Here is a 57,671-nt window from a genome sequence, read left to right as displayed (position 1 = left end):
GTCGCGCAGGTCGGGGCACGTGGGGGCCACCTCGGCCAGCATCGCCGAATAATCCGCATCCCGGAAACCCGAGGCCGCTATCACGATCGCCACCCCGGATTGCGTTAACGCATAGGCCAATTCGCGTGCCCGGTAGGCGGGATTGATGGTCACCAGGATGGCGCCGATCTCTGCCGTCGCATATTGAACGAGCACCCATTCCCACCGGTTCGGCGCCCAGATGCCGACCCGGTCACCCTCCCCGATGCCGGCGCGCGCCAACCCCGTCGCGAGCCGGCGCACGTCGGTTAGGAATTCCGCATAGGTCCACCGGCGCCCCGCACGGACGTCGACGAGCGCGTCATGCTGCGGCCACTTGTCAACTGTCGCTGCGAGATTGACGCCAATGGTCGTCTCGAGCAACGGGGGCGTGCCGTCGCCGCGGTCATAGGACAGCGGATCGCGACCTGCGGCCTCGGTGGCTGCCACGGCTCCTCCGCCAGACGACAAATTCGAGTTAATACCGAATAACTCATGATACGTTAGTGACGATTAACCGAAGTGTCCAGAACTAGTTGCGTACGGAGGCCGGCATGGCAGCGTCCTCCTTACCGGACGAACCGGCAGGGCAGCCCGAGGCCCCAAATCGTCGCAGCCAGTTGAAGTCCGACCGGCGCCTGCAACTGCTGTCGGCCGCGGAGCGGTTGTTCGCCGAGCGGGGTTTCTTGGCGGTGCGCCTAGAGGACATCGGCGCGGCCGCCGGAGTCAGCGGCCCGGCCATCTACCGGCACTTCCCCAACAAGGAGTCACTGCTGGTCGAATTGCTGGTCGGGATCAGCGCCCGACTGCTCGCCGGCGCCCGCAACGTCAAGACTCACAGCTCCGACGCCGCCGCTGCGCTGGATGGCCTCATTGAATTCCATCTCGACTTTGCGTTGGGCGAACCGGACCTCATCCGGATCCAGGATCGAGATCTTGCTCACTTGCCCGCGACCGCAGAGCGCCAGGTGCGTAAGGCGCAGCGGCAGTACGTGGAAGTCTGGGTCGGCGTGCTGCGCGACGCGCATCCTGACCTGGCCGAGGCCGATGCCCGGCTGATGGCCCACGCCGTGTTTGGGCTGCTGAACTCCACACCGCACAGCATGAAATCGGCGGAGGCCAAGCCGTCCCGCGCGGTGCGTTCCCGCGCCGTCATGAAGGCAATGACGGTCGCCGCACTTGCGGTCAGCCCCCCGTAGGTTCGCTGCTCACGACCCGTGGGACGCACGCGTTCGACCGGTTGAGCGGCCACGGCAGGTAACCTGCAACCCATGAGGTGGACATGAACGATCCACGTCGGCCCCCCCGGTATGTTCCTCCTCCATCGGGGTCCGGGCCGACCGGTTCGCAGGCTCCGCGTTATTCGCCGCCCATCGATCCCGCATACGCCGATCAAGCCGCGGCGTACGGACCCACCTATGGAAGTTACGTTCCGACCTGGACGTACTCGGGCAGCGAATCGAATCAGACCAGGCAATTGCCGCCGTACTGGCAGCAGGATCACGCCGCGCACGACGAATTCGCTGCCGGCGGATCGAACACGCCGCCGGAACCGCCGACCACGCCGCGCTGGTTGTGGGTCGTGGCCGGCGCAGCCGTACTGCTCGTTGTCGCGCTGGTCATCGCGCTGATCGTGGCCAACGACTCCGCCAAGGAACAGACAGCGGTTGAGCCCCTGCCCCCGGTGACCGCCCCGAGTTCGACGTATGCGCCGCCGCCGACGATTACGCGGACACCGACCAGGACACCGCGGACCACGACGCCCCGCAGCCCGGACACGACCACCGCGGTGCCGGTCCCGGGCGCCATGCAGACCGTTGTCTACAGCGTGACGGGCGAGGGCCGCGCCATCAGTGTTTCGTACCTCGACACCGGCGAACTCATCCAGACCGAATTCAATGTGGCGTTGCCGTGGCGCAAAGAGGTCAGCCTGCCGCAGTCGTCGGAACGTATTCCGAGCGTCACCATCATCAACATCGGCCACAACGTCACCTGCTCGGTCACCGTCGCCGGCGTTCAGGTGCGCCAGCGCACCGGCGTGGGCCTGACCATCTGCGACGCCCCGACTTAACCGAAGCCCGGGTTCAGGGAACGTTCACGCGGTGCGCGGGTGGCACCCGCACGGTCAGCATTATCAGCAGTCCCGCAAGCAGTACCAGGATGATGCCGCCCAGGCCGGCCCGATCGGCTTTGAACAGGTCGACGAACACCGAAAACAGCCACGGCGCCAGGAACGACACCGCCTTGCCCGTCATCGTGTACAGGCCGAACGCCACCCCCTCCTTGCCGTGCTGGGCCATGCGCAGCAACAGGGCACGCGACGCGGACTGTGACGGGCCGATGAACAGGCAAAGTGACAATCCGCACACCCAGAAGGTCAGCGGGCCCGATAGGACCAACATGGCCAGTCCGGCAGCGAGGATGGCGGTCAAGGAGAAGACGATCACCGGTTTGGATCCGACGCGGTGATCGACAAGGCCACCGGCCACCGCGCCCAGTGCGGCCACCACCAGCGCGGCCACACCGAAGATCAGCACGTCGGCTTCGGCGACGCCGTACACCTTTACACCCAGCACCATCCCGAGACCGAAGATCGCGGCCAGCCCGTCCCGGAACAGCGCGCTCGCCACCAGGAAAAACACCAGGTTGCGGTCGCGGTGCCACTCGGCAGTGATGTCGGCCCACAGCTTGCGGTACGCGCTGAACACGTTGGCCGGTGGCGGAACCCGCACCTCGGCGCCGGGCAGTCGGTGCGCAACCAACAGCAGCGGCAGCGCCATCACCGCCAGCCAGCAGGCCGCCATCAGCACCGCCCCGCGTACGTTCCATCCGTCGTTGGTGGGCAGATGCAACAGCCCGCGGGTGTCACCGGATCCCTTCATGAACCCGAGGTAGACCCAAATGAGCATCAGGGCGCTGCCCGAATAGCCCGCGGCCCAGCCCAAGCCAGATACTCGGCCGGTGGTTTCCGGCGTCGACAACTGACGCAGCATCGCGTTGTACGGGACGCTGGCCAGGTCGCCGCTGGCCGAAGTCGCAGCCAGCAGCACCAGCCCGGCGAAAAAGTAACCGGGTTCGTCACGGATCAGCGCCATCGAGCAGGTCAGCACCGCCGACGTGGTGGTCAGCAGGGCCAAAGCCACCCGGCGCCGGTGCGGTGACTCGACCCACACGCCGAGCAGCGGTGCCAGTAGCGCGATCGTGATACCCGCCGCCGCTGCGCTGCGTGCCAGCCAGCTGACCGGTGTCGCGCCAAGAGGGGTGCCCTCTCCGACGCTGGTGGTCAGGTAGACGGAGAAGACGAAGGTTGCCGTGATCGCGCTCAGACCGGTTTGACCGGCGTCCCAAATGGCCCACGCCGCTACCCGGGAGCGCGGCGGTTTGGCTGGTTGGCTCTGCCGCGGATTTTCCGGCTCGGTGGATTGCAGGCTCCCGCTATCCGTATTCACGCCATCGTGGTGGTCTTCTTCCGACCCCGACCCCCGATGACTCATGCCCAGAGCCTATTGGCTCTGACGGCGACCCGCTGCGCCCTGGTTACGATCGTCGTCATGCCGATACCCGCGCCCAGCCCCGACGCACGTGCCGTTGTCACCGGCGCCTCGCAGAATATCGGCGAAGCGCTGGCGACCGAACTCGCCGCGCGGGGGCACAGCCTGATCATCACCGCACGACGCGAAGACCTGCTCACGAAGCTCGCGGCCCGGCTGGTCGACAAGTATCGGGTCGCCGTCGAAGTGCGTCCGGCCGACCTGGCCAACCCCACCGAACGCGGCCAGCTCGCCGACGAACTCGCCAGCCGGCCGATCTCGATTTTGTGCGCCAACGCGGGTACGGCGACGTTCGGCGCGGTCGCCGACCTCGACCCGGCCGGCGAGAAGGCCCAGGTACAACTGAACGTCCTTGGCGTGCATGATCTTACGTTGGCGGTGCTACCGGGCATGGTGGAACGCAAAGCCGGCGGCATCCTGATTTCCGGTTCGGCAGCGGGCAATTCGCCAATCCCCTACAACGCCACCTACGCCGCCAGCAAGGCATTTGCCAACACCTTCAGCGAATCGCTGCGCGGCGAGCTGCGCAAGCACGGAGTGCACGTCACACTGCTTGCGCCGGGGCCGGTGCGCACCGATCTACCCGAAGGCGACGAACGGTCGCTGGTCGAGAAACTGGTGCCGGATTTCCTGTGGATTTCGACCGAGCACACCGCCCAGGTGTCGCTGGATGCCTTGGAGCGCAACAAGATGCGTGTGGTTCCGGGACTGACATCGAAGGCGATGTCGGTGGCGAGCGGGTACGCCCCCCGTGCCATCGTGTCACCGATCGTGGGAGCGTTCTACAAGAAGCTCGGCGGCGGCTGAGCCCGCATCACTTCCGACGACGGCGGGAGCGTGAGCCCCCGCGGCCCATCAAGTTGCGGACGACCTCGCGTAGCACCGTGTTGATGCCGCCCTTCACCGCTGGGTGATCCAGGACTTCCTCCCACACGGCGGGCTCCTTGCGCCGCGACGACGACGGCTCGAAAGGCGGAGGCATGGGCGGTATCTCGGAATTCGCCGGCACCGGCGGATAACCGGGGGTAGGCGCCTGCGCGGGAGCCTGTTCGTCGACTTCGGTCGGCTCAGGCTCCTGTTCGACCGTCCGTCCGTACTTGGCCTGCAACGAACTTTGCGTCGCCGCCTCAGCAACAGCATCGGTACCGATCGCTGCCATCAGCGACCGGGGCACCCGCATGCGGGTCCAGGCGACCGGCGTGGGCGCACCCCTTTCGGAGAGCACGGTGACGACAGCCTCGCCGATACCCAGCGACGTCAACGCCGATTCCAGGTCGTAGACATCGGTTTTCGGGTAGGTGCGAACGGTCTTACTCAGCGCCGCCTGGTCGTCGGGGGTGAACGCCCGCAGCGCGTGCTGGATGCGTGCGCCCAGCTGGGACAGCACGTCGTTCGGCAGGTCCGTCGGCAACTGCGTGCAGAAGAACACGCCGACGCCCTTGGAGCGGATCAGCTTGACGGTCTGCTCAACCTGTTCCAGGAAAGCCTTCGACGCGTCGGCGAACAACAGGTGCGCTTCGTCGAAGAAGAACACCAGCTTGGGCTTGTCCACGTCGCCGACCTCGGGCAACTCATTGAAAAGGTCTGCGAGCAACCACATCAGGAAGGTCGAGAAGATGACCGGGCGCAGCGACTGACCGCTGAACTCGAGCAGCGAAATGATGCCGCGCCCCTGACCGTCTTGGCGCAGCAGGTCGTTCGAGTCCAGCTTCGGCTCACCGAAGAACGTGTCGCCGCCCTCACCCTCAAGGTTCACCAGCGCCCGCAGGATGACACCCGCCGTCGTGGACGACACTCCGCCAAGGGATTTCAGGTCAGCCTTGCCCTCGTCACTGGTCAGGTGGCCGATGACGGTCCGCAAGTCGTTCAGGGTCACCAGCCGGCGATTCCTGCCCTCCGCCCAATGGAAGATCAGGCCTAATGTCGATTCTTGAGTGGCATTGAGCCCCAACACTTTCGACAACAACACCGGGCCAAAGCCGGCGACCGTCGCACGCACCGGCACGCCGATCCCCTTGGTGCCCAGCGACAGGAACTCGACCGGGAATCCGGTCGGCTCCCAGTTGTCCCCGGTGTCCTTGACGCGCGCGGCCGTCTTGTCGTTGCCCTCCCCGGGACGGGACAGGCCGGACAGGTCACCCTTCACGTCGGCCATGAAAACCGGAACCCCCGCCGCGCTGAGCTGCTCGGCGATCAGCTGCAGCGTCTTCGTCTTACCGGTCCCGGTGGCTCCGGCCACCAGCCCGTGCCGGTTGACGGTCGCCAGCGGAATGCGGATCTGGGCGGTCGGGTCGACCTGGCCGTCGACCACGACGGTTCCCAGTTCGAGGGCTTGACCCTCGACGGCGTAGCCGGCCGAAATCCGCTTTGCGGGGGTCAGCTCAGATTCATCGCTCATCGTCCCGCATTCCTTTTCCAGTGGCCACCCGTGCGGTACGGCAAGGCTCACACTACTTGCCGAATGCGGAGGCGGTGGTGGTCACCATCAGCCGTGTCGTTCGCCACGCCTTACTGTGGGGTCTGTGCGTGACGAACTGGTGTGGATCGACTGCGAGATGACAGGGCTCGATCTGGGGTCGGACAAACTGATCGAGATCGCCGCCCTGGTCACCGACGCCGACCTGAACATTCTTGGCGACGGGGTCGACGTGGTGATTCACGCCGAGGACGCCGCCTTGGATTCGATGATCGACGTCGTCGCCGAGATGCACACCCGGTCCGGGTTGATCGACGAGGTGAAGGCGTCGACCGTCGACATGGCCACCGCCGAGGCGATGGTGCTCGATTACATCAACGAGCACGTCAAACAGCCAAAGACGGCCCCGCTGGCGGGGAACTCGATCGCCACCGACCGGTCTTTCATCGCCCGCGACATGCCCAAGTTGGATGCGTTTCTGCACTACCGAATGATCGACGTCAGCTCGATCAAGGAGCTTTGTCGCCGCTGGTACCCGCGGATCTACTTCGGGCAGCCGGCCAAGGGGCTGGCCCACCGGGCGCTGGCCGACATCCACGAATCCATCCGCGAGTTGAAGTACTACCGGCGCACCGTGTTCGTGCCGCCCCCCGGGCCGTCTACCAGCGAGATTGCGGCGGTTGCCGAGGAACTTCAGGGCGGCACGGATGGCTCGGACGGTATTGATTCGGCCGCCGAGCATCCGAACGGCTAGTATCGACGTCGCCGCGCATGCGGCAATGGTGGCTGTAGTTCAGCTGGTAGAGCACCAGGTTGTGATCCTGGGTGTCGCGGGTTCGAGTCCCGTCAGCCACCCCGACTGGTCAGAGGGCCTTTTCAGCCCTCTGACCTCTGCTTGTCAGCCTTCGCCTGCGCCTCTAGGGCCAGTTTGCGCCGGCCTTCCCAGGTGTACTGCGGGTATTCGTGCTGCACGTGGGTGTCGCGGTGATTCCCCGGGCACAGCCATTGACGGTCCATCCGTTCGCCGTCGCCGGTCACGTCGATGACTTGATAGCGGGCGTCGGCGCGACAGTTGATGCAATAGCTCGCGCCTTCTTCAAGGACGTCTCCGACCGGCATGTCGCCAACGGTACTGCCCCCACGCCACGAGAGCAGGTCGACGAGGAATCCGCGCCTGTGTCCAGTTCGCCCGGACGGGGCTAGCGTGGAATCCAGGGTCGGTACTGTCAATCGAAGGGGCTGGCGATGGCTGCCAAGTTTGAGATCTTCAACGACGCACGCGGCGAATTCCGGTTTCGACTGAAGGCAGCCAACGGAGAAGTCATTGCCAGCAGCGAGGGGTACAAGTCGAAGGCCGCTGCTCAGAACGGCATCGAGTCAGTGCGGACCAACGCGCCGGCCGCGACGCTGGTTGACCAGACAACAGGCTGACGCCAGAGGCGATCGCTGCGGGTGACTGTCAGCCGAATCCGGCCAAGGTAATCCGTAGCGCCTTTTCCAGCTGGACGTCCATCGGCTCGTCCTGCATGGCCTCGTCGGTCAACCAGCGGCCGACGACGAACTTGACCGTGGCCAAGCTGATGTAAACCAGCAGCGACGGTCGTATGTCGACGGCCGCGTCGACGCCCATCCGCTCGGCGACGAGTTCGACGAACCTGCGCTGATCTTCATCGCGGACCAATGACGAATTGCTCAACAGGTGTGGCGCCGTCACGATGGCCCGCTGCCAGTCGCCGAGGCGGTAGAGGACACCGGCATTCTTGGCGTGGTTGACGAAGATCCGCATCAACACCTCGACCGCTGATTCGTCCGCCGGCGCGGCGCTGAAGGTGTCGAGCATGTTGCTGAAAGCCTGCCGGACGGGATCGACCAGCAGACCTTCCTTCGTCGGCGCGTGCCGGAAATAGGTGCTAATCGAGATACCCGCGGCCGTAGCGATGTCTTCGGTGGTCACGGCGTCGAATCCGCGCTCGGCGAATAACTTGTACGCGGTGTGCTGAATCTGCGAAAGCAACTCCGCACGCCGCCGGTCGCGTAGCGATTCGATGTTTGCTGGGGACATGCCAATCACTTTCGCGAGTCCGGCATCCCAATACCATAGCGTGGCCGTTGACGGCCGTAAAGTGAGGGGGACTCCACTATTGAAAGTGGCTATCAAGTAGGCTACCGTGATACGGCGAACCAGATTGAGCTGCAGAATTACGGGACAGCGGGCGCCTCTACAGGCGAAAACCCCTCGACCGCGCCCCGATTTCCTCTGCTCGTCACACATAAGTCACTTGGTGGGAGAGCGCGCGATGAAGTCGGCTGCGGCAACGCGATGACGTCAATCAAAGTTTGCTCGCTCGTCCTCCGGTGACGCTGAAATGACCGCTCAGCAGGAAGCCAACCCGCCCACCCCAAGCCGAGATGACGGCGCGGGTGACGGTCTCACGGCTATTCAGGATTGGTCAGCCGGATACGTCCGACGGCACCCACTGGCCTCACTCACTACGGTGGGCGAGCAGTTCGTCCTCGGCGTGCGCACCATCCAATACTTCTTTTTCGATCTCTTCACCGGCCGATTCCAGTGGTACGAGTTCATTCGCCAGGGCGCCTTCATGGCCGGGACGGCGGTGTTGCCGACGATCCTGGTCTCGTTACCTATCGGTGTCACCCTGTCGATCCAGTTCGCGTTGCTCGCCGGTCAGGTCGGCGCCACCTCACTGGCCGGCGCGGCCAGTGGCCTCGCGGTCATTCGCCAGGGCGCTTCGCTGGTGGCAGCCATCCTGATGGCGTCGGCCGTCGGTTCGGCCATCACCGCCGACCTGGGTTCGCGAACCATGCGCGAGGAAACCGACGCGATGGAAGTGATGGGCGTATCGGTGATCCGCCGCCTGGTGGTACCGCGTTTCGCCGCGGCGATCATGATCGGCGTCGCGCTCACCGGAGTGGTGTGCTTCGTCGGGTTTTTCGCCAGCTACATGTTCAACGTGTACTTCCAAGACGGCGCGCCCGGCAGCTTCGTGTCGACGTTCGCCTCGTTCGCCACAACCGGCGACATGATTCTGGCGCTGTTGAAGGCGGTCATTTTCGGCGCGATCGTGGCCGTGGTGTCGGCCCAGAAGGGCCTGTCCACCAAGGGCGGGCCCACGGGTGTCGCGAATTCGGTGAACGCTGCCGTCGTTGAATCGATCTTGGTGCTGATGATCGTCAACGTGGCCATCAGCCAGCTCTACGTCATGCTCTCGCCCAGGACGGGGCTCTAGCGTGGCGGTATCTGCTTACCGACCGCTGGCGCAGGTCACCGACCCGCTGGTCCAGCTCGCGCACCGAAGCGCGGTACCACTGCGACGGCTCGGGCACATGCTCGTCTTCTTCCTTCGCGCGCTGGCCGGCGTGCCGCTGGCACTGCGCCAGTACCGAGGGGAATTCCTGCGACTCCTGTCGAACATCACCTGGGGCAACGGTTCGATCGTGGTGGGCGGCGGCACGGCCGGCGTGGCCGTCGTGCTCGGGATGACGGTCGGCGCGCTCGTCGGCATCGAAGGCTACAACTTCCTTGATCTGCTCGGTCTTGGACCGGCCACCGGGTTCGTCTCCTCGCTCGTCAACACCCGCGAGTTGGCGCCGCTGATGGCCTCGTTGGCGTTTTCCATGCAGGCCGGCTGCCGGTTCACCGCGCAGCTTGGGTCGATGCGGATCGCCGAAGAGATCGACGCCATGGAATCAATTGCCATTCGGCCCATTCCGTACCTCGTGACGACTCGGCTCATCGCCTCGGTGGCGGCGATCGTCCCGCTGTACACCGCATGCCTGGCAATTGGTTATCTGACGACCCAACTGGTGGTGCAATTCAGCAGCGGCGGGTCCACCGGCTCCTACCTGCACTACTTCTCGCTGATGCTGGCCGGCAAGGACATCGTCTATTCGATGATCAAAGCCGTTGTGTTCGTGTGGATCGCCTCGACGATCCAGTGCTACTACGGCTACTACGCAAGCGGCGGACCGGAGGGCGTGGGTGTCGCCGCGGGACATGGCATGAGGGCCAGCATCACGGTGGTGATCATGGTCAATATGCTGCTCACCATGGCGCTGTGGGGAGTCGACGCCGGCGCAAGGTTCGGTGGTTAGGTTGGGCCGCAACGCGAATTCCTTTGACACCGACGGGCGTGGACCGTCGGACCGGCAACTGCTCGCCTGCGGGGCGGCGGTCGTGGTCGTGGCAATGGTGCTGACCGTGGGATTGTTGCTCAAATCGACCGGGCGGCTGGACAACTACATCCGCGTGGTCGCCGACCTGGTCAACGTGGGCGACGGCCTGCCGCAGAAGTCCGACGTCAAGTACCACGGCGTGCTGGTCGGAATGGTCGAAGACGTCATCCCCGCGACCAATGGAAAGCCCAACTACGTCCAGATCAATCTCAAACCGGAGTATGTGAAGTCGATTCCGGCCGCGGTGACCGCACGCGTGGTGCCCAGTAACGTCTTCGCGGTGTCGTCGGTTCAGTTGGTGGGTAACGGTGCCGGTTCGCCCATCCGTGCGGGAGCTCACATCCCCGAAGACACCCAGTTGCCGACGGTGCTGTTCCAAACCACCGTCAGTAAACTGCGCGACCTGCTCGCTGCGGCCGGGCGTGGGCGCGAGGACCGATCGGTCGGGGTTCTGGCCGCGCTGGGTGCCGCGACCGACCACCGGCGCAACGAACTGCTTCGCAGCGGCGCACAGCTGAATCGTCTTCTGGACCAACTCAATTCAATTGTCAGCACCGATGCCGGCCCCTCCACCGTGTCGGCCCTCATCGATGCCGCACGCGGCCTGGAAGAAACCGCGCCGGACCTGTTCGACGCACTTCATCAGGCCGTCGAGCCGATGCGGACCTTCGCAGAGACGCGCGGACAGTTGACTTCGCTGTTGTCAGCGGCCGCGAATACGACTGGCACCGCGTACGACTCACTGAACAACCACATCGACCAGCTGATCAGGATCTCCACCGAACTCACCCCGGTCGTCGGCGTGCTGGCCCTCAAGTCGCACCACCTCCTCCCCGCGGTCACCAAACTCGACAACCTGGCAAACAAGTTCCTGGAAGAGGTCTGGATTCCCGAGCTGGCCGTCGGCAACATGCGTGCCAGAGTCTCGTTCACTCAGACGTTCGCCTACACCCGAGCCGACTGCCCGCGTTACGGCGAGGTGAAGGGGCCGAGCTGCTACACGGCGCCGCTTGTTCCGAACAAGCCGGATCTGCCGGACGTGCTGCTGCCACAGAATTATCAACCGCCCAAGGATCTGGCACCGCCACCGGGAACGGTGATCGGCCCCGACGGCAACCTGGTGGCCGTCGGCCCCCCGCTGATCAATCCCAACCCCAGCCTGGTCGATCCCAATCCCCCTCTGCCGCCGTTCATTTCGCCGTCGCCGCCGATTCGGACCGGCGCCAACCCCGACGACCCGGACCCGTCCCCACCAGCACACGGTCCAACCCCACCCGCGCCCCTGCTGGGACCGCCCGCGGCAGGCTCGGTGCCGTCGTCATATTGGGGGCCGTCGTCCTTCGGCGGCAATGTCGGACCGGTAGGCAGCGACTACGAGCGCAACATGTTGGGCGTGATCACCGGTCGGCCCGCCACTGCCGCCACCGAGATTCTGCTGGGCCCGGTCGCCCGCGGCACCACGGTTTCGCTGATTCCCGCATCGTCAACCGAGGAGCACGGGTGACATGCAACTAAGGTTTCGGGCACCGCTGATCGGGCTGACGCTGTTCATGGTCGTCGCGATGACGCTGACGTGGCTGGTCTATGTGAGCCTGCGGCGTGACGTTGCCGGTACGACGGCGTCGTACTCCGCGATGTTCACCGACGTCTACGGTCTGCGTGACGGCGATGACGTCCGAATGGCCGGGGTCCGGGTGGGCCGGGTCGAAAAGGTCGCGCTGGAAGGCAAACTCGCGAAAGTTTCGTTCGTCGTGCAGACCGACCAGCACCTTTACGGCAACACGGTCGCTTCAGTGACGTACCAGAACATCGTCGGGCAGCGTTATCTCGGACTGTCTTTGGGCAAGGAAGGTGACCGCAAGCAGTTGGCGCCGGGCAGCGTCATCCCACTGGAACGCACCGAACCGTCGTTCGACGTCACCGCGTTGCTCAACGGCTACGAGCCGCTGTTCAGCCTGTTGAATCCGCGTGACGCCGACAACCTGACCAAGGGTGTGCTCGCCTCGCTGCAGGGCGACACCTCGTCACTTGCCACCCTGATCAGTCAAACCTCGACGCTAACCGAGACTTTCGCCGGCAGGGATCAAGCGCTCGGCGATGTGATCACCAACCTCAACAAGGTGGTCGTCAACCTCGCGGCGCAGAACGCCAACCTGGACGGCGTCCTCACCCAGACCCGAGACGTGGTCGCCGCCCTGGACCAGCGGCGTCCCGAACTGGTGTCCTCGATGGGTGCCATGTCGCGGCTGCTGACCCACCTATCGAAGGCCGCGCGGGATGACTACCCGGCGCTGCGCGCGTTCATCGATCGCCGTCCGGGGGCCACCCGGCACTTGCTCGACATCGAACCGCAGGTGGCCTTCCTCGGCGACAACCTGCCGCTGCTGCTGAAAGGTTTGGTCCGCATCGCCAACCAGGGTGCCTACGGCAACGCCTACGCATGCGACGTCAACATCTTTGGGTTCTTCCCCGGCCTCAACGACGTAACCCCGATCATCATCAACGCCGCCACACCCGGAAACAAGGCGAAGCACACCCCGAAATGCCGACCCATGGGCGGTGGCTGATGGCGAGTGGAATGCTTGCACGGCTGAAGAAGCGGCCGCTGGAGAGCTACAACAAGACGTGGCTCGGGTTTATCGCGTGCGCGGTAGTGGCAGTGCTCATCGGATCCATGCTCGTCGTGCACATGATCGGCGCCGGCTACCGGCACTACACCGCGGAGTTCGTGCAGGCCGCTGCGCTGCAGCCGGGAAACCCAATCACGGTGGCCGGCATCCCCGTTGGCGAGGTCACCAGCATGAAGCTGGACGGCGACCACGTCGAAGCCGGTTTGAAAATTCGCGATGACGTCAAGTTGGGCAAGGATTCCACGGCGTCGATCAAGGTCACGACAATTCTGGGCGCACGCTATCTGGCCTTGGAGCCCAACGGCCCAGGATCGCTGGCCAACAACACATTCGACTTGGCGCACACCCAGGTCCCCTACGACCTGCAGGCCGCGCTGAAGGACGCCACCACCACTTTCGAACAGGTGGACTCGGACAGGTTCGCCCAGTCGCTGTCCATACTCGGCAAGCAACTCGAAAAGCTGCCGGAGGTCGTGCCACAGGCCATGGCGAACATCGACTCGTTGTCATCGATCATCGCGCAACGCCGTGATCAACTCGGTGAGCTGCTGCGCAGCACCGAGCAGGTCACCAACACGTTGCGTCGTCAGCAGGCCAATCTCGGCAACCTGGTCAATCAGTCGCAAGACCTGCTCGGCCAGTTCGTCGCGCGGCGCGCTGTCTTCCACGCGATGATGCAATCCCTCACCAGCTTCGTGGACACGATGAACCAGCTCGTCGTCAACGACCGCTCCGGCATCGAGACGCTGCTCAAAGATCTGCGCGAATTCACCGACATGATTGCTCAGCACGACGATCTGCTACGCAACACGCTGCAAATCGCCCCGGTCTTTGCACGCGAGGCTGCCAACCTGACCGGTGACGCCAACGCCGTCAGTTTCAATCTTCCTAGTGGGCTGCTCATCGACTCGTGGATGTGCGCAATCAGCTTGCGCGCCCAGCAATTCGGAATGATCCCGTACTTCAAGGACTGCGCATGAGGGGGCGGCTCATCGCGGTCGTGGCGATCGTCGCGTCGGTCGTCACCGCGGTCGGCATCGGTTGGTGGTACCTGGCCGGCAAGCAGGAACCGATCACGGTGACGGCTCAATTCGACAGCGCCTCCGGGCTTTACGAGGGCAATGTGGTCGCGGTGCTAGGCATGAAGGTGGGTACGGTCACCAAGGTCGTCGCCAAAGGTAGTTACGTCGAAGTGCAGTTCACCGTCGACCGGCACGTCGACGTCCCGGCGGATGTGCAAGCCGTCACCGTGTCCACGTCGATCCTCACCGCCCGGCAGATCGAGCTCACGCCGCCGTACCGCGGGGGCCCGAAGTTGGCGAACCACGACACCATCGGATTGACGCGCACCAAGACACCGGTCGAATTCAGCCGTGTGCTGGCCGTTCTCGACCGGGTGACCAGATCCTTGGAAGGCGACGGCCACGGCGGCGGCCCAGTTGCCGACGTGCTCAACGGCGGCGCCGAGGTGGTCAGAGGCAACGGCGCAAATATCAAGAAGGCGCTCGACGAACTCTCCAAGGCGCTGCGCTTGAGCAGCGATGGCGGCGCCCAGACGCGCGCCCAGATCACCACGATCATCAAGAACATCAGTTCGCTGTTCGAAGCCGCCGCCAACAACGACGGCAAGCTGCGGGAATTCGCATCAACCATCCACCAAGTCAGCCAGATCTTGGCCGACGAGGACATCGGCAGCGGCACCACCGGCAAAAAACTCGACCAGTTGGTGCAGCGGGCAGGCGATCTCTTTGACGCCAATCGTGAACTCATCAGGCAGGCTTTGCTGAACGGCAACACCGTGGTGAAGACGCTTGCAGACAACCAGCGCGAGCTCGCCGAAATCCTTGATATAGGTCCGATGTTGGCCGACAACGCCTACAACATGGTGGACCGTGAGAACGGCGCGGTGCGGGCACACTTCCTCACCGACCGCATGATCTTCGACAGTCAGCTCACCAAAGAGATCTGCAACTTGATGGGCTTGCGCCAACTCGGCTGCAGCACTGGGACACTACAGGATTTCGGGCCCGACTTCGGGTTGACCTACGTCCTGGACGGCTTGGCAGCGATGGGTCAGAAATGAACGCCATGGGAACGCGAGCGCGCGTCAGGTCCGCAGTCGCGATCATGGCCGCGGCGGTCTTCAGCGCGGGATGCGCCACTGACGGCCTTGCCAGCCTTCCCCTTCCGGCCCCGGGCCTGGGTTCCGGCGGGTACATGCTGACCGCGGTGTTCTCCAACGCGCTCAACCTGCCGATGAATGCCAAGGTCAAGCTTGGCGGTGCGGACGTCGGGCAGGTCGAGTCGATGGTCGCACGCAACTACACCGCCGTCACCACGCTGCGCATCCGCGATGGTGTCCTGCTGCCGCGGGGCAGCACGGCCGAGTTGCGCACGGCCACACCGCTCGGCGACGTTTTCGTCGCGCTGAAGCCACCCGCGGACGGCGATCCGAACGCACCATTATTGAAATCCGGCGACACCATCGATCTGGAGTTCACGACCGCCGCCTCCACCGTGGAGTCGGTGCTGAGCTCGGCTGCGATCCTGGTGAACGGCGGCGCGGTACGTAACTTCACCAACATCATCAACGGTTTCGGCAAAGCCACCGGCGACCAGGGACAGGCATTCGGAGAACTGATTCGCAAGTCCAATCAGCTGCTGCGCACCATGGACTCGCGGTCCGGCCAGATCTCGGACGCAATGACCGAATTATCCCGCCTCAGTGCACAACTCGACGCCAAGAACCAAACCCTCAGCGAGCTGATGGCGGCCGCCGAACCGGGCATGAGCGCCCTGTCCGCCAACACCACCGACCTGACCAACCTGTTGGTGCAAGTCGGTGACACCAGCCGGTTGCTGGCCCGGTTCCCGTCGCTCGGCGGAACCGACACCAGCGGCAGAAGCGTGGTCCAAGACCTCAACACGCTCGCCGAAGCGGCCAACGATATCGCGGTAAGCCCCGACACCAGCTTGCTAACCCTGAACCGAATGTTCGCCCCTATCATCAAAATGACTGCGGGATCGGGGGTCTCAGTCCACGCCAGTCTCGACCAGCTGATCTTGGGGTCGATACCCGACATCGGCTTCCCCGGTGACAGGGGGCTACATGGACCGAACAGGTTCACCTGGAACCAGTTCGTCGGCTCCCTGAAGTACATGCTGTGGCGGCTTCAGGAACGAGTGGTCGGTCGCGGCCCGAACTCGCCTCAGGTACCGGTGATCCCGGATCCCAACGTCCCGGGCGGAGTCATGGTCGCCCCCACGGAAACCCCGCAGCCCCAGTTGCCCGGTCCCCTCACGCCAGGACCGCCGGGATGATCACGTCAGCCGCCAACATCCTCGTCCGGACGGTACGGGCCGCGCACCGACGCCAGGTCTGGCTGTCGGTGGCCGGACTGGCGCTCACGTTGATTGTCGCCACTGCCTACCTGCTGATCGGCGCACTGCGCGTGACACCCTTTGCGTCGACCTATCGAGTCACGGTGCAGCTCACGGAATCCGGCGGGCTGCTGCCCAATCAGGATGTTGCGCTGCGTGGGGTGCGCATCGGGCGCGTCGAATCGCTGCGGATCACCGACCAAGGGGTCGACGCCGTTGCCAGGATCACGTCCACAGTGAAGATCCCGGCGAACGCGGTTGCCCACGTGTCCGCCCTGTCACCCGCCGGCGAGCAGTACATCGACTTCGAAGCCGACTCCGACACCGGACCATATCTGCACGACGGCAGCTTGATAGCGCTGAATCGGACCAGCGTCCCGGTGAGTTTGGCGCAGCTGCTCGGTGATGCCGATGGTCTGTTGGCGCAGGTCGATCCGCGCAAGATCGAGCTGATCAAGAAGGAACTCAGCCTTAGCCGAGAGGGTCCGGGCAAGCTGACGGCGATCGTCGACGGGGGCATGATGTTGCTGTCGACGCTCGATTCGGTGCTGCCCGAAACCACCAGCATCATCAGGACCAGCCGGGTGGTGCTGAACTTGGCGGCCGACAAGAATGCCGGGCTCGCCGCCGCCACCGTCGACTTCAGGCGGACCCTGGCCGGCGTGGCCCGAATGCAGGATGGTTATCGGCGCTTGACGGGGACTGCGCCGCAGCAGCTTTCGACCATCGACCGGTTGTTCGACGACAACTCGGAGACGATGGTGCAGCTGCTGGGCAGCCTCGCGACCGCCTCCCAGTTGCTGTATCTGCGCGTGCCGGCACTCAACGCGTTGTTCCCGGACTACCGCGGGTCGGCGATCGACGCGCTGGCCAGCGCCTTCCACGACCATGCTGTTTGGGCGACGGCCGAACTGTATCCCCGGTACGCGTGCGACTACGGAACGCCCGCGCACCCACCGTCTGGGGCGGACTATTACGAGCCGTTCATCTACACGTATTGCCGCGACGACGACCCCGGGTACGGTATCCGGGGAGCCAAGAACGCCCCGCGGCCGGCGGGCGACGACACCGCCGGTCCCCCACCAGGCGCTGACCTGGGCAGGAGAAGCGACCCGACGCCGAAGGGCCGCTACACGATTCCGACGCCGTACGGCGGTCCGACCCTGCCCATCGAGCCACCACACTGAGACCGACAGTCCGCCCACCTGAGGAGATTGATGTGACTGTGACAACTGGGATTACCAGCGATACCGAGGACGAGAAGGCGGAAGTCGCAGGCGAGGACGTCGACATCGAAGAGACCGAGGTCGATGCCGAGGCGGAGGACGATGCCGAGGCGGACGAAGAATCCGAGGCCGAGGACGCCGAAGACGCGGACGGCACAGACACAGAATTCATCGCCGACACCGACGAAGACGACATCCCGTTCGGGCGCAAGCGCAAGACCAAAGGTGACAAGTCCGGGCTGGCCAAACGACCCTGGCTACAGTACCTGCGCCGCGGCGTCCTGCCGCTGATACTCCTTATCTCCCTCGCCATCAACGGTTTTCTCGGGTGGCAGCAGTGGCAACAGCGTCAGTTGGACCAGGCGGGACAGGAGGCTCAGCAAGCCGCCGTCAACTACGCCCAGGTCCTGACCAGCATCGACTCCAACAACGTCGACGAGAACTTTCGGCAGGTCCTCGACGGAGCGACCGGTGAGTTCAAGGACATGTACACCCAGTCGAGCGTGCAGCTTCGACAGCTGCTGATCGACAACAAGGCCACCGCCCATGGCGTGGTGATCGATTCGGCGATCGAGTCGAAGTCCACCGACAAGGTCGTCGTGCTGGTGTTCATCGACCAGACCGTCACCAACACGGCGGTACCCGATCCGCGGATCGACCGCAGCCGAATCAAGATGACCATGGAGAAGGTCGACGGCCGCTGGAAGGCAGCGAAAGTTCAGCTGCTCTAAGCCAATTGGAGCCATCGTGATCAAACGAATTATCGCGACATCAATACTGCTAGCGGCGGCGGGACTATCGGGACTATCCAACGCGGCCACCGCGCGGGCGTCGGCCCCGTCCTTCTGCGGCGAGCTCGGCGGCAATTGGGACGGCCAGTACTGCCACACCTCGGTCGTGTCCGAACGAAATGCCGTGCGCGACATCAAGGTCGCACTACCGGACGACCTCATCGACAACCCCGTGACGAGTTCTGTGGTACGAGACTATCTGCGCACCCTGGTCAACAACTGGAAGAGCGTCGGGGCGCACATGGTGGCGGACAGCTTCGGCGAGGAGAACTACCAGGTCTTCCGGCACGGCAACTACCTCAGCGCGGTATTCCACGAGGACTATCACGCCGACGGACCCAAGCCCAACAACGCCTACCGCACCTTCACTTTCGACACGGCAAGCGGCCGGCGAGTGCAGTTGGCCGACCTGGTCAACGTCAGCGCCATCCCGCAGCTTGGGCAGCCATTCATCGAGACCGCGCTGAATCAGGCCGCTCCCCCACACGATCCGGGGACTTACCCCTTCATCGCCGACCGCTGGACTCCGGACAAGGTCTACTCCGGGGGATACCGCGCATGGGCGTTGACGCCCGACGAATTGATCCTCTACATGCCCGACTACCCGGTCGGACACGACGAGCCTATCGACTTCAGCCCTGGTGCGCTGCAATGGTTTATGGACGGCGGCACCGTCGAAGCGCACATACCGCTGTCGGCCTTGGCTTCGGTGCTGCGGGTCTAGAAAAATGGTGGCCGACCCGCTGCGCCCGGCAGGTCAGTTGGTGTTGGCGTTACCGGCGCGCCACTGCTCCCACGGGATGTTCCAGTCGCCCAGGCCCTCGGTGCCCGGGAGGGTACCCCCGACGGTGTTCATCACCTGGACGATGTCGCCGCGCTTGATGTGCTCGTAGAACCACTGCGCGTTGCTCGGGCTGACATTGAGGCAACCGTGGCTGGTGTTGGTGTGGCCCTGAGCCCCCACCGACCAGGGCGCCGAGTGCACGAACACACCGCTGTAGGAGATCTGCGTCGCCCAGTCGACATCGGTGCGATATCCGTTGGGCGAGTTGACCGGCACGCCGTAGGTCGAGGAGTCCATGATGATGTGCTTGTACCGCTGGCCCACGATGTAGATCCCGTTTGCCGTCGGCGTGCTGTTCTTACCCATCGAGGTCGGCATCGTCTTGACCACTTCGCCGTTGACCCGCACCGTCACCATCTTGGTTTCGTCGTCGGCGACGGCGATCACCTCGTCACCGATGGTGAAATGCGTCTTCACGTTGTCTTCGCCGAACATGCCGTCGCCCAGGTCGACCCCGTAGGTGTTGACCGAGACGTCAACGGTGGTCCCTGGCTTCCAGAAATGCTCAGGCCGCCAACGGACTTCGCGGTTGTTCAGCCAGTAAAAGGCGCCTTCGACGGGCGGATTGGTGGTGATGACGATGGCTTTTTGGGCAGCCAGTCGGTTGGTGATGTTCTCGTCGAATTGGATGGCCACCGGCGACCCGACACCCACGACCTCGCCGTCGTTCGGCAAGACGTAGGGCATCGTCAGGTGCGCGGGCGAACTGGTCTGGAAGGTCATCTGGCGGCTCGCCACACCACCCAGTCCGAGCGCCTTCACGTTCAGCGTGTAGCGCCGGTTGTAGCCAAGCTGCTCAGTGGTGGCCCAGTGCAGGCCGTCGGGACTGAGCTGACCGTCGATGGTCTTGCCGTTCTCGTTGACCATGGTCACCGACTGCAGCACGCCGTCGGAAACGCCCACCGTCACCGGCGCATCGACGGTGACACCGACGGCTCCGTCGGTGACCGAAGCGGTGAGCTTGGGAACCATGAGGTCGGCGAACGGGGTCCCCTTGTTCTCGATGACGTTCGGCGCTGCCGGCGCGGCGGTGCTGTGACCGCCGCACGCACCAATGCACACAGCAACCGGAACCATGGCCACAGCCAGCCACGATCGACGTCTGCGCAAAGGCGTCATCAAGTGACCTTCCAAATCTTCCCGCCCAAATTGGTCACCGCTGACCCTGGATTGTTACCGGTATTGTAGTGCGTCGCGGCAGCGCTCTACCCGATTCTGCCCGGATTACGCCGCGAGTGCGCAAGCTCACCCTGATTCGCTGGGAGGGACTCGGCGGCTGGGCTTAAGTCGGTTGACTGACGGGATCTTTGCGCTCTGCTGCTGCCCGGTCGCGGGTCGCCATGGCCTCAAACCCTGCCAGTTTGACAATGGCCGCCACCATCACCAGGCCCGCCACCGCCAGTGCGATAAACCCCGCTCCACCTGTGTTCAGCTTCTCGTCGAGGACCAAGACACCCAGCACGGTCGCCACCACGGGCTGGGATACCTGCAACGTGGGCATCGACGCGGCCAACGACCCAGCCCGAAACGCCGACTGGCTCCAAAGGATGCCTCCCAGCGCGACCAAGATGCAGGCATATAGCTCAGGGGTCCGGATCAGCGTCCCGCCGCCATCGCCGAGCCGGGCGACGACCTCCTTGGTCAGTACCGCAAAAACACCCCACAGCGAACCGGACACCAAGGCGAACAAAACCGCCCCCAGGGTGCCCCTTCGAATTTGGGCAGCGACGACGCACAGCGCCAACGCCGGTCCCAGCACCACCGAGACCACGGCCCAGGTGCGCAGCGATGCGCCCGAATGACCCGCCTCCGGATGGCCGACAACGACGACCACCGTCACCGCGGCCGTCAACAGTCCTGCCCAGATCCATTGGGAGGCAGTCATTTTTCGTCTCGACAAGACGGCACTGATGGGAAGCGCGAACAGCAGCGAAAGCATCAGCAGCGCCTGCACCAGAATCACCGAACCCTGGCCCAGCGCGGCCGCCTGCAACGCGATGCTCGCCGCGAGCAGCGCAGTGCCCCACCGCCAGCGCCGGTTGCCCAACAGCTTGGCCAACAGCTTGAGTTGGCCGACCGACTTGTCCGTGATCCGGTGCGCCACCTGTTGCTGGAGCACGTCGCCGGTAGCGATACACAGCGCAGAACTCACTGCCAGCACGACGGCGAGATCCGTTCTGGCCATTGGCGCTACCCGACGTCCTTCGGAGATGCGGCCGCCAACTCCTGCCCCGAACCCCCATCGGAGGGCTCAACGGACCCCGGAGCCGCGTCTTCGGTGTCAGGGCTGTCGGTGGCCCAGCGCCGCCGGCCAACCGCTGCCGCGTCGGCCTCACCGAACGCGAGCCGCTGATGCAGCCAGACCAACGGCCTCGGCGCCCACCAAGTCCAGCGCCCGAGCCCGTGGATGAAAGCCGGAACCAGGACCATTCGCACCAATGTGGCGTCGACCAGCACGGCAAGCGTCAGCCCGACACCGAGCATCCGCATGAACGACACCTGCGCCGGGATCAACGCGGCAAACGAGATCGACATCACCAGCGCGGCACTGGTGACCACCCTGCCAATGCCGGCGAGGCCCAGCGCGGTGCTCTCGTCGTTGTCTGCGCGGGCTTCGGCCGCATTGGGTGGATGCCGTCGCGACGCTTGAGCTGCCAGCCAGTACTCGTGGATCCGCGAGACGAGAAAAACCTCGTAATCCATGGCCAGCCCGACGGCGATGCAGAACAACAAGACCGGGATGTTGGCGTTCAGCGTGCCGTTCGGGGTGGTCCCCAGGGCGCCGAGATGACCGTCCTGAAAGATCCACACCAGCGCGCCGAAGGCGGCGGTCAGGGACAAGACGTTGCATATCAGCGCCTGCAGTGGGAGCAGCACGCTGCCGGTGAGCGAGAAGATCAGCACGAAGGAAATGACGGCGATCAGGCCCATTACGGCGGGTAATCGCTCAGTGATCGCGTTCACGTTGTCACGGTTGATCTGCGCCAGCCCGCCCATCTCGACCGATCGGCCCGCCGGCCCGGGGACCTCGTGCAATCGATCGAGCTGAACGTCGGACGCAGGTGAATACAACGGCGCGGTGGTGGCCACGGTGAGAAAGGCGCTCTCGCCGGTCATGCCGGTGGCCGCGGCCGGTGGTCCCGCCTTGGCCCCGGCCACAAATGTCCCGGTCGGCGCGGTCACCGCGGCCACGTCGGGCACACGTGACAATTCGGCGGCGTAGCGCTCCAGGTCGGCGGGGGTGACACCGCGGGCGTCGGGCACGACGACGGTCACCTCCGTCCCGAATCCACCGGGGAAATCCGTGTCCAGCATGTCGGCGACTTGGCGCGCCGAGGCGGATTCGGGCAACACCCGCTCGTCCGGGAAGCCCCATTTCACGCCCAGGAACGGAAGTCCCAGCAGCAGCAGAAGCACGACGACGCTCAACCCGACCGGCACGGCGTGGCGCAACACGAATTTGGTCGATCGGTACCAGAACGCCGAGCTGGTCCGCTTGCGGTCTTGCAACCACGTCGCCTTGGGGGAAAATCGCCGCGCCAGGCGGCGGACATCCAGGGTGTCGAGCCGAGGGCCCAGCAGAGCGATCGCGGCGGGTGTTACCACGATGGCGCCAACGGCAACGATGATCGCCGTCGCCACGATCGTGTACGCCGACGACTTCAGGAAATACATCGGGAAGAGCGCCATCACGGCCATCGACAGCCCGACGGTGGTGGCCGAGAACAGCACGGTCCGGCCGGCGGTGGTCATGGTCCGCAACAGCGCCTGATCCCGGTTGCCTTCTCGGGCGAGCTCTTCGCGGTAGCGGCTGACGATCAGCAGGTTGTAGTCGATCGCCAACGCGAGACCCATGGCGATGCTGAGGTCCAGGGCGTAGATGGACACCTCGGTTGCGAAGCTGATCAGCCGCAACACCGACATGGTGCCCACGATCGCGAGTGCCCCCAAGGCAATCGGCAGCAGGGCCGCCACTACCCCGCGCAACGCCCACACCAGCACAACGAAGCTCAGCGGAATCGCGATGGACTCCATCAACAGCAGGTCACGCTCGTTCTGGTGGTTGATCTGCGCGTAAGCGACGGCCATGCCGCCGTCGCGCACCGTGACCCCGTCGCGGTCGTGGACGAGTTCCTCCGAAAGGGTGCTGGCGTACTTCTGCGCGTCGTTCTCGCCGCCCTTGAGGCTGGCCACGATCATCCCGGACTTGCCGTCCTTGCTGATGAGCTGGTCGGTGGCGTGCGGCGGCTGACCTGGAGGCGGCTGATCGGGCGAGAGGGTCCACGGCGAGGCCACCTGTATGACCCACGGCGATCGGTTCAGGTGCTCGACGATGTCGGCGCCGACCCGCCGCGCCTGCCCGCTGCGAGCGCCGTCGGGCGCGGTCACCACGATCAGCATTCTCTGGTCGGTCTTGCCGAATTTTTCCCTGAGCAGATCCGTCGCCCGCGCGGATTCCGAGGTCGGATCTTGAAAGCCGCCGCCGGACAGGCTGTTGATCACGGGGATGCCGAAAATGGCGGCTGCGACAAAGACCAGCGCCGCGACCGCAAGTATGCGGCGCGGCGCGGCGATGGCAAGACGAGTGATTGCCTGCAGCATCTCGGTCCTTTCGGTGCATTACCGCCCGGCGTTCGCTATACCCCCAAATTGCCACGTAGATGCCTCCCGGCCCCGGTTCGCTCCGGCAAAGTGACGTTTGACCCTCGATGGCTCGGGTATCGAATGCAGAAGAATCTTCCAAAGGTGCGCTGGTGGAATAACGCGCCCGTTCGGCCGGACGAGTGCAGACGGGATAACGATGAACACGATGGACGACGCCATCACTATCCGCCATCCCACCGAAGATGACTGGCAGGCGCTTTACGAGAACCAGGCTCGCGCTTTCGGTGACCCAGCCGACCCGCAGACGATCGAGGCTTGGAAACGCCGCGTCAAGCTCGAAGACATTCTGGTTGCCGAGGATGTCTCCGATCCGCAGCAGCCATTCCTCGTGGGGACGTCCATCATTTACCGCACCCGGCTCACCGTGCCGGGTGGTGCCAGCATGCGAGCCGCTTGGCTGACGATGATCACCGTCGCGTCAACCCACCAGGGACGAGGAGTTTGGGGGCAGCTCAGCGCCCAGGGACTGGGGAAATTGTTGGAGCGCGGGTATCCGATCATCTGCGGTGTTCCCACCCAAACCGGGATGTACGACCGCTTGGGCGGCGGCGTGGCGAGCTACTTCCACAGCTATTGCATTTACCGTCGCTTCGCAAAGCTGCGAGACGTGCCGCGCAGAAATCGGGCACGCGAGGTCAACGCGGACGAAGCTAAAAAGCGGTTGCCGGAAATCTACGAACGATGGTGCGCCACAACGAATGGCGCGATAACCCGGGACAGCGCATGGTGGGCCGATTACCTCGAGGACAGGCCGACCCAACGGGGAAGCGGGTCCGAGCTGTACTACCGAATTCATCCCGACGGCTTCCTGACATATCGGATCTTCGATCAGAAGGCGCGTGCATTTCAGCCGCCTTTTGGCACCGTGGTCGTCCAGGATTTTCTTGCCATCACCGACGAAGCTCACAGCGAGTTGCTGCAGACGCTGTTGGTTTTGGAGATGTTCGACAAAGTGGAGATCCAGGTTGCGGTCGACGATCCGCTCCCGCTCAAACTTCGCGATCCGCGTGCCGCTCAAACTAAGGGCACGAGCGACTTCCTCTGGATACGAATCAACGACGTGCCCGACGCGCTGGGCATACGCACCTACAGTGCCGACGCCGACCTGGTGCTGGAGGTCGCTGACCCGCTCAACCTGGCCGGCGGACGGTTCCGCCTGCAGATCCGCGACGGTGTCGGGAAGTGCACGCCGGCCGACGAGCAGCCGGACGTCGAGATCGGGCTATCCGAACTGGCGACGATCTACATGGGCGCCCATCGGCCTTTCGAACTTCACCGGGCGCACCGCATCAACGAACTGCGCCCAGGCGCGCTCAAGGAGCTGGATGCCGCCTTCCGCACTGACCGCGCGCCCTACTGCGGCACGCTTTTCTGACGCGTGTCCAGACCTGATTTGCCCTGCGGGACACACACTTCCGCTTGAACGGCCGGTCTCCGGCGACGGCACCCCGGCCGGCGTCACCAACGGCTTGCCGACGGGACCGACCACCGCCGGGCCTAATAGGCGCGAACGCCTCCCGCCTGGCAGCTATGCTTGACGAGGTCCAGGATTTCGCACCGCGGCAAGACGCCTGTTATTGTCGCAACGCGGTTCCGGCCGACACCAGCGCCGTTAGCTCAGTTGGTAGAGCAGCTGACTCTTAATCAGCGGGTCCGGGGTTCGAAACCCTGACGGCGCACTTCCAGCCCAAACATCTAGGTTTGGGCGGGTTTCTCACCCCTCTTTCACGCGCGCGATCGCTTACGCCCGCTGGGGCGCCACGATGCGGCGTGCCGCCTCCACCGCAGCAGCACGGCGAGCCGCGATGACCTCCGGGTCGTCGGTGACGCTCTCGGGATGCGGCGACTGCGCCCACGCCAGCGCGACGCCGAACAGGAGAACCAGCAGGTCAAACGGACGCCAGACCGCATCGACATGCCCCGCGGCCTGGGCTTCCTCGATGATCGCGATATCACGCGCCTGGAGAGACTCGAGGTCCTCGTTCGGCGACGGCTCCAGCTCCAAGCCCTCCAGATTCGCCCAGGTCATCATGCGTACATGTTCGGGACGTCGGGCCGCCAGGTCGTAGATGTCGCCGGCGAACTCCGGCACCGCGTCCGGGCGCAGGGTGACGGCGGCAAAGAACTCGGCCCGGTCCGCGGCGACCACACTGCGGAACAGCGTCTCCTTGTCCTTGAAGTGTGCGTACAACCGCTCCTTGCTGGCCTCGGCAGCCCGGGCGATGCGGTCGATACGCGCGCCGGCCAACCCGTACTGCGCAAACTCGGAGCGGGCCGCGTTCAGGATGGTGTCGCGGAGTTCTGTGGTGGATCGCACAGAAAGATAATACCCATACGAACTAGTTTGTTTGGTACCGTATCTGTCATGGCATTCCCAATACCTTCACCCAGGAGCAAAAACCTCACGAACGAACCCATCGACATCGACGCGGTGATGAACCATCCACGCCGTGTGCAGGCCCTGCGCGGCGTCGTGGAAAAGGTTCACGACGGCATCGCACCACTGATCGATGCCTCGCGGCCCTACGTGCGCGGCCTGGAAAACTTGCCCGCCGACGGCCGATTCCTGCTGGTGGGCAACCACACTCAATTCGTCACCAGTGAAGTTCTGCTCATCCCGCACTACGTGCGTCGCGCGATCGGCACCAGGGTTCGACCGTTGGCCGACCGCAGGTTCGGCCAGCAGCCAGGGTTTGCACGTGACCTGATGACCGCCTACGGCGCCGTCATCGGCTCCCCGGAGACGGCCCGAGAATTGATGCGGCACAACGAGACGATCCTGGTGTTTCCCGGCGGCGGCCGCGAGATCCCGAAGTTCAAGGGCGAGGAATACCAACTGAACTGGCACGGTCGATCCGGATTCGCCCGCATCGCCGCGGAGAACGACTACCCGATCGTCCCGGTCGGCTTGGTCGGCGGCGACGACATCTATAAGAGCCTGGTCACCCGGGACAGCGCGGTGGGACGCCTGATGCAGGAGATCAGCACCAGGCTGACCGGTGAAACCGACATGGCGATGCCGTTGATGCGCGGCGTCGGCCCCACGCTGATCCCCCGTCCGCAACGGATGTACCTCCAGTTCGGCGAGCCGATCGTCACCACCAAACCGGAGGGAACCACAGCCGAGAAGTGGGTCGAGACCGTCCGCAACGACACCAAGCAGGCGCTGGAAACGATCCTGGCTGACCTGCTGGCCATCCGCGCCGACGACCCGTTCCGCGAGCTGAACCCGTTGGCGCGCAACAACGCGGTCGCATAAAACCAGCCCGCGCTAGCCCTCGCCAGCCCGCCGGGAGCCGGACAGCGCCCGGCGGGCGACGAGGTCCAGCACGTAGCCGATGACGCCGATGACGACGATCACCGCCACCACTTGGCCGTACGCCAGCTGATCGCGCGCGTTGAGGATTTGGTAGCCCAAACCCGATCGCACACCTAGCATTTCGGCGGGCACCAGCACCACCCAGGCGATGCCCAGCGCGACGCGCAGCCCGGTCTGCAGCTGACCCCGAATCGCGGGCAGTACCACGACGGTCAGCCGTTCCACCCGGCTGGCGCCGAACGAGCGGGCCACCTGCAGGTAACCGGGATCGATCGCGTGCACGCCGGCCGCGGTGTTGATCAGGATCGGCCACACCGCGGCCGCGGCGATCAGGAAGATGACCGGCTCATTGCCAATGCCGAAGAGCGCCACAGATATTGGCGCCCACGACAGCGGCGAGATCATGCGCAGAAACTGCACGACCGGCCGGGTGGCGCGGTCGGCGGTGTCGTTGAGCCCGATCAGCAACCCGGCGGGAATCCCGATCACGGCGGCCACCAGCAACCCGACCAGCAACCGCCACAGGCTGACTCCGGTGTCGGGCAGCAGCACGCCACGGTTGAACAGGTCGCCGAGCGCCTTGAGCACCTTGGGCGGCGTGGTTTCCCGCAACAACGAGTGAGTGGGCGCCAGGACGGCGGTGGCCAGCCACCAAGCCCCGACAGCGGACCCGACGGCGAGTAGCGGCGGCCACCAACGCTGCACGAGTGACCACGGCGCGGGCCTCTTGGGGGGCGACACCGTGGCCGAGGTGGGAGTGCTCTGGTCGAGAGTCATCGCGGTTGCACCTGTTCGGTTCGGGTGAGATTGGAAGGCAGACCGAAGGTTTCAGGGCCGCCGTGTGCCGTCAGCGCCGCCCGTACAAAGCTGTCGTCGACCAACTCGGCGTGTACGGCCGCGGGATCGAGACGATCCAGAAACCGCCGGTCGCCGTCGACGACGGTGTCATGCATCGCCTCGACGAGACGGCGGGTGAAGCTGGGGAACGGGAAGGGCTGATAGCCCAGCCGCTGCGGTTGCCATTGCGGGTGCAGGAACCGGTAGTCCTGCTGACGGTAGGTCAATGCGGTCTTGATCGCCGGCAGCGGCTGGGGCAGGTAGGCGCCGGCGGAAAGGACGGAGGCGGCCGCCGCCCGGTCGGCATTGATCCGTTGCTGCGCAGCCACAATCGAGCCGACGAGCGAAGTGGCCGCCTCGGGGCGGTTCTCGATGAGGTCATCGTGAGCGAGCACCACGCAGCAGGCGTGGTCACGCCACACATCACCGAGAAACGTATGGATGCGCCCGATCTTGCGCACCTGAGCCATGGCGTTGAACGGGTCGGCCACGACATAGCCGCTGATCGATCGGTTGGCCAGCGCCGGCACCATGTCCGACGGACTCATCACGATCAGCTCCACGGTGCGCGCGCTGCGTGAGGCACTCGTACGTACCACCGGCACCAGGTCATGCGCGCGCAGCAATTGCTGAAGGATGATGTTGTGGATCGACCACCAAAACGGTATGGCCACTTGGGTTCCGGCGAGCTGTCCCAGATCGGTGATGTGCGGCGCGACGGTCAAGGCCGACCCGTTGGTGTGGTTCCAGCTCAGCAGCCGAACTGGACTGCGAAGCAAAAAGCGTAACTGGATGGCGGTGGGCATCAGCATGTGGACCGCGTCAACCTGGCGGGTCACGAACGCTTCGGCAAGTGATGCCCAGCTGCGGAACAGAATCGGCTTGGCCGCACTCACCACGCCCTTTTCGTAGAGGCCGGCCGCGTGAGCGATCAGCAGCGGCGCCGAATCGGTGATCGGCAAGTACCCGATGCGCAACTGCCCGCTGGTGTTGGTTCGGTCGATGCTCGCCGCGCGGGCCAGATCGGCGATTCCGGCCAGCCCGCCAGCCGCGGCCAATGCGGCCCCGCCGACCAACAGGGACCGTCGTGGCAAACCTGTCACCGCTCGACCAGGCGATAGTGATCCAGAATCTCCTGTCGGAGCTCCTGGCTGCCGGGTCGCCATTCGCGACGGATTCTGCCGTCGGGGCCGAGCAGCACAACGCGACTGGCCAGCAGCAAGGCTTCATCGACGTCGTGGGTGACCAGGACGACCGTGATGCCCAACTCGGTGGCGAGGTTGGCCAGCCACGCCTGCAGGTCGGCGCGGATCGCCGGATCCAGGGCACTGAACGGTTCGTCGAGCAGCAGCAGACGTGGCCGGGTGGCCACCGCGCGAATGATGGCGACCCGTTGCGCCTGGCCGCCCGACAGCTGGTCGGGGTAGCGGTCGGCGACCCGCTGCAGGTCGAAACGTTGCAGCAGCTCTTCGGCGTATTCCCGGCGGAACGATTCGCGTTGCGCGGCAAACCGACCCGCGAGCAAGACGTTCTCACCGGCGGTCAGCCACGGGAACAGCAGTGCCTGCTGGAACACGACTCCGGTGTGCGGCCGCGACGCGCCGTTGTCGCCGGCCCATTCGGCCCACTCGATGGTTCCCGACGTGAGTTTCTCCAGGCCGGCGATCACCCGCAGCAGCGTCGACTTGCCGCTGCCGCTGCGCCCGAGGATCGCCAGAAACTCACCGTCGTCGATGGTGAGGTCGATGTCGGTCAATGCCTGGCTGTCGGCGTCAAATCGCTTGTGGCCTCGAACTATTCGGACAGTGCCGGTTCCCAACTTCGAAGGTTCCTCTCCCGGATGTGCGCTGCGGTCCTCCACCGGCATGACACTGCTGCGACGCTGCCACCGCCGCGTCATGTCTGTCCACGAGCAGCCCTCCGTCGTCGCCCGCACGTCATTTGCTCGCGGCAGCGTGCGCTATGGACGGTCACGCGGCCCGCTCGTGCCTGCTGCCGACGGCCGAACGGCGCATGTACCGTGAGAGTCCCAGCGCCGCAGGGTGATTCCTGCATTGCCCAGCTCGACGCAGGACAGGAATGCGACCCGCCGGTACGCCGAGCGCCAGCAGGTTCTGCCCGGCCAATAGGTCGCCTAACGAAATTCGATCCTGTTGATTGAAATCGACCATTGTGCTCGTCTTGAACCACTCGTTACGAGTAGTTTTGCTTGACACAACGTCCCCGTCCGAAGGAGCAGCAGTGGGGTTCCTCAAGCCAAACCTGCCCGTCGTCGACGTCGAGTGGACCAAACTCCCGCGCGCCGAGCGAATCGTGCCGATGGCCCGTCACATCGCCGAGAACGGTTTCGGAACGCCCCTGGTCATGCACGTGATGTACGGCGTCAAGATCGTGCTGTACGTCCTCGGCGGCATGACCGTCGCCCTGGCCACGAAAGGTATCGACGGGTTCACCAAGGTCGGCGAATGGTGGAGCGAGCCGATCGTCTTCCAGAAGGCCGTGCTCTTCACCATGCTGTTCGAAGTCGTCGGCCTAGGTTGCTGCTTCGGCCCGCTGGCCGGCCGCTACTTCCCGCCGATGGGATCGATCCTGTACTGGCTACGGCCCGGCACCATAAGGCTGCCGCCGTGGCCCAACCGAGTGCCGCTGACCAAGGGACACAACCGGACCCCGTTCGACGCGCTGCTGTACGGGGCGTTGGTGGCGCTACTCGTCGTCGCACTGGTTTCCGACGGAAGTGGTCCAATTGCCCTTCTCGACACGACAATTGGTGTCCTGCCGCGCTGGCGTACCGTCGCCATCCTGGCGGTCCTGGCGGTGCTGAGCCTGCGCGACAAGGTGATCTTCCTGGCCGCCCGCGGCGAGGTGTACGCACCCATGGCGCTGGTGTTCTTGTTCTCCGGGGCAGACATCATCCTCGGCGCCAAAGTGGTCTTCCTGGTCATCTGGCTGGGCGCGGCCGTTTCGAAGCTGAACAAGCACTTCCCGTTCGTGATCTCGACGATGTTGGCGAACAACCCGTTCATCCCGTCGGGCATCCTCAAGCGGTCGATGTTCGTGCGCTATCCCGATGACCTACGGCCCAGCGCACTCGCGGGTTTCATCGCCCACTTCTCGACGGCGGTGGAGGGCCTGGTTCCGTTGGTCCTGTTCTTCTCGCATGGTGGTAGGGTGACGGCGATCGCCGCGTTCGTGATGGTCGTCTTCCACTTGAACATCTTGCTGGCCTTTCCGATGGGTGTGCCGCTCGAGTGGAACGTCTTCATGATCTTCGGGGTCCTCTGGCTCTTCGTCGGGCATGCACAGATCGGGCTCTCTGACGTCAACAATCCGGCGCCGGTGGCAGTCCTCTTCCTGGTCCTCGCGGGCACCGTCGTCATCGGAAACCTGTACCCGCACAAGGTTTCCTTCCTGCCCGGCATGCGCTACTACGCCGGCAACTGGGACACCACCATCTGGTGCGTCAAACCGTCGTGTGACGACAAGTTCCGCACCGGTTCGCGCGCGTTGGGGCCGATGCAACACCTGCAGCTCGAGCGTCTGTACGGCTCCAAGGAGGAAACTTTGGTGCCGCTGCACCTGGCGATGGCGTTCCGCGCGATGAATACCCATGGGCGCGCGCTGTTCACGCTGGTGCATCGCGCCTTGGCTGGGCACAACGAGGACGACTACAACCTGTGCGAGGGCGAGGTGCTGTGTTCGATGGTGCTCGGCTGGAACTTCGGCGACGGGCACATGCACAACGAATGCCTCATCGAGGCGCTCCAGGAGCGATGCCACTTTCAGCCAGGCGACGTACGGGTGATCATTCTCGACGCGCAGCCCATCCACAAACAGGTCCAGGAGTACCGCCTCGTGGACGCCGCGACGGGTGAGTTCGAGCGCGGCCATGTCGACGTCGCCGCCATGGCGACCGCCCAACCGTGGGCCGACGACATTCCGATCCACGTCGCCAGCACCACCCCCGCCGGCAGGAACTGACATGGCCACCGCTCTCATCACCGGCGCGTCGACCGGGCTTGGACGCGAACTGGCGAGCCTGTTCGCCGCCGACGGCATCGATCTGGTTGCGGTGTCCAGCGAGCGCAGCACCGCGCAGCTGAGCGCGGTGGCCGACGAACTGCGCTCGCGCCACGGCATTCGCGTCGACACCGTCAGCATGGACCTGTCGCAGCCGGGGGCCGGCCCCGAACTCGTCGGCCGCGTCGATGAACTCGGTGTCGAGGTCGAATACCTGGTCAACAACGCCGGCGTGGGGATCCTCGGGCTGAAGATTCACGAGTGCGACCCCGTCGCCGTATCGAAGATGGTTCAGCTCAACGTCGTCACACTGACCGACCTGACGACGCTGTATGCCGCGCGGATGGTGAACGCGGGTCGCGGAGCCATCCTCAATGTCAGCTCGATCGCCGCGTACGTCATCCCCCACGGGCTGGAAGCGGGCTACGCCGCGAGCAAAGCCTACGTCCGCAGCTTCTCCGAGGCAGTGGCCGACGACCTGCGCGGCACGGGCGTCACCTGCACGCATCTCGCCGCGGGGCCGACGCGCACCGAGTTCGCCCAAACCGCCGGCGTCGGGGACTGGTCACGGCTGGACCGGTTCATGCTGGACGCCGCGCCCGTGGCGCGGGCCGGCTATGAGGCGATGCGGGCGGGTCGGGTGATGGCAATGCCCGGACTAGGCACCAAAGCCATGCGCTCGCTCTCGGCGTTCACGCCGTCTAGGAGACTGAAGGCCGCCATGTCGGGCTACTTCGTGACACGCCACTGAACGACGCGGCGGGCGTGGTGGTGCGTCAGCGGTTCCTGATCTTGTGGATGACGACGATCACCGCCACGGATCCGACGCCGACCAGGGACACCGTCACGATCGGCTTGTTGAGAAAGGCGATCACCTTGGCCTTGACGTCGTCGGCGAGGCGCTGCGGGTTGGCGCGCTCGGCAAGGGCATCAACAGTCGCGGCCAGCTGGTCGCGGGCTTGGTCAATCTCCCGCTTGATGGTGTCGGGATCGCGGTCCGCCACGTGTCTGTCCTCCAGTGCCCCACTATCAGCTGATGATCGTGTCCGCACTACCCTAGTTCAGCCGGTGCAGGTCCTGACGCTCCGGTGAACAGAAGGGGGCCAACTTGACCGAGACCACTCGCCTCGCACCCGGCGACAAAGCGCCTGCGTTCACCCTGCCCGACGCCGACGGCAACAAGGTGTCGCTGTCCGACTACAAGGGTCGCCGCGTCGTCGTCTACTTCTACCCCGCCGCCTCGACACCGGGATGCACCAAGCAGGCCTGCGATTTCCGGGACAACCTCGCCGAGCTCAACGAGGCGGGCCTCGACGTCATCGGCATCTCCCCGGACAAGCCGGAGAAGCTGGCCAAGTTCCGCGACGCTCAGGGCCTGAACTTCCCACTGCTGTCCGACCCCGAACGCAAGGTGTTGACGGCCTACGCCGCCTACGGCGAGAAGCTGATGTACGGCAAGAAGGTCACCGGCGTGATCCGGTCCACGTTCGTCGTCGACGAGAAGGGCAAGATCGCGGTGGCCCAGTACAACGTCAAGGCGACGGGTCACGTCGCGAAGTTGCGCCGCGATTTATCGGTCTAGTAGGCAGTTGCGGGCTGTTGGCCTACGGCTGACTGCGGTGTTGAATCGTACTACCGCAGCGAGAGGTCGACGGCATGGCTGACACGTACCGAGTGGCGCATGTGGGCACGGGCTACACCGGAGCAATAGCACTACGCCACGTGTTGCGGTCCCCCAGCCTGAAGTTGGTGGGCCACTTGGTCAACACTCCAGGCAAAGCTGGCCGCGATTCCGGAGAACTCGTGGGTTGTCCGGCCACCGGCGTCGTGGCTACCGAGAGCCTCGACGAACTCTTGGCCCTGGACGCCGACTGCGTCACCTACTTCGCGGCGGTTTCGGGACGCGAACCAGGCGAGATTGTCGACCAGCTCTGCGCGATCGCGGCCAGTGGGAAGAACGTGGTCACCCCGTCCTACCATCCTCTCTTCCACCCGCCGTCGCTTGACGAAATGTCGCGGGAAAAACTCTCTGCCGCATGCGAACACGGCCAATCCTCAATCTTCGCGACCGGAATCGCGCCTGGTTTCGCCACCGACTTACTCGGCGTGCATGCCGCCAGCATGAGTGGATTTCCCACGAAAATAACTGTCGCAGAACGTATTCCATGCGGATCGTACAGCGTACCGGGGTTCTTCGCGATGCTGGGTTTCGGCCGCACGCCCGAGGAAGATGCCGCAACATACCCCCGCGGGTCGATGGCCACCGTATTCGCTACGCCGCTAAGACTCCTCGCCGAAGGCATTGGTCAGCGCATTGACGAAGTCGAGGAACACCGAGACATCGCGACGGCCACCCGCGACTACCAATTCGATGCGGGAGTAATCCGCGCGGGCACCATCGCCAGTGTGCGAATGACTTTCACCGGAATCGTCAACGGGCGTCCGAGGTTGCAATTCTCCTCTATCTGGTCAATGCCCGACGATCCCGTGGAAGATTGGCCACCCACAATCCCGGAGGGCAGCAGCGTCCGACGCCTTACTCGAATCTCGATCGACGGCGACCCACGGGTCGAAGTCGACTTCGCCCTGTACGGCGACAAGCTGCCCGGTTCCGCGGCGACCGCGGCCAGGGTGGTCAATGCGATACCGGCCGTCTGTGCGGCCCGTCCGGGCGTACTCAGCGGCCTTGAGTTGGTGGTCACCGGTCAATCGGCGACCGGTTAACCGACATTCGGTAGGGATGGGCACGCCGGTAAGGCAACCCGGAATGGTGTTCAAATCTCGGCAGGCATCCCCGTCCGTACTGGTGTAAAACATTAGCCAACGGTCGAGCCGTCCAACCTCCGACGCCCACAGACCGTCGAAGGACTGCTGATGTCGGACACGATCGAGCGGCTCATGGAAAGCAACCTCCTTCGTGTCTTCAACGAGCCCGACTTCGACAAGCGCGCGGTTGCGATTCGCGACACCTACGCGCCTGACGTCCGGTGGACCGATGACGAAGGTGTCTCCATCGGCCACGAGGCCCTCAATGCGAAGGCTCAGGCACTGCAAGACGGGCAGATGGCCGGACTCTCCTTCGTCAAGGCCGGACCTGTTTATCAAACGACCGGATTCGGCCACCTCGCCTGGCAGGTCTTCGCCCCCGGCAGCGACACGGTGATCGTGGCCGGCTTCGACGTCGCCCTTATCAGTGACGGTCTCATCACCCATCTGTACACCGTCATCACCGCAGCCCCGCAGTAGCCGGCCCGCGCATCCCACGTATCCCCCAAACCATCGAGCATCACGCGGTTCATGACCAGGAATGCTTGCCAGACCATGTGAGTAACCCGTCCCCTGTCGAGCCACCGCAAGAATTCTGCAAGTTCTTCGCGCCAAACTGACGTCGGTTTCCCACGATGGGGAGACGCGAAAGGGACGTCAGCGATGAAACAGAGAGACCCCCGGTACAGACGGGACTTGGAACGCGGCGTCGGCCAGGCTCCGTGGACCGAGCCATTCGGTCCACAATATTGCCCGCCATTCGTGAAACCGAAATTTCGCGGTCTCGCCAAGCTTGCTACGCCTTTAGGACGACTGGCCACGGCGCTGCTGACGATAGTCGGGTTGGCGATCGCGATGTCGTTGTGGCAGCACGCCTACACAACCAAGGTCGACGGACACCTCATCATGATCAACAGCGGTGCGCGGGACACCATCGACTGCAACGACGGATATCTGAAACTGGACGGCGACAGGAACACCTACACCGTCACCGGCCACTGCCGCAGGCTGGAAATCTTCGGCAGCGAGAATCGTGTAGTCGCCGAAAGCGCCGAAGCCATAAGCGTTTTCGGAGATAGCAATGTGGTGGGCTATTACTCGGGAGCACCGACGGTCATCAAGACCGGACCCAACAACACCGTTTCGCAGCGACCGAGGGGGCACTAGACAGGCGTGCTTTAATCGGCCCGTGGGCGGAGTGTTCAATTATCAGACGGACCAGCCGGAGCCGTGGCTGACGACCATCGGCGACATCTCCGTGTCGCAGCATTGGGTTATGACGCCATCCGGCCCCCACCCGATCCGCGGCTCGGTGTGGACAGTGACGGACATGTCGCGCTACGAAGAAAGCATCTCGACCGCCGGCGTCGTCCTGGCCATCATCTTCGTTTGGTTCTGCCTGCTGGGCTTGCTTTTCCTGCTGATGAAGGACCGTCGGCTGGTCGGCTACACCCAGGTCACCGTGCAAGGCAACGGTTTTTACCACTCGACCATGATCCCGGCGACCAGTCCGCAGTCATTGATGCATGTCCACCAGGCGGTTAACTACGCGCGCTCTCTGGCCGCGGCCGCCTGAGTCGGCAGTTCGGCGAGCTTGGCCAACAGCAGCGCCTCGGCGGTGGCAGCGCGTTCCAGCACACCTAGATGCAGGCTCTCGTTGATGCTGTGCGCCTGGGTTCCCGGGTCCTCCACCCCGGTGACAAGGATCTTCGCCTGCGGGAACGCAGCGGCGAACTCGGCGATGAACGGAATCGACCCGCCCATGCCCATGTCGATCGGCTCGGTACCCCATGCCTGCCGAAACGCTTCGCGGGCGGCGTCGTAGACCGGACCGGTCGCGTCGATGACGTACGGCTGACCGACGTCCCCGCGGGTAACGGTCACCTGCGCTCCCCACGGCGCATGCTGGCGCAGATGAGCTTCCAACGCGTCCAGGTGTGCCACCGCGTCACCGCCGGGCGCCACCCGCAGGCTGACCTTCGCGCGTGCCCGTGGAATCAGCGTATTCGATGCTGCCGCAACGGGTGTGGTGTCGATACCGATCACGGTGACGGCGGGCTTCGCCCACATTCGTTGCGGCACCGAACCCGAACCGATCTCCGTCACACCATCCAGCAGACCCGACTCCGCGCGCACCCGTTCGGGCGGGTAATCGACCGGGGCTGCGGTGCTCTCGTGCAAGCCCGCCACGGCAACGTTGCCGTCGTCGTCGTGCAGGCTGGCCAGCAGCCGCACCAGCACGCTCAGCGCGTCCGGCACCACCCCACCCCACAGACCGGAGTGCAGCCCGTGGTCGAGCGTGGCGACCTCCACGACGCAATCAGCCAACCCGCGTAACGACACCGTGAGCGCCGGGACCTCGGTGCTCCAATTGTCCGAGTCGGCGATGACGATCACGTCGGCGGCCAGCGCGTCGCGATGCTTGTCGAGCAGCCTTCCCAATGTTGGTGAGCCCGACTCTTCTTCACCCTCGACGAACACCGTCACGCCGACCGGCGGTCGGCCGCCGTGTGCCCGGAATGCCGCCAGATGCGTTGCGATGCCCGCCTTGTCGTCGGCGGTTCCACGCCCGTACAGGCGCCCGTCGCGTTCCGTCGGTTCGAACGGCGGCGACAACCACTGCCCACGGTCACCTTCGGGTTGCACGTCATGGTGGGCATACAGCAGCACCGTCGGCGCACCGGGCGGGGCCGGATAATGCGCGATAACCGCCGGAGCCCCTCCCTCGCTGACCAGCCGCACCTCGTCAAACCCGGCCTGCGACAAAAGATCCGCCACCGCCTGCGCGCTGCGGTGCACCTGATCACGCCGGCCGGGATCCGCCCACACCGACTCGATCCGCACCAAGTCCTCGAGATCACGCCGCACCGACGGCAACACCTCGCGTACCCGCTCAACCAGATCAGTCATAGTGCCGAGGCTAGCTAAGCTGAGCCGGTGGCGACCCGCGGTCCCGACCCGACCGCGCCGCTCTGGCGGGCGGCGCAGCTGTTTCGGCTGCTGAGCTGCCTTTACGCGGCGGGCTTCCAGGTTGCTATCAACTCGGATCTGAACCGTCCGGCGCTGGGCTGGCTGTTGTTCGCGGTGCTGATCGGCTGGAGCGCCGCGTGCGCCGTCGCCTACCTGCGGGGTTTCGGCCGCAGACCGGCATGGGTGATCGCCGAGTTGGTCGTCGTCGTCGTTCTCATGCTCTCCACCGAGGTGGTCGCCTCCGACCAGTGGTCGGCGAGCAATCAGACCTGGCCGACCACGTTGTGGGCCACCAACGCCACGATCTCGGCGGCACTTCAGTTCGGCCCGGCGGGTGGCATGTTGACCGGCGTGGCGGTGACGGCGACCAGTGAGGTCGTCAAGGGCTATGTCAGCGTCAACCTGGGGCGCAACGCCACGGTCATCGTGGAACTGGCGGTGGGCCTGGCGGTCGGCATGGCCGCCAGAACCGCGGTGCGCGCCCACCAGGAGTTGCAGCGTGCGGCCCAGTTGTCGGCCGCCTTGGAAGAGCGGGAGCGGCTGTCCCGGCAAGTCCACGACAGCGTCATGCAGGTGCTGGCGCTGGTCGCCCGACGCGGCAGCGAAATCGGCGGAGACACAGCCGAACTGGCCAAGCTCGCCCGCGAACAGGAACGAACCTTGCGAAGCTGGTTGACCTCCACTGAGGTCGACCAGGACGGGGACCGGACCACGGTCGACATCCGCGAACTGCTACGCCGCCGCGAATCAGAACGGGTGACCATGAGCCTGCCCGGAACCGCGGTGCCGCTGCCCCGCGCGGTTGCCGTCGAACTCGACGCGGCGGTGGGCAACGCCCTGGACAATGTGCGAGCCCACGCGGGTCCCGACGCCCATGCGTTCGTGTTCTTGGAGGATCTGGGTGACTCGGTGGCGGTGAGCGTTCGTGACGACGGAGTCGGAATCCCCGCCGGCCGGCTAGAGGAGGCGGCCAGTCAGGGACGTTTCGGCATCTCGAAGTCGATCGTCGGACGGTTGCTCTCGTTGGGCGGGACGGCCGAACTGCAGACCGAAGTCGGCGAAGGCACCGAGTGGGAGCTGCGCGTGCCCCGCGCCGACGCGAGAAAGGGGGCATCGCGGTGACCGCGACCGACTTCACCGTGATGGTGGTCGACGACCATCCGATCTGGCGGGACGCGGTGGCCCGCGACCTCGCCGACGAGGGCTTCAACGTGGTCGCCACCGCCGACGGCGTGGCCGCCGCGCGCCGTCGCGCGGCCGTGGTGAAACCCGACGTCGTGTTGATGGACATGCGGCTTCCCGACGGTGACGGTGTCCGGGCGACGACCGAGTTGCTCGAGGTCTCGCCGTCGTCTCGGGTGCTCGTCCTGTCGGCGTCGGACGAACGCGAGGACGTCCTGGAGGCGGTCAAGGCCGGCGCGACGGGGTACCTGGTCAAGAGCGCGTCGAAGGCCGAACTGGCCGACGCGGTGCGTGCCACCGCTGCGGGGCGGGCCGTGTTCACCCCGTCCCTGGCCGGGCTGGTGTTGGGCGAGTACCGGCGCATCGCGCAGAACCCCGATTCGGGACCCGCCCGGCCCACGCTGACCGAGCGCGAAACCGAGGTGCTGCGCTACGTCGCAAAAGGGTTGTCCGCCAAGCAGATCGGTGCGAAGCTCTCGCTGAGTCACCGAACCGTCGAGAACCACATCCAAGCCACGTTCCGCAAGCTGCACGTCGCCAACCGGGTGGAGTTGACCCGTTACGCGATCGAGCACGGACTCGACGAGTAGCGGCGGCGAGCAGTCGCAAACTTGTACAAGACGGGCCGTCTTGATACGAGTTTGCGTCTGCTCGCGAAGGGACTAGGGGCCTCGCGAAGGGACTAGGGGGCCTCGCGAAGGGACTAGGGGGCCTCGAGGATGGCGACCGCGGCAGCGGTGTCGGCCTCATGGGTCAGCGACACGTGGATCGTCACATCGGCCAGATGCTTGGCGATCTCACCGCTCAGGCGAACCCGCGGCCGCCCCCACATGTCGGTGACCACCTCGATGTCGCGGTGGATGTCCTCCGGCAACACCGGCCGCTGGGCGAATCGCGACCCCGACCAGGCCTTGATCACGGCCTCCTTCGCCGCCCAGCGAGCGGCCAGGTGCCGCGCGGCCGACGAGCTCTTGTCCGACGCGTCGCGCCGCTCGCCGGGAGTGAAGGTCTCCGAAAAGACCGTTCCCGGCTGGTCGACCTGCTCGGCGAAATCAGGGATGGAGACGAGGTCTATCCCGACACCGACGATGCCCATGGGTGGTGAGGTTAACGGATACGCCGAATCAACCGGCAGTGGCCTGGTACACGTCGCCGTCACCGATGCGCGCTGCCGGATTCAGCAGCATCGCGGCCTCTTGCCGCTTCTCCGAACCGTTGTGGTCGAAGCGACGGTCGGGCGGCCGCTGGTACATCGGCTCGCCGCCGGCGATCGCCGAGGTCAGTCGGCGCTGCCCGGCCAGCAGGCGTTCGTTGGCGCGCCGCTGGTAGTCCTCGCGCTGCTCGGGGCTCAGCGACGCGATGAACGCCTGCGGGTGAACCAACGCGACCAAACCGGAGACGTGACCGAACCCGAGGCTGGTCACCAGCCCGGCCTTGAGCGGGAACTTACCGCCGAGCCGCAGGGTTTCACGCACCCACACGAAGTGCGCGGAGCCGGCGAGTTCGTCGTCGACGCAATCCAGGCTGCGGTTGGGCGGGATGACCCCGTCGCGCAGCATCTGGCACAGCCCCATCATCTGGAACACCGCCGCGCCGCCCTTGGCGTGACCGGTCAGGCTCTTCTGCGACACCACAAACAACGGCGCACCCTCCGAACGGCCTATCGAGTCGGCCAGCCGCTCATGCAGTTCCGTCTCGTTGGTGTCGTTGGCGAGCGTCGACGTGTCGTGCTTGGACACCACCGCCACGTCGTCGGCGCTCACACCCAGCTTGGCCAGCGCCCGCGCCAGCGACGAGTTCCTGCCGCCGAGGCCCGCGCTCAACGCACCCAGGCCGGGCGCCGGGATCGACGTGTGCACACCGTCACCGAAGGACTGTGCGTACGCCACCACCGCGAGCACGGGCAGCCCCATCTTGAGTGCGAGATCACCGCGGGCCAGCAGGATGGTGCCGCCGCCCTGAGCCTCGACGAAGCCGAGGCGCCGACGGTCGTTGGGCCGGGAGAACTTCGAGTCGTGGATGCCCCGCCCGCGCATCATGTCGGTGTCGGCGGTGGCCGCCATGTCACCGAAGCCGATGATGCCTTCCAGCGTCAGATCGTCGATCCCGCCGGCAACCACCATTTCGGCCTTGCCCAACCGGATCTTGTCGACACCCTCCTCGACCGACACCGCGGCCGTCGCGCACGCGGCGACCGGGTGGATCATCGCGCCGTAGCTGCCGATGTACGACTGAACCACGTGTGCGGCAACGATATTCGGCAGCACCTCTTGGAAGATGTCGTTCGGCTTGCTGCGGCCCAACAGGTTTCCGTGGTACATCGTCTGCATCGACGTGCCACCGCCCATGCCGGTGCCCATGGTGTTGGCCACCAGGCTCGGGTGGACGTAACGCATCACCTCGGCCGGGGTGAAGCCGGCGGTCAGGAATGCGTCCACAGTCGCGATGATGTTCCACACCGCAAGGCGGTCAATGGACCCGGCCATGTCGGGGCTGATACCCCAGACCGTGGGGTCGAACCCGGTCGGAACCTGGGCCCCCACCAGTCGCGACAGTTTGGTGCGCCGCGGCACTCGAATCTCCGTGCCGGCCTTACGGATCACCTGCCAGTCGCTCGAGTCGGGCACCGGGCGGATCACCGTGTGCTCGGGGTCGAATTCAACGAACGCCCGAGCGTCGGCCTCCGACGAGACGACGAAGCTGAAGTCCTTGTCCAGGAAGACCGATACCAGCAATGGGGAGCCATCTTGCGGATCGATCGCTCCGTCGTCGACGAACTCACGAATGCCGACGCGCTCGACGACGGCGTCGTGGTAGCGCTCGACCAGTTCGGATTCGTCGACCAGCTCACCGGTTTGCGTGTCGTACCAACCGGGTTGAGGGTCGTCCTCCCAACGAATCATCCCGGTGGTCCAGGCGAGTTCCAGGACACCGGCCGCCGACAACTCGTTGTCGACCTCCATCTCGTAGCGGGTGCGCGACGAACCGTAGGGACCCAGTTCGGCCCCGCCGACGATCACCACCAGATCGGCCGGGTCGACGTCCAGGTCGTCCCAGTGCGGCGGTGGTGCCGGGTTGAACCCGCGCGGCGGGGACGGCAGGGCCGGAATGAGGCCCTCCGTGTTTGCATCTTGCTCGGCGGCCGCTTCGGCGGACATTTCCTCGCGCGCCTTGGCGGCCAGTTCGGCCATGTCGAGATCGGCGCCGGCCAGTCCGCCGGTGAAGTCCGCCTTGAGCGGCGAATGAGCGGCAGCCACTTTGGATTCCACGTCGCACAGGCCGAGCAGCAGGCCCGCCATCTCGTCGGTGGAGTAAGTGGTGACGCCGGCCGCTTCGACGGCGCTGACGATGGCGTCGTTGTGACCCATCAGGCCGGTGCCGCGGGTCCACCCGATCAGGGCGTGCGCCAGGCTGACGCGCTCCGCCCACGACGACTCGGCGTGCCAACGGCTCACCACGGCGTCCAGAGCGGACTTCGCCTCGCCGTATGCACCGTCACCGCCGAACATTCCGCGGTTGGGCGAACCGGGCAGCACCACGTGCAGTCGGGCCGCAATGTCACGCTCGGCGCCGATCTTCGACAGCCCGGCGATCAGTCGCTGCGCCGCCCACAGCAGGACCTTCATCTCCAGTTCGGCGCGCGAACCGGCCTCCGACAGGTCGCCGACGACGCGCGGTGCGGCGAACGGGAACAGCAGCGTGGGCGTCTGCGCATCCTTGATGTGAATCGATTTGGGCCCAAGGCTTTCCACCTGCTCCGTGCCGACCCATTCGACCAGAGCGTCGATGTCGGAGTAGGACGCCATGTTGGCGGCGACCACCCACAGCACGGCGCCGTACCGGGCGTGATCGCGATACAGGTTGCGGTAGAAGGCCAGTCGTTCCTCGTCGAGCTTCGAGGTGGTCGCGATGACGGTGGCGCCGCCGTCGAGCAGTCGCGCTACCACGGATGCGGCGATCGAGCCTTTGGAAGCCCCTGTCACGACGGCGACTTCGCTGCTGTAGTGGCCCGGATTCGGGTTCTCCGCTCCGGCGGCGATCCGCCCGTACAGCGACGCGTGGATCTGACGGCCCGTGGCCAACGACTTGCCCTGCCACCAAGTGGCCTGGGTGGCCACGACGTGGCCGGCCCCCTCGAACCTCTCCGACCAGTGCGACCACTGGGCGTCGATGTCACCTTCGTCCATCAGCCACAGCTTGACCAGGTCCTCACGGGCACTGGCCCAGCGGTCGTCGAAGACGACGGCCTTCTTGGCGTCGAACACCGGCGCCACCAAACGTGGCCAGTCCGAACCCAATTCGGCGGTCACCAGGTCGATGAGCTCGGCGTCGGTCGCGCTCGGTGCCGCGCTGACCGCCTCGTCCAGGCCCAACTGGCCCAGGACCAGGCGTGCCGCCGATGCGAGCACGCCATCGCGGCCGGTGATCTGGTCGGTGAACTCGCTCAGCGCGGCCAGATCAACGGTCCCGCCGCCGCCACCGCTTGCAGCGGGCAGCGCAACGCTGATGCCATGACGCGCGGCGACCGACGTGACGGCGGCGTCGATGACCCGGTCGACGGTGGCCGCATCCGCGAGGGCGCCTTCGTGCAGGTGACCCAACGCACCACCGCGAACGCTGGTGCCCTCCCGGGTACCCAGCGCGACCTCGACGGTGACGTGTTTGACCCAGCCCTCACCGAGCTCCCAGGTCTTCGTCACCCGTTCGGCGATCGCCCCGGGCCGCTTGCCCGACGGACCGAAGACGGTCCGCAGCTGATCGTTGATGGCGTCGGAAAGCACTGGGCCAAAAGGCTTGTAGGTGCGGGCCAGCTTCGTCACCTGGGCACGCAGTCCGGCCAGGTCGGCCTCCGCCGCACCCTCGATGGCACCGAGGTTCAACTCGGAGCCCAGGTCCACCAGCAGCTGGTTGCGCCGCGAAGACGCGCCGTCGGTGATGGACTCGATGGAGTCCAGTGCCTCGATCTGGTCGATGCGCATCTTGGCCGAAATCGCGATCAGGGCCAGGGTGGCGTCGGCAGCGTCGAACGGGAGGTTGTCGGGACGTGGCGCACCCGAGGGCGCCGCCGCAGGTGCCGGTGCCGGTGCCGGAATCTCGGCGGCTTCCGGCGTCGCCGCCTCCTGGGCCGGGGCCGGCTCGTCCTCAACATCCGGCTCGGGGTCGGTGTCGGTGGCGAACAGCACCGCGGCATCGCGCTCGGCGTTGAGCACTTCCACTGTGCTGTGGGCATATTCGGGCAGCTTCAGCGTGTTGGTGGCCAGCCCCGCCACCGTCGGCGCCGACTTCACGCCGATCTCGACCAACCGTTCGACACCCAGGCCGCCTGCGGCTTCCTCGATGAACAGCAGGTCCTGCGTCTCGATCCAGCGGACCGGGCTGGCGAACTGCCAAGCCAGCAACTCGATCAACACGATGCGCGCCAGCTCGATACGCCGCTCACGGATCCACGTGTCGTAGTCGGCGAGGATCGGGTCGAGCGGTTCGGCGGGCACCAGGTCGCGAATCTCCTGAATGAAGTCGCGATCCAGGGTGAAGGGCCGAGGCACCAGGTTGGGGATGTAGCGTCCGATGATGACGTCGGGATCCTTGTCGCGCGGCATCACCCGATCCAACGAACGCCGGAACTCGGCCACACCGACCCGCAACACCCGCGAGTGGAACGGCACGTCGATGCCGGGCACCAGGATGAATGAGCGTCGGCCACCGGTGATCTGGCGACGCCGTTCCACCTCGGCTTCCAGCGCCTCCAACCCGCGGACGGTGCCGGCGATGGCGTACTGCGAGCCGCGCAGGTTGTAGTTGACGATCTCCAGGAACTCACCGGTCTGCTCGGCGATCCCGGCGACGAAGTCTTGGACCTGGTCGTCGGGGAGGTCGATCTGCGAGGGCCGGATCGCCGCCAAGCGGTAGTTGGAACGGCCCAACTCGTCCCGCGGCACGATGTCGTGCATCTTCGATCCGCGGTGGAACACCGTCTCCAGCAACGCTTCCAGTTCGTAGATGCCCGTCACACAAGCCAGTGCGGTGTACTCGCCGACGGAGTGACCGCACGCGATGGCGTCCTCGACGAAGGCACCCTGCTCGCGCATCTCGGCCACCTGCGCGGCCGCCACCGTCGCCATCGCCACCTGGGTGAACTGCGTCAGGTACAGCACGCCGTCGGGGTGGTGGTAGTGCACGCCGCTGGCAATGATGCTGGTGGGGTTGTCGCGGACCACGTGCAGGACCGAGAAGCCCAAAGTCTCGCGGGTGAACTTGTCCGCGGAGTCCCACACCTTGCGGGCCGCCTTGGAACGGGCGCGGACGTCCATGCCCATGCCCTTGTGCTGAATTCCCTGGCCGGGGAACGCATATACCGTTTTCGGGGCGGCCAGACGCGCGGTGGCCGACATCACCAGATCCGAACCGACGCGGGCCGCCACTTCCAAAACCTCAGCACCCTGGTCGATTCCGACACGTTCGACGCGGAAGTCCACCTCGTCACCGGGGCGCACCATGCCCAGGAAGCGCGCGGTCCATCCGATCAAGCGGGCCGGCGGACGGGCCTGGCCATCGGTGGCGGTCACCGCATGCTGCGCCGCGGCCGACAACCACATGCCGTGCACGATCGGCGATTCCAGCCCCGCGAGCAGCGCCGCCGCCCGGTCGGTGTGGATGGGGTTGTGGTCGCCGGAGACCACCGCGAACGGACGCATGTCGACCGGCGCGCCCAGCTTGACGTCGCGACGGCGACGACGCGGGGTGTCGGTGGCGTTTTCGGACACCGCCCCTCCGGCACGAACCGGGTCGGTGAGTTCGGCCGTTCCGGTGCGACCCAGGATTGCGAATCGCTCATGGAGAGTGGCGATTACAGCGCCGTCCTCATCGGCTGCGCCGCGCACGGTCACCGATACCGGCACCACGCGACCCATGTCGGTGTCGGTGGCGTTGGAAGCCGTTGCCGTAATGGTCAATTGGGCGGGAACCTTCGGCAGTTGGCCGACCACCCGGGCGGCGTGATCCAGGTGGACCAGGCTCAGCAGGCCCTCGATGACGGGCTCGCCGGTGTCGGTCACCGCTGCGCCGATCGCCGCGAAAACAGCCGGCCAGCACAGGCCGACGAGGGCGTCGGGCACGGTGGTGAGACTCGGGGCCAACGGCTCGCCGAAGGTGGCGGTGACGCCGGTGTGGTCGGCGACCCGCTCGGGGTCCCACTCCACCGTCACGGTCGCCGTCCCGTCGATCACCTTCGGCAGCGACTCCGGATTGTCGACACCCGCGGCGATGGCCAGCACGGCCCGCATGGCGTTGGTGGCGTCCTCGAGTGCAATCACCGGGGTACCGCCGTCAACGGTGTTGGGAGGCAACGTGAATCGGATGTCGATCCACGTGCCCGAGATCGGTACGCTCAAGACGACGTCAGCACCGTCGGCTTGCGAGGCCTGGAGCCGCGCACCGGTCGAAGAGTGGGTGGCCCGGGAACCGTCGTCCTGTACCAGCCATTCGCCGGGCTCGGCGATCCGGTGCACCGGGTTGGTAGCGGTGCGTCCGGCCCACAGCACGTCGGGCGCGTCGAGCACGACTGCCAACGGTCCGGACACGTCGGCGCGACCAATTCGGCGCGAGGTCACGGATTTCGGTTCGACACCGGAGCCGAGCACGTCATCTATCGCGGCCTGCTCGAAGCGGTCCAGCAATTCGCCGACGGGCTCGTCCATCCGGGTGATACCGGCGACCGCGGCGGTGCCGGGAATGATGCACACCTGGTCGGCGTCGTAGCGGGCGTCGTGCGCCTGCCACAGGGAGTCACTGCGCCACCAACGCCGGACGTCCTTGTCTATGACCGGCACGAAGTTGACCGGCTTGCCCAGGGTCTTGCACAGGGTGACGAAGAAGGGTACGTCGGCGGGATGCAGCTTGACAGTTTCGGCGTCGGGGTAGTGCGAAAGCAGTCTGGCGATGCACTGTTCGGGGTTCTCGAGCAGTTCGGGCTCGTTGAAGACGGTTTCGATCAGGCCGGAATCCGTTGGGTGCAAACGGGCCTCGGCGCGCTTGAGCATCTGCTCGAAACGGTCGCGCCAGGTGTCGGCCAGCCAGGGGCTGCCCGGCGAGGCGGTGTCGGCGGTCGAATTGCCCTCGCCGATGGTGAGTTCGACGTACCGCTGCAGCCACTGCAGGTAGGTCATCTCGCCGACGTCGCCGAAGTACGGCTTGGCGGTCTTGGCCATCGCGGCGATGATCTCGTCGCGCCGCTCGGCAACCGCCTCGGCGTCGCCGGCGACCTCGTCGAGCAGGCGGCCGCAGCGGGAAGCGCTGTTGTCGATTTCGTGGATGTCGGCGCCGAGCTGGCTGCGGCTGGATGCCATGCCGCCCTGGGCTTTTCCGGCGCTGATCCACTGGTCGGTGCCTTGCGTCTCGACCAGCATCCGCTTGACCGACGGCGACGTCGTGGCCTCCAGCGTGGCCATCGCCGCGGTGCCGACCAAGATGCCGTCGATCGGCATCAACGGGAAGCCGTAGGCCTGCGCCCAGCGGCCGGACAGGTATTCGGCCGCCCGTTCCGGCGTGCCGATGCCGCCGCCAACGCAGACGGTGATGTTGGCGCGCGAGCGCAGCTCCGAGTAGGTCGCCAGCAGCAGGTCGTCGAGGTCTTCCCAGGAGTGGTGGCCACCGGCGCGGCCGCCCTCGACGTGCATGATCACCGGTTTGGTGGGAACCTCGGTCGCAATGCGGATCACCGAACGGATCTGCTCGATGGTCCCGGGCTTGAAGACTACGTGACTGATGCCGATCTCGTTCAGCTCATCGATCAGCTCGACGGCTTCCTCGAGCTCGGGGATGCCGGCGCTGACCACCACTCCGTCGATCGCGGCGCCGGACTGCCGGGCCTTCTGCACCAACCGCTTGCCGCCGACCTGCAGTTTCCACAGGTACGGGTCGAGGAAAAGCGTGTTGAACTGGTAGGTGCGGCCCGGCTCGAGCAGCTCGGACAGCTCTTGGATGCGGCGGGCGAAGATCTCCTCGGTGACCTGTCCGCCACCGGCGAGTTCGGCCCAGTGCCCGGCATTGGCGGCCGCGGCCACGATCTTGGCATCGACCGTCGTGGGGGTCATGCCGGCCAGCAGGATGGGTGAGCGCCCGGTGAGTCGGGTGAACTTCGTGGAGAGCTTCACCCTGCCGTCGGGCAGGCGCACCACGCTGGGCGCGTAGGTCGACCAGGCCCGTGCCACCTCTGGCGTGGCTCCGACGGTGAACAGGTTGCGCTGTCCGCCGCGGGTTGCTGCGGGCACGATTCCGATGCCCAGGCCGCGGATCACCGGCGCGGTCAACCGGGTCAGGATGTCGCCGGGACCCAGGTCGAGAATCCAGCGCGCGCCGGCCTCGTGCACGCGGGTGATTTCGTCGACCCAGTCGACCTTGTCCACCAGGATGGACTCGGCGAGCTGCCGGGCCAGCGCAACGTTGAGTCCGACCTTTTCGGCCCAGCGTCCGACGATGTCGATGCCGTCGGCCAGCCTCGGAGTGTGGAAACCGACTTCCACCTGTACCGGCTCGAACACCGGTGAGAAGACGTCGCCGCCGCGGATCTTGTTCTTGCGGTCGGCCTCTTCTTTCTCCGAGATCTGCCGGCAGTACAGCTCGAAGCGGGAGAGTTCGTCCGGCGTGCCGGTGATGACGACCGAACGCCGGCCGTTGCGGATGGACAGCACCGGCGGCAGCACGGTCCGCACGTCTTGGGAAAACTCCTCCAGCAGGTGCTGGATGCGTTGCGGATCGGCGTTGGTGACCGAGACCATCGGGGGACGGTCACCGAGGATGGAAATCCCGCGGCGGCGCGCCACGAGTGTGCCGGCGGCGCCGATGAGCTGGGCCATCGCAAACAGCTCGACATCGCGCACGCCGCCGGACTTGAGCGCCTCGACCGCGAGCACACCTTGGGAATGTCCCGCCACCGCCACGGGCCGGTGGGCATTGAGATCCATCCCCTGGCGGGCCAGGGCGCGGATGGCCGCGATCTGGGTCAGCAGCACGCCCGGCACGGACACCGCCGCCGACGTCAGATGCTTGGCCGAGGGGACGGTGTCTTCGGCGGCCAGCGCGCGGACCCACTGCAACGGCTCGAAGCCGATCGGACGGACGACGACTAACTCTTTGGCAACCGGCTCCAGGACCAGCTCCACCTCACCGACGAGGGTCGAAAGCTCTGCCTCGATCCCAGCCCCCGACACCAGCTCTTCGAGGGTCTCCAACCAGGCGCTGCCCTGCCCGCCGAAGGCGACCGCATACGGCTCGCCGGCCGTCAGTCGGTCGACCAGAGCGTGGGAGCTATGGGGCCCGGGTTCTCCGCGGTCAGCCGATACCCGGTCGTGCTCGTGGATCGTCACGTCTCCATCTCCCTGTGCGTCTCGCTGCGTCTTAAGCGTCTCTCAAAGTTTCGGCCGTTCCGGGCGCCGGGCCGCGGGTCGGGGCCCGCGCCGGGTTCTCCCGTGCCGATTCCGCGTTGAATCGCTGCCGACAGTCGTCTGACCGGTGTGTTTCGCGTCCAGCTCGTGGATTCGAGCGGCGCCAAGAATTTGGCATCGACCCACATCGGTCCTAATAAGAGTCTCATAAGGAATCGTCCAGATCGTTTACGCCGATTGGTTACTGGCGAGTTCTACGCGCGGGTAACCGTGTCGTGGGTAACACCATGTTTATTCGGCGGCCCGGAAGTCGCGGACAAACGTCCTGCATGCAGGTGGTTACGGTCGAGTAGCTATAACTGCGCTGATCAAGGCAGTACTGTTACCAAATCGTTATACGAAATTTTTCGCGTTCCGGCGAAGGTGCGCCACGGCACAGGCCGCAGGGCAGCGGATACAGCTATGTAGCCGATGCAGAAAAGTGAGCGAACGAGTGTTTGCTGGGACGTGGCGTCGCCGAGGGCAATCGACCGTGAAGCTAGATCCACTGCCCAAATTGCGGCTTCAGGATTTCGTTGACGTCCACGCCGACGCCACCGACCTTGCGCTTGTCGATCTCGACCTGGTGCAGGTGGGCGGCCGGGTGGGTGTAGCCGTTGGGCGAGCCCCAGTTGTGCTGCCAGTAATAGGAACCCACACCGTCGTTCAGTGCCCAGTCGATGGTCTTGGAGTTGGCGTAGACGCCGGTCCGCTGGTGCCCGATCACTGATTCCCAGGCCCGCAAATACGGGAGGACCTGGTTCTTGTACTGATCGAACGACGGGTTGTCGTCGATCGACACGTAGATCGGGGCGTTCGCGGGGCCGCCGGCGGCGGCATGGAGTTCCGCGCCCCGTTTGGCATGCTGAATCCCGGCGGCGGCACCGCCCAGCCAGTCCGAGGTGCTGCCCTTTCCGAACTGGTAGTTGGAGACGATCTTGAGTCCGTTGCCGACCAGGTCCTGCGCTTCGGCGAATTGGATCGGCTTGCCGAGCATCCAGTCCCCACCGGGGCGCCGGTCCGACACGTACCGGATCGCGCCTAACGCCCCGGCTGCCCTGATCTCGCTCGCGGGGATGACCCCGGCGGCGTAATCCAGCAAGGTGCCGAGGGCCGCCGACGCCGGTGCGGGATGCAGCGAGGCCGCCGCGACACCCAGGCCCAGCAGGCCGGGCGTCGCCGCGGCGAACTTGAGCACGTCACGTCGGGACACCGGCATACGCCACAGGGTACGACAGAATTCACACCAGACCCGTTGATATCGGGTGTCACATCTGTATCAAGTCGGCGCTGTCATGGGACGGGCTTTCCCGGTGCACTCGACTTCAGCTAAAAGTTATAAAGTTAGTAAAGTTAGGGCGGAGCGCGGCTGTAACGGGAGTTCAAAGTGGATCGCGACCAACTCATCGACCTCACCCGGCGGGCCCTGAAATTGGCCCGAGACAACACCACCGACCTCGCCGAAAAGCAACACACGGTCGACACGCGGGAGTACACCTCCCGGGAAAGACACGAACGCGACCGGGCAATGGTGATGGCCAGCCCACAACTGGTCGGCTACGCGTCGGAACTACCGGGACCGGGGAGTTACTGCACCAAGACGGTCATGGGACGTTCCATCCTGCTCACCCGCACGGCCGACGCAACCGTCAAGGCGTTCGACAACGTCTGCCTGCACCGGCAGTCGCAAGTGGTGACCGGATGCGGAACCGCGAAGCGATTCACCTGCCCCTACCACTCGTGGACCTACGACAACACCGGGCGATTGGTGGTCGTTCCGGGACGGGAGGGATTTCCCGACGTCGCGCTGAAGTCCGACGGCTTGACCGAACTCCCGGCCACGGAGTTCGCCGGATTCCTTTGGGTGGCAATGAATCCGGGCACCCATCTCGACGTCGCGGCACACCTGGGCGACCTCGCCGACGAGCTCGCCTCGTGGGATATCGGCCGCTGGTCTCCGCTCGGCGAGAAGGTGCTCGACTCCCCCATCAACTGGAAGCTGGCCATCGACACGTTCGCCGAGAACTATCACTTCGCCACCGTGCACCGGCAGACGTTCGCCACCATCGCGCGGAGCAACTGCACGGTCTTCGACTCGTACGGGCCGCACCACCGCTTGATCTTCCCGCTCAACACCATCCTCGGCCTCGAGGATGTGCCCGAGGACAAGTGGGACCCGTTCCAGAACATGGTGGTGATCTACGCCCTGTTCCCCAACATCGTCATCTCGGTGACGATCGCCAACGGCGAACTGTTCCGGGTCTATCCCGGAACCGAACCCGGCAGATCCATTACCGTGCACCAGAACTCGACCCCGTTGGACCTGTCGGACGAGTCGGTGGCCGCCGGCGCCCAAGCCGTCTTCGAATACGCCCATGCCACCGTTCGCGACGAGGACTATCGGCTCGTCGAAGCCCTGCAGACAAATCTCGAATCCGGTGCGCGCGAAAAGCTGGTTTTCGGCCGCAACGAACCGGGGTTGCAGCATCGACACATCGCTTGGGAGGCAGCGCTGTCAAGACTCTGACAGCGCGGTCACCAGGTCGTCGATGATGGTCGCCACCGAACCCTGTTGGCCGGGGCGCAGTTTCATCAGCAAATCCCTAGCCTCGGTTCGACGGCCGGTCGACACCAGTGGCCTGAGTTCGTCGGCAGCGTCGGGCAACTCCGTCGCGAGCACATCGACCAGTTCCCAGTCCCGGTACAGCGCCAGCGAACGCTCGTTGAAGGCGAACGCGGACACCGACTGCCCCGCCAAGGTACCCCGGTATCGATACGGGCCTTCCATGTATTCGATGGGCAGGCCGTGTGCGGGTGCCGCCACCAATGGCTCGCCCACGATATCCAACCCCAGTGCGGCACAGGTGATCCGGTGCCGATCCGGCAGGTACCTCGCCGACGCCGGCGGGCGGATCAGCGGGCGGATCGAATCCGGCCAGCGGACGTAGCTGTCGATCGTGACCTGGAAGTCCTCGGCGCACTCCGGCGGTCTGGCCGAGTCAGGATGACTCGTCGTTATTCCGGTAAACGGTTGCAGCGCGTTGCCGTCCGCGCGATGAAATTGGCGCCAGATACTCATGTCCACGCCGTTGTCGAAATTGATCGTGCGCCATTCGTGCGATCTGGTCCGCGGAGGTTCGCCCGTCCCCCCGCCGGCATACTTCGGAAACCATTGCCGGTCAACGTGTCCGGCGGTGCCGCGAACCTGTTCCGATCGGTCGCCCCAGCACAGCGTTCCGACCATGACCATGCCGGTCTGGAAGTAGGAATAGGTGTCGTCCTGACCGAAGCAGGCGATCTTGCCGTTATAGGTGGACGCGCCCAACGGCGTCGGCGCCCGCGTCGCAGTGACGGAAAGGTCCAGCTGCATCGACTGCCCGACCTGATCCGTCCCGACCAGGCTGACCCGGTAGGTGTAGGGGAGCAGTTTTCCAGTCTCGTCGCGGCAGGTGGTCCACGACACGGGTCCGGCGTCGCTTCGGTAGACCAGATCGAGGTATCCCGTCGCGGCGGCCAACTTCGGCTCGGCCCCCGGCTGCATGCTGGCCGGCGGCATGTCGTAATCGGTGTAAGTGCCGTATTCGCCGGTGTCCAAATCGAATAACGCCATGGTGTAGAAGTCGGCCACCACCGAACCGCCGGGCCGATTCTTGTTGAAGATGGTCAGGAAGGCGAACGACCGACCGGTGTCGGCGGCGTCGAGTTGGCCCGCGATGAACCAGGTATCCGATTCCTGGTCCGGGTGCTCCCCCTCCGCGGCGGGAAACGTGAGTAACTCATCACCAGGAACCAGGTGGAATGGGTAGCTGCGCCAATCGTCAGTCATATCCCGCCTCGCACAGCAATATACCGCTTTTTTGCTATGTTAGCATCAATAGCGAAATTGCCGTCTTCGGACCCGAGGTAGCGCTTCAATGGCGGAGAATCCCGACCACCGTTCGTACGACGAATTGTTCATCGGTGGACGTTGGCGCAAACCCAGCTCGCCAGAACGGCTTACCGTCATCTCCCCGCACTCCGAAGAGCCGATCGGCCATGTCCCCACTGCGGGGCCAGAGGATGTCGAGGCGGCCGTCGGCGCCGCCCGTACCGCGTTCGATCACGGGCCCTGGCCGCGGATGGAACCGCAGGAACGCATGCGCAAGATCGAGGGGTTGGCCGCGATTTACGGACGCAATCTCGACGCCATGGCCGACCTGATCACCGCCGAAATGGGCTCACCGCGCAGTTTCAGCAGATTGGGCCAAGCGGCCGGGGCGGCTTCGATGATTCATCTGGCCTTGGCGGTGGCCCGCGACTTTCCCTGGGTAGAACGACGCCAGGGCGTGCTCGGCGAGGCACACCTGCGCCGGGCGCCCGTGGGCGTGGTGGGGGCGATCGTGCCGTGGAACGTTCCGCAATGCCTGATCATGCCCAAACTCATCCCCGCGCTCATCGCCGGCTGCACGGTGGTGCTCAAGCCGGCACCCGAAACACCCTTGGACGCTTTGTGGTTGGCCGAAATGATCGAACAGGCCGACCTGCCCGAAGGTGTGGTTTCGGTGGTCACCGGCGGTCCCGACGTGGGCGAAGCGCTGGTACGCCACCCGGCGGTGGACAAGATCGCGTTCACCGGTTCCAGCGCGACCGGGCGGCGTATCGCCGCACTCTGCGGAGAGCAGCTTAAGAGGGTGAGCCTGGAATTGGGCGGCAAATCGGCGGCGATCATCCTCGACGACGCGGACCTCGACAAGACAGTCGCCGGTCTCAAGACTGCGGGGCTGATGAACAACGGTCAGGCCTGTGTTGCGCAGACCCGCATCCTGGTCAGTGAACGCCGCCACGACGAGGTCGTTGACGCGCTGGCCGACATGATGTCGGCATTGCACGTCGGCGATCCTTCCGACGAGAAGACCGACATCGGACCCCTTGTCGCACAACGGCAACAACGTCGTGTGCAGGACTACATCCGTTCCGGCCTGCAGGACGGCGCACGCCTCGTCGTCGGCGGTGACGACCCGCCCGCGGATCGCGGCTGGTATGTGCGCCCGACGCTGTTCACCGGCGCCACCAATGACATGCGGATCGCGCGGGAGGAGATTTTCGGCCCGGTCCTGACGGTGCTGACCTACCGGGACGAGGACGACGCCGTCCGGATCGCCAACGACAGCGACTACGGTCTGGCCGGCTCGGTCTGGACCGCCGACACCGCCCACGGCCTGGACATCGCCGGCCGGGTGCGTACCGGCACCTACGGCATCAACATGTACATGCTCGACATCAGCACGCCCTTTGGGGGATTCAAGAATTCGGGCATCGGACGCGAGTTCGGGCCGGAGGGTCTCGACGAGTACGTCGAGCTGCAATCGGTGGCGTGCAATGGAAAGCTACCGCCGCTACCCAGCTGAGCTATTCGGCCAGCACCTCGAGAGTGACCTCTGCGGGACAGCAGAGCTCTCCGCGCTGGTTGTAAACGCCGATCTGCAGGTCGATGAGAAATTGCGGGTTCGCCCCAGAGATGTTGCAACTCTTGGCTATAACTTTTCCTCGGCCGATCATCGTGTCGCCGGCATAGATCGAACCCAGCAGCGACATCTTGCGCCGCAGGACTCGGCTGTAGGGACCGGCCCAGTCCGTGCCTACCCGGTCGACGAAGCCGGCGAGATGCATCGTGTTGACGAAGATCGTCGGATGACCCTGGCGCTTGGCATATTCCGGATCGAAGTGCCCAGGGAAATAGTCCCAGGTCGCGCCCGCGTTCATCACCACTCGTTCATAGCTGATCTCGTCGACAACCTCAGGCAACTCGACGGGAACGATCAATCCATGCCAGTCGAACCGGCCAGATCCGGGTTCATACGTCATCCCGCGGCCTCCGGCGGATTGAAGCGGAACAAGGTATTACGGTTCAGTGCGACCACGGCCCCGTCGTCGCGCAGGAAGGTGTCGAGCGTTTGAATGAAGTGTCCGACACCGAGTTTGGTGGTTTTCTCCGGCGACACCGACACCACCTCCTCCACGATCGAGAGCCGATCGCCCGCCACCACCGGAATCAAGAACTCGGCTTCATTGGACGCGTTGACAATGGTCCTGCCCGGCAGGGGAACCCGGATCGCCAGCCCCGCTGCCGGCCGCACACCGTCGGGTGACCACGGCTGGGGAATCACCCAGCCCATCAGCAACGCGGGCGGCCCGACCAAGCCGCCCCACGTTCGAGTCGCAAAGTCCAGGTCCCAATAGGCCGGGTTGCCGTCGTGCACCAAGGCAGCGAAATGCTGGATCCGAGCACCGCTGACCACAGTTCCCGCAACCCGCGGATCGGTGCGAAAGCCCACCATCTTCAGCGCGTCCTCGTAGGTGCCGAACGCGTACTTGTAACTGATGTCGTCGGCCATCGACCGCCAGAATAGGCGCATCGCCGCCTGCCCGGGCAACCGGACCGGGTCCGGTGGTGCTCGGCGACAGGCTCAAACTGCGCGCACAGACAGCACGTCGAGCAGTCGACAGGTGCGGACATACTCCGCCTGCTTGGTCAACGAAATCGTGGACCGCAAACAGCGATTGGTGCGGCTACCGGCCACATGACGAGATGCTGGCTCGGCAACGAATCCCCTTGCAGTTCGCGAACTGTGAAATAGCAGCCGCCACGATCATCGAGGAGTTGATCCCGGTAAGTCCCAACTGCCCGCATACATCGTGTTGCGGACACCGTTCAGGCAGTCAATTGAACACCAAAAGGGTTGGACCAAAACGAAGTTCGTTCGCACCGCGCGTCACTACCGCACCGTGCGAGTTCTTCAATGCCGACTTACGTGCCGTGGTCGCCGTCGTTGCCGTGGGTGCCGGGGGGGAAGCCAGAGCCACCGACGGCGCCGAGGCCACCGACGCCACCGGCGCCATACTGACCGGTCCCCCCGTCGCTACCGTTACCGCCAGCGGCGGCGCCGCCCTGGCCGCCTGTGCCGAACGCCGCACCGTCAGCACCGTCGGCGCCGTTACCGCCATTACCGCCGGGACCTGAAACGCTGTCGCCGCCATCACCGCCGCCGCCGCCGCGTCCGCCGGTGCCGCCGTTACCACCGTTGCCGCCGTCACCACCGTGGCTACGGGGATCGAAATCTGAACCGATGCCGCCATCGCCGCCGTTGCCTCCGACGCCGCCTTGGCCGGCAGCGCCACCCGATCCGCCGTCACCGCCAGTGCCCGTTCCGTTGGCCGCGCCACCGGAACCGCCGCGACCACCAGTGCCGCCGATGCCGCCGACCCCGCCATTGCCACCGCGCCCGCCGTCAACGGCATACTGCGGGGGATTGTCGCCACCGTGGCCACCGTCGCCGCCCTTGCCGGCGTCTCCGGCATTGCCGCCGACCCCCCCGGCTCCTCCGTCGCCTGACCCCAGTGCCCGGCCACCGTCGCCGCCAATGCCGCCGGCACCACCATTGCCGCCGGCACCACCGTCGCCACCGACGCCAGTCCACGGTTCCGAACTGCCGATGCCGAAGCTGGTGCCGCCGTTCCCGCCGTCGCCGCCGTTGCCTCCGGTGCCGCCGGCCCCGCCGGCCCCGCCGTTGCCCGAGGTCGAACCGCCGTCACCGCCAGCACCGCCATTGCCGCCGGCATAGCCGTTGTAGCCGCCCCCACCGGGGTCACCCGGGTCTCCGTCCACCTGGCTGGCGCCTGGTGAGCCGGACCTACCGGCTTTTCCGTTACCGCCGGCCCCGCCATCGCCGCCGTCGCCGACCACCCCGCCGTTACCACCGACCCCGCCGGCGCCACCGCCGGCACCGTCACCGCCAGCGCCCCCGTTGCCGCCGTGACCGGACGGGCCGGCCCATTCGGCGCCGTCGCCCCCGTCGCCGCCGGCACCGCCGACACCCCCGGCACCCTCGCCACCCGTGGCCGCCCTGACCGGATTGTGGTTGCCGCTCACGCCGCCGACGCCGCCATTGCCACCTGCGCTGCCGTTGGCGCCGGTGCCGCCGTCACCGCCGAGGCCAAAGGCGGAGTCGCCGCCGCTCCCGCCTTGGCCGCCGGTACCGCCGACACCGCCAGTACCGCCGACACCGCCGTCACCACCGGCTGCACCGAATGAGGTTCCACCGTCACCGCCGTGGCCGCCGACACCGGCTTCGCCCGCGGTGCCGCCGTCGCCGCCGGCACCGGCGGTGCCATCGAGGGCCGCACCGCCTACTCCGCCGACGCCGCCGGTGCCGCCCATCCCGCCGGTGCCACCGTCGCCCGCAGTACCGCCGCTGCCGCTGAGGTAGGCGTGACCGCCGTTACCGCCGGCACCGCCTGCACCGCCATCCCCCGCCGCCCCGCCACGACCGCCGACCCCGCCGTCACCTGACCCGAAGGCCGCGCCCCCAGCGCCGCCGACACCGCCGACACCGTCGCTTCATAGCCGTCATCTCCACGCCGTTATCCCCAGTCGCGACTTTCTCCACAGCGGTAGCCCGAC

General features: G+C 65.5%; 50 protein-coding genes and 2 tRNA genes (1 of these 52 running past the window's edge). 30 read left to right on the top strand and 22 right to left on the bottom strand.

What is annotated here, in order from left to right:
• Positions 1-468: the 5' end (the start) of an AMP-binding protein gene (locus BST27_RS10555; RefSeq protein WP_069417340.1), read on the bottom strand. It extends 1,176 nt beyond the left edge of the window; only the first 468 of its 1,644 coding nucleotides appear in the window; the start codon lies at positions 466-468; its stop codon lies beyond the left edge, outside the window.
• 104 nt (positions 469-572) lie between these two features.
• On the opposite strand from BST27_RS10555, the gene BST27_RS10550 reads away from it, so the two are divergent.
• Positions 573-1,217, top strand: a complete 645-nt coding sequence (locus BST27_RS10550) for an SACE_7040 family transcriptional regulator (protein WP_069417339.1) — start codon at positions 573-575, stop codon at positions 1,215-1,217.
• An 83-nt stretch (positions 1,218-1,300) separates the two neighbouring features.
• Positions 1,301-2,089: a hypothetical protein gene (locus BST27_RS10545; RefSeq protein ID WP_069417443.1), complete on the top strand. Its 789-nt coding sequence runs from the start codon at positions 1,301-1,303 to the stop codon at positions 2,087-2,089.
• Positions 2,090-2,102: 13 nt separating this feature from the next.
• Here the strand turns inward: BST27_RS10545 and BST27_RS10540 are convergent, their stop codons facing one another.
• Positions 2,103-3,512 (bottom strand): MFS transporter, encoded by a 1,410-nt coding sequence (locus BST27_RS10540; protein WP_079220063.1) that lies wholly within the window; start codon positions 3,510-3,512, stop codon positions 2,103-2,105.
• Between the two features lie 57 nt (positions 3,513-3,569).
• Here BST27_RS10540 and cmrA point away from each other — a divergent pair, with 57 nt between their 5' ends.
• Positions 3,570-4,376 (top strand): mycolate reductase, encoded by an 807-nt coding sequence (cmrA, locus tag BST27_RS10535; RefSeq protein WP_069417338.1) that lies wholly within the window; start codon positions 3,570-3,572, stop codon positions 4,374-4,376.
• A 7-nt stretch (positions 4,377-4,383) separates the two neighbouring features.
• Here cmrA and BST27_RS10530 read toward each other — a convergent pair whose 3' ends face one another.
• A complete protein-coding gene (locus BST27_RS10530) occupies positions 4,384-5,967 on the bottom strand; it encodes a helicase HerA-like domain-containing protein (RefSeq protein ID WP_069417337.1) in 1,584 nt (527 codons plus the stop codon).
• A 124-nt stretch (positions 5,968-6,091) separates the two neighbouring features.
• On the opposite strand from BST27_RS10530, the gene orn reads away from it, so the two are divergent.
• Together orn and BST27_RS10520 are read left to right on the top strand one after the other, a co-directional pair.
• The gene (orn, locus tag BST27_RS10525) at positions 6,092-6,739 is read left to right on the top strand and encodes an oligoribonuclease (protein ID WP_069417336.1); all 648 of its coding nucleotides are present in this window, start codon (positions 6,092-6,094) and stop codon (positions 6,737-6,739) included.
• A 28-nt stretch (positions 6,740-6,767) separates the two neighbouring features.
• A tRNA-His gene (locus BST27_RS10520) sits at positions 6,768-6,840 on the top strand.
• 21 nt (positions 6,841-6,861) lie between these two features.
• On the opposite strand, the gene BST27_RS10515 is transcribed toward BST27_RS10520, so the two are convergent.
• Positions 6,862-7,104, bottom strand: coding sequence for a hypothetical protein (locus BST27_RS10515; protein WP_069417335.1), 243 nt, complete (start codon positions 7,102-7,104; stop codon positions 6,862-6,864).
• A gap of 126 nt (positions 7,105-7,230) precedes the next feature.
• Here BST27_RS10515 and BST27_RS10510 point away from each other — a divergent pair, with 126 nt between their 5' ends.
• Positions 7,231-7,416: a YegP family protein gene (locus BST27_RS10510; RefSeq protein ID WP_069417334.1), complete on the top strand. Its 186-nt coding sequence runs from the start codon at positions 7,231-7,233 to the stop codon at positions 7,414-7,416.
• Between the two features lie 28 nt (positions 7,417-7,444).
• Here BST27_RS10510 and BST27_RS10505 read toward each other — a convergent pair whose 3' ends face one another.
• Entirely contained in the window at positions 7,445-8,047 is a 603-nt protein-coding gene (locus BST27_RS10505; RefSeq protein ID WP_069417333.1) for a TetR/AcrR family transcriptional regulator, read from the bottom strand.
• A gap of 304 nt (positions 8,048-8,351) precedes the next feature.
• Here BST27_RS10505 and BST27_RS10500 point away from each other — a divergent pair, with 304 nt between their 5' ends.
• The 10 genes from BST27_RS10500 to BST27_RS10455 all read left to right on the top strand — a co-directional run bounded on the left by BST27_RS10500 (position 8,352) and on the right by BST27_RS10455 (position 18,931).
• Positions 8,352-9,233, top strand: coding sequence for an MlaE family ABC transporter permease (locus BST27_RS10500; RefSeq protein WP_069417332.1), 882 nt, complete (start codon positions 8,352-8,354; stop codon positions 9,231-9,233).
• Position 9,234: 1 nt separating this feature from the next.
• Entirely contained in the window at positions 9,235-10,098 is an 864-nt protein-coding gene (locus BST27_RS10495) for an MlaE family ABC transporter permease (RefSeq protein ID WP_079220064.1), read from the top strand.
• A 94-nt stretch (positions 10,099-10,192) separates the two neighbouring features.
• A complete protein-coding gene (locus BST27_RS10490) occupies positions 10,193-11,683 on the top strand; it encodes an MlaD family protein (protein WP_079220066.1) in 1,491 nt (496 codons plus the stop codon).
• A 1-nt stretch (position 11,684) separates the two neighbouring features.
• Positions 11,685-12,746, top strand: coding sequence for an MCE family protein (locus BST27_RS10485; protein WP_069417330.1), 1,062 nt, complete (start codon positions 11,685-11,687; stop codon positions 12,744-12,746).
• An 11-nt stretch (positions 12,747-12,757) separates the two neighbouring features.
• The gene (locus tag BST27_RS10480; protein ID WP_232007126.1) at positions 12,758-13,789 is read left to right on the top strand and encodes an MlaD family protein; all 1,032 of its coding nucleotides are present in this window, start codon (positions 12,758-12,760) and stop codon (positions 13,787-13,789) included.
• A complete protein-coding gene (locus BST27_RS10475) occupies positions 13,786-14,892 on the top strand; it encodes an MCE family protein (protein ID WP_069417328.1) in 1,107 nt (368 codons plus the stop codon). The genes BST27_RS10480 and BST27_RS10475 overlap by 4 nt, the downstream gene beginning before the upstream one ends.
• Complete coding sequence (locus BST27_RS10470) at positions 14,889-16,130, top strand: MlaD family protein (protein WP_069417327.1); 1,242 nt, start codon at positions 14,889-14,891, stop codon at positions 16,128-16,130. Before BST27_RS10475 ends, BST27_RS10470 begins: the two co-directional genes overlap by 4 nt.
• A complete protein-coding gene (locus tag BST27_RS10465) occupies positions 16,127-17,377 on the top strand; it encodes an MlaD family protein (protein WP_069417326.1) in 1,251 nt (416 codons plus the stop codon). The genes BST27_RS10470 and BST27_RS10465 overlap by 4 nt, the downstream gene beginning before the upstream one ends.
• Before the next feature lie 32 nt (positions 17,378-17,409).
• On the top strand, positions 17,410-18,147 hold the full coding sequence (locus BST27_RS10460; RefSeq protein ID WP_197518055.1) for a DUF3329 domain-containing protein: 738 nt from the start codon (positions 17,410-17,412) through the stop codon (positions 18,145-18,147).
• 16 nt (positions 18,148-18,163) lie between these two features.
• A complete protein-coding gene (locus tag BST27_RS10455) occupies positions 18,164-18,931 on the top strand; it encodes a mannan-binding family protein (protein WP_139805093.1) in 768 nt (255 codons plus the stop codon).
• Positions 18,932-18,964: 33 nt separating this feature from the next.
• Here BST27_RS10455 and BST27_RS10450 read toward each other — a convergent pair whose 3' ends face one another.
• The 3 genes from BST27_RS10450 to BST27_RS10440 form a co-directional block, all read right to left on the bottom strand.
• On the bottom strand, positions 18,965-20,170 hold the full coding sequence (locus tag BST27_RS10450; protein WP_069417323.1) for a L,D-transpeptidase: 1,206 nt from the start codon (positions 20,168-20,170) through the stop codon (positions 18,965-18,967).
• Positions 20,171-20,333: 163 nt separating this feature from the next.
• Complete coding sequence (locus tag BST27_RS10445; RefSeq protein ID WP_069417322.1) at positions 20,334-21,236, bottom strand: DMT family transporter; 903 nt, start codon at positions 21,234-21,236, stop codon at positions 20,334-20,336.
• 5 nt (positions 21,237-21,241) lie between these two features.
• Positions 21,242-23,653, bottom strand: coding sequence for an MMPL family transporter (locus tag BST27_RS10440; RefSeq protein WP_079219905.1), 2,412 nt, complete (start codon positions 23,651-23,653; stop codon positions 21,242-21,244).
• 199 nt (positions 23,654-23,852) lie between these two features.
• Here BST27_RS10440 and BST27_RS10435 point away from each other — a divergent pair, with 199 nt between their 5' ends.
• Positions 23,853-25,091 carry a GNAT family N-acetyltransferase gene (locus BST27_RS10435; RefSeq protein ID WP_069417321.1) on the top strand — a complete coding sequence of 413 codons (1,239 nt, stop codon included), beginning with the start codon at positions 23,853-23,855 and terminating at the stop codon, positions 25,089-25,091.
• 231 nt (positions 25,092-25,322) lie between these two features.
• A tRNA-Lys gene (locus tag BST27_RS10430) sits at positions 25,323-25,395 on the top strand.
• 62 nt (positions 25,396-25,457) lie between these two features.
• Here the strand turns inward: BST27_RS10430 and BST27_RS10425 are convergent.
• A complete protein-coding gene (locus BST27_RS10425) occupies positions 25,458-26,033 on the bottom strand; it encodes a TetR/AcrR family transcriptional regulator (RefSeq protein ID WP_069417320.1) in 576 nt (191 codons plus the stop codon).
• Between the two features lie 48 nt (positions 26,034-26,081).
• Between BST27_RS10425 and BST27_RS10420 the strand changes: the two genes are divergently transcribed.
• Positions 26,082-26,975, top strand: a complete 894-nt coding sequence (locus BST27_RS10420; protein WP_069417319.1) for a lysophospholipid acyltransferase family protein — start codon at positions 26,082-26,084, stop codon at positions 26,973-26,975.
• Between the two features lie 12 nt (positions 26,976-26,987).
• Here the strand turns inward: BST27_RS10420 and BST27_RS10415 are convergent, their stop codons facing one another.
• The 3 genes from BST27_RS10415 to BST27_RS10405 are packed head-to-tail and all read right to left on the bottom strand — an operon-like array spanning position 26,988 to position 29,691.
• Positions 26,988-27,812, bottom strand: a complete 825-nt coding sequence (locus tag BST27_RS10415; RefSeq protein WP_069417318.1) for an ABC transporter permease — start codon at positions 27,810-27,812, stop codon at positions 26,988-26,990.
• Positions 27,809-28,975, bottom strand: coding sequence for an ABC transporter substrate-binding protein (locus BST27_RS10410; RefSeq protein ID WP_069417317.1), 1,167 nt, complete (start codon positions 28,973-28,975; stop codon positions 27,809-27,811). Before BST27_RS10410 ends, BST27_RS10415 begins: the two co-directional genes overlap by 4 nt.
• Positions 28,972-29,691, bottom strand: a complete 720-nt coding sequence (locus BST27_RS10405) for an ABC transporter ATP-binding protein (RefSeq protein WP_069417440.1) — start codon at positions 29,689-29,691, stop codon at positions 28,972-28,974. Before BST27_RS10405 ends, BST27_RS10410 begins: the two co-directional genes overlap by 4 nt.
• Positions 29,692-30,113: 422 nt before the next feature.
• On the opposite strand from BST27_RS10405, the gene BST27_RS10400 reads away from it, so the two are divergent.
• A complete protein-coding gene (locus BST27_RS10400; RefSeq protein WP_069417316.1) occupies positions 30,114-31,853 on the top strand; it encodes a DUF3556 domain-containing protein in 1,740 nt (579 codons plus the stop codon).
• Position 31,854: 1 nt separating this feature from the next.
• On the top strand, positions 31,855-32,643 hold the full coding sequence (locus BST27_RS10395) for an SDR family NAD(P)-dependent oxidoreductase (protein WP_069417315.1): 789 nt from the start codon (positions 31,855-31,857) through the stop codon (positions 32,641-32,643).
• 25 nt (positions 32,644-32,668) lie between these two features.
• Here BST27_RS10395 and BST27_RS10390 read toward each other — a convergent pair whose 3' ends face one another.
• Positions 32,669-32,896, bottom strand: a complete 228-nt coding sequence (locus BST27_RS10390) for a DUF3618 domain-containing protein (protein ID WP_069417314.1) — start codon at positions 32,894-32,896, stop codon at positions 32,669-32,671.
• A 104-nt stretch (positions 32,897-33,000) separates the two neighbouring features.
• Between BST27_RS10390 and bcp the strand changes: the two genes are divergently transcribed.
• From bcp to BST27_RS33630, 5 genes are all read left to right on the top strand, one after another.
• Positions 33,001-33,474 (top strand): thioredoxin-dependent thiol peroxidase, encoded by a 474-nt coding sequence (gene bcp, locus BST27_RS10385; RefSeq protein ID WP_069417313.1) that lies wholly within the window; start codon positions 33,001-33,003, stop codon positions 33,472-33,474.
• 74 nt (positions 33,475-33,548) lie between these two features.
• Positions 33,549-34,616, top strand: coding sequence for an NAD(P)H-dependent amine dehydrogenase family protein (locus tag BST27_RS10380; protein ID WP_069417312.1), 1,068 nt, complete (start codon positions 33,549-33,551; stop codon positions 34,614-34,616).
• 150 nt (positions 34,617-34,766) lie between these two features.
• Positions 34,767-35,138: a hypothetical protein gene (locus BST27_RS10375; RefSeq protein WP_069417311.1), complete on the top strand. Its 372-nt coding sequence runs from the start codon at positions 34,767-34,769 to the stop codon at positions 35,136-35,138.
• Positions 35,139-35,420: 282 nt separating this feature from the next.
• Complete coding sequence (locus BST27_RS10370) at positions 35,421-35,825, top strand: DUF3060 domain-containing protein (protein ID WP_069417310.1); 405 nt, start codon at positions 35,421-35,423, stop codon at positions 35,823-35,825.
• 22 nt (positions 35,826-35,847) lie between these two features.
• On the top strand, positions 35,848-36,234 hold the full coding sequence (locus BST27_RS33630) for a hypothetical protein (protein WP_069417309.1): 387 nt from the start codon (positions 35,848-35,850) through the stop codon (positions 36,232-36,234).
• Here the strand turns inward: BST27_RS33630 and BST27_RS10360 are convergent.
• Positions 36,204-37,568: a dipeptidase gene (locus BST27_RS10360; protein ID WP_069417308.1), complete on the bottom strand. Its 1,365-nt coding sequence runs from the start codon at positions 37,566-37,568 to the stop codon at positions 36,204-36,206. The genes BST27_RS33630 and BST27_RS10360 overlap by 31 nt on opposite strands.
• 27 nt (positions 37,569-37,595) lie before the next feature.
• On the opposite strand from BST27_RS10360, the gene macS reads away from it, so the two are divergent.
• Both macS and BST27_RS10350 read left to right on the top strand, forming a co-directional pair.
• A complete protein-coding gene (gene macS, locus BST27_RS10355; protein ID WP_069417307.1) occupies positions 37,596-38,750 on the top strand; it encodes a MacS family sensor histidine kinase in 1,155 nt (384 codons plus the stop codon).
• A 20-nt stretch (positions 38,751-38,770) separates the two neighbouring features.
• Positions 38,771-39,400 (top strand): response regulator, encoded by a 630-nt coding sequence (locus BST27_RS10350; RefSeq protein ID WP_069417439.1) that lies wholly within the window; start codon positions 38,771-38,773, stop codon positions 39,398-39,400.
• Positions 39,401-39,513: 113 nt separating this feature from the next.
• Here BST27_RS10350 and acpS read toward each other — a convergent pair whose 3' ends face one another.
• The 3 genes from acpS to BST27_RS10330 form a co-directional block, all read right to left on the bottom strand.
• Positions 39,514-39,906 carry a holo-ACP synthase AcpS gene (gene acpS, locus BST27_RS10345; protein ID WP_069417306.1) on the bottom strand — a complete coding sequence of 131 codons (393 nt, stop codon included), beginning with the start codon at positions 39,904-39,906 and terminating at the stop codon, positions 39,514-39,516.
• Positions 39,907-39,934: 28 nt separating this feature from the next.
• Entirely contained in the window at positions 39,935-49,174 is a 9,240-nt protein-coding gene (locus tag BST27_RS10340; protein WP_069417305.1) for a type I polyketide synthase, read from the bottom strand.
• 556 nt (positions 49,175-49,730) lie between these two features.
• Positions 49,731-50,450 (bottom strand): DUF1906 domain-containing protein, encoded by a 720-nt coding sequence (locus BST27_RS10330; RefSeq protein ID WP_069417304.1) that lies wholly within the window; start codon positions 50,448-50,450, stop codon positions 49,731-49,733.
• A gap of 168 nt (positions 50,451-50,618) precedes the next feature.
• Between BST27_RS10330 and BST27_RS10325 the strand changes: the two genes are divergently transcribed.
• Entirely contained in the window at positions 50,619-51,758 is a 1,140-nt protein-coding gene (locus tag BST27_RS10325) for an aromatic ring-hydroxylating oxygenase subunit alpha (RefSeq protein WP_069417303.1), read from the top strand.
• Here BST27_RS10325 and BST27_RS10320 read toward each other — a convergent pair.
• Complete coding sequence (locus BST27_RS10320) at positions 51,747-53,057, bottom strand: lipocalin-like domain-containing protein (RefSeq protein ID WP_069417302.1); 1,311 nt, start codon at positions 53,055-53,057, stop codon at positions 51,747-51,749. The two genes, BST27_RS10325 and BST27_RS10320, sit on opposite strands and share 12 nt — an antisense overlap.
• A gap of 88 nt (positions 53,058-53,145) precedes the next feature.
• Between BST27_RS10320 and BST27_RS10315 the strand changes: the two genes are divergently transcribed.
• Positions 53,146-54,618: an aldehyde dehydrogenase gene (locus BST27_RS10315; RefSeq protein ID WP_069417301.1), complete on the top strand. Its 1,473-nt coding sequence runs from the start codon at positions 53,146-53,148 to the stop codon at positions 54,616-54,618.
• Position 54,619: 1 nt separating this feature from the next.
• On the opposite strand, the gene BST27_RS10310 is transcribed toward BST27_RS10315, so the two are convergent.
• From BST27_RS10310 to BST27_RS32360, 4 genes are all read right to left on the bottom strand, one after another.
• Positions 54,620-55,075 (bottom strand): MaoC/PaaZ C-terminal domain-containing protein, encoded by a 456-nt coding sequence (locus BST27_RS10310; RefSeq protein WP_069417300.1) that lies wholly within the window; start codon positions 55,073-55,075, stop codon positions 54,620-54,622.
• Positions 55,072-55,605, bottom strand: a complete 534-nt coding sequence (locus BST27_RS10305) for an FAS1-like dehydratase domain-containing protein (RefSeq protein ID WP_069417438.1) — start codon at positions 55,603-55,605, stop codon at positions 55,072-55,074. The genes BST27_RS10310 and BST27_RS10305 overlap by 4 nt, the downstream gene beginning before the upstream one ends.
• A gap of 413 nt (positions 55,606-56,018) precedes the next feature.
• Positions 56,019-57,428, bottom strand: a complete 1,410-nt coding sequence (locus BST27_RS32365) for a hypothetical protein (protein WP_170062297.1) — start codon at positions 57,426-57,428, stop codon at positions 56,019-56,021.
• Complete coding sequence (locus tag BST27_RS32360; protein ID WP_170062296.1) at positions 57,398-57,601, bottom strand: hypothetical protein; 204 nt, start codon at positions 57,599-57,601, stop codon at positions 57,398-57,400. Before BST27_RS32360 ends, BST27_RS32365 begins: the two co-directional genes overlap by 31 nt.
• Between the last annotated feature and the right edge of the window lie 70 nt (positions 57,602-57,671).

The organism is Mycobacterium intermedium, from assembly GCF_002086275.1.
GTDB lineage: Bacteria > Actinomycetota > Actinomycetes > Mycobacteriales > Mycobacteriaceae > Mycobacterium > Mycobacterium intermedium.
Note: the sequence above shows the minus strand (reverse complement) of the source record. Positions and strands in the feature narration are given on the sequence as shown.

Coding starts and splice junctions, on each gene's coding strand:
- BST27_RS10550 (WP_069417339.1), top strand. CDS start 573: ATGGCAGCGTCCTCCTTACCGGACGAACCGGCAGGGCAGCCCGAGGCC.
- BST27_RS10545 (WP_069417443.1), top strand. CDS start 1,301: ATGAACGATCCACGTCGGCCCCCCCGGTATGTTCCTCCTCCATCGGGG.
- BST27_RS10540 (WP_079220063.1), bottom strand. CDS start 3,512: ATGAGTCATCGGGGGTCGGGGTCGGAAGAAGACCACCACGATGGCGTG.
- cmrA (WP_069417338.1), top strand. CDS start 3,570: ATGCCGATACCCGCGCCCAGCCCCGACGCACGTGCCGTTGTCACCGGC.
- BST27_RS10530 (WP_069417337.1), bottom strand. CDS start 5,967: ATGAGCGATGAATCTGAGCTGACCCCCGCAAAGCGGATTTCGGCCGGC.
- BST27_RS10515 (WP_069417335.1), bottom strand. CDS start 7,104: ATGCCGGTCGGAGACGTCCTTGAAGAAGGCGCGAGCTATTGCATCAAC.
- BST27_RS10510 (WP_069417334.1), top strand. CDS start 7,231: ATGGCTGCCAAGTTTGAGATCTTCAACGACGCACGCGGCGAATTCCGG.
- BST27_RS10505 (WP_069417333.1), bottom strand. CDS start 8,047: ATGTCCCCAGCAAACATCGAATCGCTACGCGACCGGCGGCGTGCGGAG.
- BST27_RS10500 (WP_069417332.1), top strand. CDS start 8,352: ATGACCGCTCAGCAGGAAGCCAACCCGCCCACCCCAAGCCGAGATGAC.
- BST27_RS10490 (WP_079220066.1), top strand. CDS start 10,193: ATGGTGCTGACCGTGGGATTGTTGCTCAAATCGACCGGGCGGCTGGAC.
- BST27_RS10485 (WP_069417330.1), top strand. CDS start 11,685: ATGCAACTAAGGTTTCGGGCACCGCTGATCGGGCTGACGCTGTTCATG.
- BST27_RS10480 (WP_232007126.1), top strand. CDS start 12,758: ATGCTTGCACGGCTGAAGAAGCGGCCGCTGGAGAGCTACAACAAGACG.
- BST27_RS10475 (WP_069417328.1), top strand. CDS start 13,786: ATGAGGGGGCGGCTCATCGCGGTCGTGGCGATCGTCGCGTCGGTCGTC.
- BST27_RS10470 (WP_069417327.1), top strand. CDS start 14,889: ATGAACGCCATGGGAACGCGAGCGCGCGTCAGGTCCGCAGTCGCGATC.
- BST27_RS10465 (WP_069417326.1), top strand. CDS start 16,127: ATGATCACGTCAGCCGCCAACATCCTCGTCCGGACGGTACGGGCCGCG.
- BST27_RS10450 (WP_069417323.1), bottom strand. CDS start 20,170: ATGACGCCTTTGCGCAGACGTCGATCGTGGCTGGCTGTGGCCATGGTT.
- BST27_RS10445 (WP_069417322.1), bottom strand. CDS start 21,236: ATGGCCAGAACGGATCTCGCCGTCGTGCTGGCAGTGAGTTCTGCGCTG.
- BST27_RS10440 (WP_079219905.1), bottom strand. CDS start 23,653: ATGCTGCAGGCAATCACTCGTCTTGCCATCGCCGCGCCGCGCCGCATA.
- BST27_RS10435 (WP_069417321.1), top strand. CDS start 23,853: ATGAACACGATGGACGACGCCATCACTATCCGCCATCCCACCGAAGAT.
- BST27_RS10420 (WP_069417319.1), top strand. CDS start 26,082: ATGGCATTCCCAATACCTTCACCCAGGAGCAAAAACCTCACGAACGAA.
- BST27_RS10415 (WP_069417318.1), bottom strand. CDS start 27,812: ATGACTCTCGACCAGAGCACTCCCACCTCGGCCACGGTGTCGCCCCCC.
- BST27_RS10395 (WP_069417315.1), top strand. CDS start 31,855: ATGGCCACCGCTCTCATCACCGGCGCGTCGACCGGGCTTGGACGCGAA.
- BST27_RS10380 (WP_069417312.1), top strand. CDS start 33,549: ATGGCTGACACGTACCGAGTGGCGCATGTGGGCACGGGCTACACCGGA.
- BST27_RS10375 (WP_069417311.1), top strand. CDS start 34,767: ATGTCGGACACGATCGAGCGGCTCATGGAAAGCAACCTCCTTCGTGTC.
- BST27_RS10360 (WP_069417308.1), bottom strand. CDS start 37,568: ATGACTGATCTGGTTGAGCGGGTACGCGAGGTGTTGCCGTCGGTGCGG.
- BST27_RS10350 (WP_069417439.1), top strand. CDS start 38,771: ATGGTGGTCGACGACCATCCGATCTGGCGGGACGCGGTGGCCCGCGAC.
- acpS (WP_069417306.1), bottom strand. CDS start 39,906: ATGGGCATCGTCGGTGTCGGGATAGACCTCGTCTCCATCCCTGATTTC.
- BST27_RS10330 (WP_069417304.1), bottom strand. CDS start 50,450: ATGCCGGTGTCCCGACGTGACGTGCTCAAGTTCGCCGCGGCGACGCCC.
- BST27_RS10320 (WP_069417302.1), bottom strand. CDS start 53,057: ATGACTGACGATTGGCGCAGCTACCCATTCCACCTGGTTCCTGGTGAT.
- BST27_RS10315 (WP_069417301.1), top strand. CDS start 53,146: ATGGCGGAGAATCCCGACCACCGTTCGTACGACGAATTGTTCATCGGT.
- BST27_RS10310 (WP_069417300.1), bottom strand. CDS start 55,075: ATGACGTATGAACCCGGATCTGGCCGGTTCGACTGGCATGGATTGATC.
- BST27_RS10305 (WP_069417438.1), bottom strand. CDS start 55,605: ATGGCCGACGACATCAGTTACAAGTACGCGTTCGGCACCTACGAGGAC.
- BST27_RS32365 (WP_170062297.1), bottom strand. CDS start 57,428: ATGGGCGGCACCGGCGGCGTCGGCGGAGTAGGCGGTGCGGCCCTCGAT.